A 57,671-nucleotide genomic window follows, 5' to 3' on the forward strand; every position below is an offset into this window, starting at 1 on the left:
GCGATCCGGCCGCCGCCACTGCTCGCCATAAATGGCGTGGCGGGCAGTGGCTCCTTCATACCTCAGGAGCCGGGTTCAGTGTAAGACAAGCATCATCCCGGTGTTGGACTCAAATCAGACGCGGCAGTCCATGGCCGCGAACAGCCAAGAAGACTTGAAAGATCTGGCGAGGCACCGGTCACGCGCCGGATCCTGAGGACCTCCAGATGGCCAAGACGCCCTTTGCGATCAGATAGCTCGATCGCGCTGATAAAGCGTGAATGCCGGACACTTGACCTAAAACGCCCCATTACGGAAGATTACGAAAAAGCGCGGTGGCCGCCAGCCCCGGCCGCGCCCGGAGCTACGCCAAGGCGGTCAAAAGCTAAGGCCGTTGGTATTGGACCGTTTCGCGCCCATTCACCGTCGTCAAGGACCGGATATTCCATTTCAACCGTCGCAATTCCGAACGAACTGAAGTCCCATGACACCTCGCCTCGGATCGCCTTCTCACTGTGCACGAGGTAGCCAGAAGTCGCAGAAGGCGGGGCCGGGAAAGCTGCCGATCAGCTCGACGAGGACTGGTATCATTTGCGACAGGTGTGGTCGGTCATGGCGAGATCTTCGAGCCTGCCGGACCGCGGCGCAAGCGAATTGACACGGGCGACCGCGTCAATCTGCGCCTGATCTACCGTGCCAGATGCACGCGACCGCGTCGCAGCCGGGTCAGATGCCGTCGCGTGGCACCTGGACATCCCAGCAGCGTTCCAGAAACGGGCTGCCGCCTTCGAAGGCCCGCAGCCACGCCCGCACATGGAATTGGGTGGCGTCGCAGGTCACCTCGACATGTGTCTCGGTCCGGGTCTGCCAGTCGCCGCGGCCGACCTCGTAGATCCATCGCGTCTCCATCCGCGCCGACAACGGATCGTCGGGATGGATGTCCCACAGCTCGTCGATATGGCGTCCGGCCTCGATCCCGGTCGAGCCCTGGCGTTCGCGCCCGCCATCGGTGACGATACGCAGACGCCGCGTGCCGTCGGCGAAGGTCTGCTCCATGCGCTGCGAGGCGTCGGGGCGCAGCGTTTCCGAGCGTCCTTCGCGCGCGTCCTCGGGGGCCCCGAAGCGCGGCGCGTCCTCGTCGATCACCGGGCGCAGCGGAACCCGGAGACCAGAGGCCGCGCTGTCGAGATCGAGCGACAGCGGCGCGGCCGATGGCCAGATCATCGGCCAGTAGCTGGTCGACAGCGACAGCCGCAACCGGTGCCCGCGCGGCAGGTGACAGGCGATGTCGTTGAACCGCAGCACCGCGTCTACGGGCTGGCCGGGGATCATCGGATCGACCCGGTCATGCCCGCCCCGATGCGTCAGGTTGAGCACCCCCATGGTGATGAACGCGCTGGTGCCGTCGGGACGCAGATCGCACAGCCGCGCGACCACGAACCCTGTCGGCGCATAGGGCGTGACGCGTAGCGTCAGTTCAGCCGCGCCGACGATGTCGATGCCCTCCTCCAACGGCGCGCTGTCGAGGCTAAGCCCCGCTGCGTCATCCGTGCTCTGGTCATCGGCCATCTCGTAGAGATCGCGCAGCCCGGGGCAGAACCGCTGCCCTTGCGCCCCGAGTGTCTGCGGGCTGCCCACGCGCAAGACACCCTGCCCCAGCGTCTCGCCCAGGCCGGACTGCGACAGGGCAAGTTGCCAGGTCGTCAGCCGTGGCGAGGGCCAGTCCGCCTCGGCCGCCCACCGGCCCGGCCGGGTATCGATGCGGCGCGAGGGTTCCATCGAATCCATGATGAAGAAGCGGTAGGCGGGGATGTCCGCGACGCCGGTCTCGACACCTTGCAGCCAGTGATCGAACCATTGCTTGCATTCCTGAAGGAACCCGATGCGCGGTTCGGGATAGGCAGCGTTGGGGTATTTATGCGCCCACGGCCCGACCAGCCCGCGCACCGGCGCGTGCATCCCGGCCAGCGTGCGCGGCACCGCGTTGGAATAGGCATCGGCCCAGCCCCCCACGGCGAGGATTGCCGCCTTGACCGCGCCCCAGTTCTCGCAGACCGAGCCGTGTTTCCAGTAGGCGTCGCGCCGCTGGTGCTGCAGCCACGTGTCGAGCAGAAGCGGCTGACGCTCCAGCCGTTCGCGCCACATCTCGCGCCAACGGTCGCCGACGATCTCGGGGTCTGGCGGGCGCGAGGAATAGGCCAGCATCTGCGCGGCCCAACCGATATTCTCGGTCAGCATGCAGCCGCCCATGTAGTGGATGTCGTCGGCGTAGCGGTCGTCGGTGAAGCAGATCGTCACCGCGGCCTTCAGTGGCGCGGGCGCCAGTTCGGCCAGTTGCAGCCCGTTGAAGCCGCCCCACGAGATGCCGATCATGCCCAAGGCACCCGAACACCAGTCCTGACGGGCCAGCCATTCGATGACCTGCACCCCGTCGTCAAGCTCGGTGAGCGAGTATTCGTCGTCCATGAACCCCTCGGAATCGCCGTTGCCGCGAATGTCCACGCGCACCCCGGCATAGCCGTGGCGTGCGAACCAGGCATGGTGCAGCTCGTCGCGGGGCAAGGTGCCGTCGCGGCGGCGGTACGGCAGGTATTCCAGCACCACCGGGACCGGCGTCTCGCGCGCCGTGCGGGGCAGCCAGATGCGCGCCGCCAGCCGTGTGCCGTCGCGCATCTCGATCCAGACAGGGTCAAGGATCTCGTAGCGATCCGCCGCGGTTTCGGTCTGTGCCATGACTCTGCTCCTTCGGGGGTGTGTCGGGTTGCATAGAAGCCACAACCGCCCGCCGGGTGCAATTGCGCCCCGCATCGCTGACTGACGCGATGAGACGCGATGCCCGGATGTTTGTTCCGGCAAGCCACGCGCTTTAACCGCATCGTGCGCGCGGTATCGGTCTGGGCCTGTCGCAGCAAGGCGCCGCCGGTTGCAAGGTCCAAGGCCCATGTCAGGGCCAGGCGCGAGGCCGCATTCACCGGCGCGGACCAGTGCCGGGGCGTCATGCGCAAGGCGCCGATGGGGGCAATCTCCATCCCGTGGAAGACGACATCGACAGGATGATCTCCTGGCGCGCACGACGCGAGCATGCTTTTTTGGGCGCTCAAGCGCCGGTTCGGCCACATCAAGACACGCTGCCGGGGCCTCGCCAGTAACCGCACGCAGCTTTTCACACTGTTCGCGCGGGTCTTCGGGGCACCGGGGCACGCAGCCGCCGTGCTGCAGATCAGGCGCCGTGTGCATGGCCGCGAGCGACCAGATGCCAGACGATCGCAAAGCCCTTGCCCCGCGGGAGCCATCGACACACGCTCCGAAAGTCAGTGGTCGGGCAAAGAGTTCGGGGACATGACCACGCGGCCCGACACGCTCTGGCAGGCCGAGACCGCCTGCGAACGCCATATCTTCGGCAAACAGATCGACGATGGCAACTTGGGTCAGACCTTGCGAAACAGGCGCGTCATCTCGAACAGCCGGTCAAGCTGGTCGAAGCGGGCGCGCGCCCCGGGCCAGCATTCCTCTTGCGTGGCGGCGATCAGTGCCTCGGTCAAAGACAGCATGGCGATGTTCGACTCCCATGCCGACGGGATCTCGCCCCAGCAGTGAAAGGTCGCGTCGGCTAGGGTCGCGACCGGGCTGGCCCATTGGTCGGTGATCAGGATCGCCCGCACGCCCCGCGTCGACGCGATCTCTGCCAGCCGCAGGAGGTTGTCCTCGTAGCGGCGGATATCGAAGATCAGCAGCGTGTCGCCCGCCACCATGTCCAGCACGTAATGCGGCCAGGTCGCCGGCGCCGAGGTCAGATGCGTCACCCGCGGGCGGATCGCCTGGAAATGCGTGAAGGCGTATTCGGCCAGCGACCGCGTGATGCGCCCGCCGACGATGAAAAGCTGCGCGTCGCCGGCCAGCATCCGGGCGGCGGCGTCGAATCGCGCGGGGTCGATATTGGCGAAGGTCTGCGCGAGGTTCTGCGTCACGCTCCCTGCGAAGCGGTTGAGCATGTGCGTCGCCGGTGCCTCGGCCGTCCAGACGGCGCGGCGCGCGGTGGGGCCCGAGACCGAGGCCTGCAATTCCTCGAGCAGCGCCTGGTGGAATTGCGGATAGCCCTTGAAGCCCAGCTTCTGCACCATGCGCGCCACCACCGGTGCCGAGACGCCCGCGCCCTCGGCCGCGGCGGTGATCGAGGCGAGGCCGGCATTGGGATAATCCTCGACCAGCGCATTGGCGAACTTGCGCTCCGACCGGGTCAGGTCGTGATACCGTGTGCGGACAAGCTGCCGCACGGTCGGTCGGCCCGGGGATTTTGGCGGGGGGTCCTCGGTCACGGGAGTGCGGACCTTTCCTGGTTGAAACCTGGACAGGGAGCGCGGCGCAGGCGCAGCCTTTCTGCCGAAAACTCTGGAAAAATATTGACGAAAATCGGGTCCCGTGGAAACCTTTTTCCGAAAGGCGAGGGACAGCATGGGCGATCCGTATGGCAGGGTCTTGAAGATCGCGGACGCGACCGGACCGGTCGTGCTCGTCCGCGACCATACCCCGGACTGCAGTCCCGGCAGCCCTGACAGGCAGGATAATTCGTCGTCCCGTGATGGTGGCAGGGCGCAGGATGCGTAGCGCGATGCAGACCTACATCCGCGCCGTGAACGCCATGAACCGCGCCATTGGGCGCGTCGCGATGTATCTCATTTTCGTGCTGATGGGCGTGCTGATCTGGTCGTCGGTGTCCAAGACGGTGTTCTCGCCGTCGCTCTGGACGCTGGAGACCGCGCAATTCGTGATGGTGGCCTATTTCGTCTTGGGCGGTCCCTATTCGATCCAGCTGGGATCGAACGTGCGGATGGATCTGTTCTATGGCGACTGGTCGCCCCGCACCAAGGCGATGGTCGATGCCGTCACCATCCTGTTCCTGCTGTTCTATCTCGGGGTGCTTTTTACCGGGGCGATCAGTTCGACCGCCTACGCGCTCGGCTATTTCGGGATGGAGCCGTTCGCCTTCTTCGGCGACCTCGCGCTCACGCTGGTGACCGACGGCTGGGGGGCCGCCCGCGGCAAGCTGGGCTTTCTCGAGGTCAGCCCGACCGCGTGGCGACCGCCGCTGTGGCCGATAAAGATCGTGCTGTGCGTGGGCGTCTTGCTGATGATCCTGCAATGCGTGGCCGAGCTTTTCCGCGACATCGAGCGCCTGCGAGAGGACGCGTCGGATGTCGCATGAGATGATCGCCATCCTGATGTTTTCGGGCATGATGCTGATGCTGATGACCGGGCAGCGGGTGTTCGGCGCCATCGGCTTCGTCGGGGCGGTGGCGGCGCTGGCCTTGTGGGGCGCGGGCGGCGTCGAGGTGCCGTTCTCGGCCATGATGAAGCTGATGACATGGTATCCGCTGCTGACCCTGCCGATGTTCATCTTCATGGGCTATGTCCTGTCGGAGAGCCGGATCGCCGACGATCTCTACCGGATGTTCCATGTCTGGATGGGGCCGGTGCGCGGCGGTCTGGCGATCGGCACGATCGGGCTGATGGTGCTGATCTCGGCGATGAACGGGCTGAGCGTGGCGGGCATGGCCATCGGCGCGACCATCGCGCTGCCCGAACTGCTGCGCCGGGGCTATGACAAGATCATGGTGACGGGCGTGGTGCAGGCCGGATCGTCCCTGGGCATCCTCGTGCCGCCCTCGGTGGTGCTGGTGCTCTACGCGATGATCGCGCGGCAGCCGGTGGGGCAGTTGTGGCTGGCCGGCATGATCCCCGGGCTGATGATGGCAACGCTGTTCATCGTCTACATCTATATCCGCTGCAGGGTGCAGCCGCATCTGGGGCCGGTCCTGCCCGTGGCCGAGCGTGACGTGTCGCTGCCCGAAAAACTGCGGCTGCTGCGCGCCGGGCTGCTGCCGCTGGTGATCTTCGCGGTGATGATGGTGCCCTTCGTCCGGGGCTGGACCTCGCTGGTCGAGAGTTCCGCCGTCGGCGCGATCGCGGCGCTGCTCGCCGCGGTGCTGAAGCGGCGGATGACGCGGGCCGTGTTCGAGACCAGCGTGCGCAACACGCTGGGCATCACCTGCATGTTCATGTGGATCATCCTCGCCGCGCTGGGCTTCGGGGCGATCTTCGACGGGCTGGGGGCGGTGGGCGCCATCGAGGGGCTGTTCACCGAAACCCTCGACCTCAACCCGTGGTGGATCCTGATCCTCATGCAGCTCAGCTTCATCGTGATGGGCACGTTTCTCGACGACACCGCGATGCTGGTGATCGTGGCACCGCTTTATGTGCCGCTTGTCGGCGCGATGGGGTTCGATCTGATATGGTATGGTGTGCTATACACGATCACCACGCAGATCGCCTACATGACGCCGCCCTTCGGCTACAACCTGTTCCTGATGCGTGCCATGGCCCCGCCCGAGATCGGGCTGCGCGACATCTACCGCTCGATTTTGCCCTTCGTGGGCGTGATGCTGTTGGCGCTGACGCTGGTGATGGTCTTTCCGCAGATCGCACTTTGGCTGCCAGACCTCGTTTACGGAAGATAACCCCGACAAGAGCCCCGGCGAAGGGGCCATCATTTCAACAAGGAGAAAGATCATGACGACACGACGCAAGTTCATCACCACGGCCGGCGCCGGTGCGGTGGCAGCACCCCTGGCCGCACCGGCGCTGGCGCAATCGACGATCACCTGGCGGATGCAGACCTATGCCGGCGGCGCATTGGCCGAGCATGTGGTGAAACCGGCCATCGACACGTTCAACAAGATCGCCGGCGACCGCATGCAGATCGAGCTGTTCTATGCCGATCAGCTTGTGCCCACGGGCGAGCTGTTCCGCGCCATGCAGCGCGGCACCATCGACGCGGTGCAATCGGACGATGACAGCATGGCCAGCCCCACCGAGGTCACGGTTTTCGGCGGCTATTTCCCGTTCGGCTCGCGCTACAGCCTCGACGTGCCGGTGCTCTTCAACCAGTACGGCCTCAAGGAGATCTGGGACGCGGAATACGCGAAGGTCGGCGTCAAGCATATCAGCGCGGGCGCGTGGGATCCGTGCCATTTCGCCACCAAGGAGCCGATCCACAGCCTTGCCGATCTGGAAGGCAAGCGCGTCTTCACCTTCCCCACCGCGGGCCGCTTCCTGTCGCAGTTCGGCGTGGTGCCCGTCACCCTGCCATGGGAGGATATCGAGGTCGCCGTGCAGACCGGCGAGCTGGACGGCATCGCGTGGTCGGGGATCACCGAGGATTACACGGTGGGCTGGGCGGACGTGACCAACTACTTCCTGACCAACAACATCTCGGGCGCATGGGTCGGGCATTTCTTTGCCAACATGGGCCGCTGGGAAGAATTGCCCGAGGATCTGCAACTGCTGCTCGCCACCTGCATGGAGCAGTCGCATTACTACCGCCAGTGGTGGTACTGGGGCGGCGAGGCGCGGTTGCGCGTGCATGGCGAGAAGCTTGAACTGACGACCATCCCCGACGACGAATGGGCGACGGTGGAATCCGCCGCGCGCGAATTCTGGGACGAGATCGCCGCGCAATCGGAAACCAAGGCGCAGGTCGTGAAGATCTTCAAGCAGTACAATGCCGACATGGAAAAGGCCGGGCGCCCCTATCGCTACACCTGAGCGGGTCCTGAAAGACACATGAGGGGGCCTCGGGCGGGGGCCCCCTTTCCCCAAGCCTGAACGGAGCACGAGATCATGACAGCCCTGACCTTGGAGACGCTGAAAACCAGGGCCGCGAGCGGCGAGATCGACACGGTGCTGGTCTGTGGCGTGGACATGCAGGGCCGGCTGATCGGCAAGCGCTTTCACGTGGCGAATTTCCTCGAGGCCGGGTTCGAAGAGACGCATTGCTGCAACTACCTGCTCGCCACCGATCTGGAGATGGCGACCCCCGACGGCTATGCCGCGACAAGCTGGGCGGCGGGATACGGCGATTTCACGATGACACCCGATCTGGCGACGCTCTGCCCCGTGCCGTGGCTGGACGGCACGGCGCTGGTGATGTGCGATATCCTCGATCATCACAGCCACGCCCCGGTGCCGCATTCGCCGCGTCAGATCCTCAAGGCGCAGGTGGCGCGGGCCGAGGCCATGGGGTTCGTGCCGATGATGGCCACCGAACTGGAATTCTTCCTGTTCCGCACCTCCTATGACGCGATCCGCGCGAACGGGTATCGCGACCTGGACCCGCTGGTGAAATACAACCAGGATTACTCGATCCAGCTGAGCACCCGCGACGAGCACGTGATGCGCCCGGTGCGCAACGCGCTTCATGCCATGGGCATCCCTGTGGAAAACACCAAGGGCGAGGCCGAGATCGGCCAGGAGGAACTCAACATCCGCTACGGCGAGGCGCTGGCGGCCTGCGACCGGCACACGCTGGCCAAGCACGCGGTCAAGGAGATTGCCGAGCAGCATGGCCATGCCGCGACCTTCCTGCCGAAATGGCACGCCGACCGCGTCGGCAGCGCCGCGCATATCCACCAGTCGCTGTTCCGCGACGGCGCGAATGCGTTCCACGATCCCGCCGGCGATCACGGGATGTCGCAGACCATGCGTCATTACGTGGCCGGGCTGCTGAAATACGCGCCCGACTGCATGCTGCTGATGGCGCCCTATATCAACAGCTACAAACGCTTCGTGCCGGGCACCTTCGCACCCACCAAGGCCGCGTGGTCCGTGGACAACCGCACCGCGGGGTTCCGCCTCGTGGGCGAGGGCAGCCGGGCCGTGCGGATCGAGTGCCGGATCCCCGGGTCGGACATGAACCCCTACCTCGCCTGTGCGGCGCAACTGGCGGCGGGGCTTGCCGGGATCGAGGAAGCGCTCGACTTGGTCGGCCCGGCCCTGGGCGATCTCTACGGCATGGGCGACGTGCCCGACGTGCCGCACACGCTGGCGGCGGCGAGCGAGGCGTTCCGCGGCTCGCGCATGCTGCGCGCGGGTTTGGGCGACGCGGTGGTCGATCACTACACCCGTGCGGCGGAGGTCGAGCAGGAGGATTTCAACCGCGCCGTGACAGATTACGAGATCCAGCGCGGGTTCGAGCGGGCGTGAGGGCTGCGGGCCTTTGGATAGTGAGTATTTAGGGCAAGATGAAAAGGCCGGATGCGCTGTCGGGGCGTCCGGCCCGGACAGACACGGGAAAGAGGTGACGACATGACGACGCTAAGAGGCAACTGGTCCTACCCCACCGCCATCCGGTTCGGCGCGGGTCGGATCGCGGAACTGGCCGAGGCCTGCACGCATGCCGGCATCGCGCGCCCGCTGCTGGTCACCGACAAGGGGCTGGCACCGCTGCCGATCACCGCGCAGGTGCTGGACATCCTGCGCGCGGCGGGGATGGAGGCCGATGTTTTCTCCGAGGTCGATCCCAATCCAAACGAGTGTAATCTCGAAGCCGGTGTCGAGGCGTATCGCGCCGGGGGCCATGACGGGGTGATCGCCTTCGGCGGCGGCTCGGGACTCGATCTTGGCAAATGCGTGGCCTTCATGGCCGGTCAGACGCGCCCGGTCTGGGATTTCGAGGATATCGGCGACTGGTGGACGCGCGCCGATGCCAGCGCCATCGCGCCGATCATCGCGGTGCCCACCACCGCCGGCACCGGGTCGGAGGTGGGGCGCGCCGGGGTTCTGACCAATTCGGTGAGCCACGAGAAGAAGATCATCTTTCACCCCCGGATGCTGCCCGCAACGGTGATCTGCGATCCGGAACTGACGGTGGGCATGCCGAAAGCCATCACCGCCGGCACCGGCCTCGATGCCTTCGCGCATTGCGTCGAGGCGTTTTCCAGCCCGCATTACCATCCGATGAGCCAGGGGATCGCGCTGGAGGGGATGCGCCTGGTGATCGAGAACCTGCCCCGCGCCTATGACAGCCCCGACGATCTCGAGGCGCGCGCGCACATGATGAGCGCCGCGGCGATGGGGGCCACGGCTTTTCAGAAGGGCCTCGGCGCGATCCACGCGATGAGCCACCCGGTGGGCGCGCATTTCAACAGCCATCACGGCACGACGAACGCGGTCTGCATGCCTGCCGTCCTCGATTTCAACGCCGACGCGATCCGCCCGCGATTCGATCACGCGGCGTCCTACCTTGGGATCAAGGGCGGCTTTGACGGCGTCCGCGCCTTCGTCGACCGCTTCAATGCCCGCTTTGATGTCCCCATGGGCCTCTCCGCGTTCGGGGTTACCGCAGTGGCTATTCCGGACCTCGTCGCGGGCGCGCTCAAGGATCCGTCCTGCGGCGGCAATCCCGTGGCCCTGACCGAAGAGACGCTGACGGCCCTCTTCCGCGCCGCGTTATAACCCCCGCACGGGATGGAGCTTGCCAAAAAGGCGTTGATCGGGTCGTCCTCATCGACGCGGGCCAGCTTGTGCATCATCATGCAATAAACGAGGGTTCCCGCCAACGGGTGTTCCGGCCCAGGTCTTCATCTCGAAGAGTCCCGGCGCGATCTTCCGCCCGCATGCCTCCGCGGCCTTGTGTCACTCTCCGCGGGTACCATGGCAACCGTCTGGCCGCGCCGACCCGTTCGGTGCGCGTCACCCGCCTGTCACGCCGATAGACGCCGGACAATTCTCGCCACGGGCGGCCCGGTGCGTCGTTCAGAAACCGATCGCCTGACCGTCCTTGCGCGGGTCCGAGCCGGCGGCGTAGGCACCGCTCTCCAGCCGGTGCACGAGTTGCGCGCCGCCGAAGCCGAAGGCGGCGTCGGGCGTCTCGAGGGTGATCGAATGGCCGAAGCCCCGCAGGGCCGCGACCGTGCTGTCGGGCAGGGCGCTCTCGCAGGCGACTTCCAGCCCCTCGACCACCCGCCAGCGCGGCGCATCCGCGGCGGTCTGGACATCCTGCCCCCAAAGCTGCGTCCGCAGCGTCATCTGAAGGTGGCCCTGGGCCTGCATCGGCCCGCCCATCACCCCGAAGGACATCAGCGGCGCACCGCCGCGCATCAGGAAACCGGGGATGATCGTGTGGAAGGGCCGCTTGCCCGGACCGACCCGGTTGGGATGGCCCTCGGCAAGAGTGAAGCCGAAGCCGCGATTCTGCAGATGGATGCCGGTGCCGGGCACCACGACGCCCGAGCCGAAGCCGCTATAGTTCGACTGTATGAACGAGACCATCATGCCCGACGCGTCGGCCGCCGTGAGATACACCGTTCCGCCCTCGCGCGGGGCCCCGGATCCATGATCGGCCGCGCGTCCGGGATCGATCAGCGCCGCGCGCGCCTTGAGGTAGCCGGGATCGAGAAGGTGCTGCGCGCCGGTCTCGGTCATGGCGCCCGGATCCGCGACATAGGCTTCGGCATCGGCAAGCGCGAGCTTCATCGCCTCGATCATCAGATGGATGGCCTTCGGGTCGTCGGGACCGAGGTCGCGTACCCCGGTATGCGACAGCATCCCCAGGGCCATGCACGCCGCGATGCCCTGACCGTTCGGCGGGATCTCGTGCAGCGCCACATCGTCGAACTCTGCCGAGACCGTTCCGCACCAGTCGGGCACATTCGCCGCCATGTCGGCAACGGTCAAACAGCCGCCGTGCCGGCCGGCATCCGCGGCGATCCGTTCGGCCAGTTCACCGCGATAGAACGCCTCGCCTTTCGTCTCGGCGATGGCCCGCAGGCTGGCGGCCAGATCCGGATTTCGCACCCGCTCGCCGGCGACCGGCGCGCGGCCGCCGGGCATGAAATGCGCGGCAAAGCCCGGCTGATCGTGCAGCACCTCCGCCCCCCGCGCCCAGAGCGCGGCGATCACCGGCGAGAGCGTGAAACCCGCCTCGGCCAGTGCGATCGCGGGCTCGAACAGGCTGGCGAAGGGCAGTTTGCCGAAGCGGTCGGACAGGGCGACCCACCCGCCGACCGCGCCGGGCACGGTGACCGAGTCCCAGCCGCGTTCGGGCATGGCGTCGTGTCCCGCGAAACGCTCGGGCGTCCAGCCCGCCGGGGACCGGCCCGAGGCATTCAGCCCGTGCAGTTCTGCCCCGTCCCAGACGATCGCGAAGGCGTCCGATCCAAGACCGTTGCCCGTCGGCTCGACCACGGTGAGGGCGATGGCGGCGGCCAGCGCCGCGTCGACGGCGTTGCCGCCCTGGTGCAGCATCCTCAGGCCCGCCTCGGCCGCCAGCGGCTGGGACGTGGCCACGACGTTGTCGGCCAGCACCGCCGATCGCCGCGAACCATAGGGGGATGTTGCGGAAAATTGCATGTCTTGCTCCTTGGATGCGATCACAGGCTCTCGCGCACGTCGAAGACGTCGCGCAGCCAGTCACCGATGAAATTGATCGACAGCACCACCAGCATGATGGCGAGGCCGGGAAAGACGCCAAGCCACCACGCCTGGCTGATGAAGCCGCGCCCATCCGCGAGGATCAGCCCCCAGGTCGGTGTCGTCGCCTCGACTCCCAGCCCGAGGAACGACAGCGTCGCCTCGCCCAGGATCGCGTAGGAGACCGAGACCGTGCCCTGCACGATGATCGGGGCCATGGCACTGGGCAGGATATGGCGGAAGAGGATGCGCGCGTTGGAAAAGCCCATGGTACGGGCGGCGTCGACGAATTGTTCCTGCCGCAGGCTGAGCGTCATCGAGCGGGCGACACGGGCGAAATCGTCGATGAAGGCAAGCGAGATCGCCACGATGACGTTCACCAGGCCGGTGCCGAACACCGCGACGAGGTAGACGGCGATGATGAAATTCGGAAACGCCCATTGCAGGTCGATGTAGCGCATGATCACGAGGTCGATCCAGCCGCCGGAATATCCCGCGATCAGCCCGAGCGCGACGCCGATCACCAGCGCGATCAGCACCGTGGAAATGCCGATGAACAGCGAGATCTGCGTGCCGTGCAGGATCCGGCTGAGCAGGTCGCGCCCGAGATCGTCGGTGCCCAGCGGATGACCCAGCGAGGGCCCCGACATCATGTCCATTGTCATCGCGTTCGGATCGTAGGGCGACAGCCAGGGCGCGAACACCATTCCGAACAGGAACAGCCCCAGCACGACAAGCCCGAACTGCGCCTTGCGGTCATTGGCCAGCGAGGCGCGCAGGCGCGAGCGCCGCCGCGTGGGCATCGGGTCGGCGGCGGTCGCCGTGTCGTCGGGGCTTATCAGGCTGTCGCTCATCAGGAATACCGGATGCGCGGATCGAGCACGCCGTAAAGCAGGTCGACCAGCAGGTTGGAGAACACGAAGAAGGCCGAGACGACCAGAACCGCGCCCTGCACCACCGGGTAGTCGCGGTTGAGGATACCGTTGATCAGCACCCGCCCCAGCCCCTTGATCGAGAACACGTTCTCGACCACCACAGCGCCCGAGATCAGCAGGGCGAAGGCGATGCCCACCACGGTGATGACCGGGATCATCGCGTTGGGCAGGGCATGCGACCACATGATCATCCGCGGGGTCAGTCCCTTGGCGGCGGCGGTGCGCATGTAGTCGGCTTTCAGCACCTCCAGCAGCGAGGACCGGATCATCCGGGCGATGATCGCCGAGAACGCCGTGCCGACCGCGATCGCCGGCAGGATCAGGTGCTCCAGCCACGGCCAGAACCCTTCCGACAGCGGCACGTAACCGATGGCGGGCAGCCATTGCAGGTTCGCAGCGAAGACGATGATCAGCATGATCGCCAGCCAGAAATCCGGCATCGACAGCCCGAGGAAGGCCACGAAGGACACGCCCGTGTCGACCGGCGTGTTGCGCCGCGTCGCCGACAGGATCCCCGCCGGCACCGCGATGACGATGGCGATCACGAAGGCGATTCCGGCCAGCGACAGGGTCCGCGGCAGCGCCTCGGCAAGAATCGTCCTGACGGGCTGGTTGTTGCCGTAAAGCGAGTTGCCGAAATCGCCCTGGAACATGTTCCCGAGCCAGTAAAGGTACTGCATGAAGACCGGCTTGTCGAAACCGAACTTGGTGCGCAGGGCGGCCTCGGCCTCGGCGCTGCCGGCATCCGCCAGCATCGCCGCGACCGGGTCGCCCGGCACGAGGCGGAGCATGAAGAACACGAGCGTCGCCACGGCCCACATCACGAGGACCGTGCCGATCAGTCGCCTGAGAAGATATCCGCTCATCGGTTTCTCGGCTCCGCCTTCGGCATCACGACAGCGTGACGCGATCGAGGTCGTTCAGACCGGGGATGCGGCTTACGGCCGGGAAGTTGACCGATTTGTGCCGCACCTGCACGTCGACCGGGTGGTAGAGGAACCCGCAGGCCACCTTGTCCGAGGTGATCCTGTTGGCCTTCTGCACGAGGTCGCGCCGCGCGTCGGGGTCGGCGGTCACCGACTGTTCTTCGACCAGCCGGTCCACCTCGGCCTCGGAGAAGAAGCCGAAGGGCATCTCGTCGGTGTCGCGGGTGCGGCCGTTGAACTTCGATTCGGTCATCATCCAGTCCACAAGCGCATCGTCGGGGTCGTAGTCGCCGCCCGACCCGCCGAGGCGCAGCTGGAAGTCCATCGCGGTGAACCGCTCGATCTGCACCGAGAACTCGGTGGTCACCGGTTTCACCGTGATGCCGAGGACCTGGTTGAGGATGTTGGCGATCACCAGCCCGTCGCGCTTCTCCGAGGGGCGGACCATGAGCTCCAGTTCGGGAAATCCTTCACCGCCCGGATAGCCCGCTTCGGTCAGCAGGGCCTGGGCCCCGGCGGCATCAAAAGCCTGTTCGGAGGTCTCCGACAGGTCGTCCTCGAAATAGAACCCCATGGCCGGGTTGATCGTGCCATGCGCAGGATACGAGTAGCCGAAGCGCGCCTGCTGCACGTAAAGGTCGCGATTCAGCGCCTTGGCGATGGCGAGGCGGACCTGGAACCCCTTTTCCTGCTTGAGCTCCTCCAGCGGCTTGTCGAAATTCTCGACGCGCATCGGCTCGACCCACGGGTTCAGCCACAAGGACTGGAAGCCCGGCCCCGGCTTCACGTCGGTGACCAGATCGGGGTTCTGCTTGAAGCGGTCGATCAGCTGTGCGGCGATCGGGTTGCCACCGATATACTGGATGTCGCCGGCCTCGATCGCGGCGGCCAGCGGCTCTGCCCCGTCGACCGGCTTGATGATGACCTTGTCGAGCTTGGGCCGCTCGGGGTCGTAGAAGTTGTCGAACTTCTCCATCACGACACCCTGGCCAAGCTGATGCTCGGTGATGCGGAAGGGGCCGGTGCCCACGGGGGTCAGGCCGTACTGGCTGACGCCCATCTCTTCGAGCGCGCCGCGCGACACGATTGTCATGGCGCGGCCAGAGGCGCGTTCCAGCGTCTTGGTCAGGAAGCTCGCCTGCGGCTGCTTGAGCGTGAAGCGCACCTCGTGATCGTTGAGCTTCTCGAGGTTCGCGACGTTGGCCAGCACGCTGGAATGGATCGACTTTTCCGGGTTCGACGACCGCTCGTAGGTGAAAAGCACGTCATCGGCGGTGAACGGATCGCCGTTATGGAAGGTGACGCCCTCGCGCAGCTTGAAGGTATAGGTCAGCCCGTCTTCCGAGACCTCCCAGCTTTCGGCGAGGTCGCCCTCGGCGATCAGGTCGGCATTGATGTGCATCAGCCCCGACAGCACGTTCGACGTGACCTGGAATTGCAGGACCTGCCCGATCTGCGCCGGGTCGAGGGTGGTGATCTCGGCAACCCCGGCCCAGCCGCAGGTCAGGGTGCCGCCCGGCGTCCCCTGCGCCATTGCACGGCCGACCGGCCCGGGCATCAGGTGCGCCGCCGTCAGCGCGCCCGAGGCCGCGAGAAGCCGCAGCGTGGCCCGACGCGACATCCGCGGACCGCAAAGCTCGCGGCGTTCGAGGCCCAGCATCGGGTCGCGCGGGTCGAAGTCATGCGCCGCGGTCCATTCGGCCCGCAGGCGCTTTTTCTCGTCATCGGTCATAGGCTTACCTCCTGTTTTTTTATGGACGTGTCGCGTCGGGGTTTCGGCTCGGCGAGCCAGCAGGCCGCCTCCCGCCTCGACCCGACGGAGGCGAGGGCGGGTTCTTCCTGTCTGCACCGGTCGATGGCGACGGGACAGCGGGGATGAAAGACGCAGCCCGGCGGCGGCGCCGAGGGGCTCGGCACCTCGCCCTGCAGCGGCTCGACCTCGCGTCCGGCCTCGTGTTCCGGATCGGGATCGGGGACCGCGTCCAGCAACGCGCGCGTATAGGGATGCGCCGGCGTCGCGAAGAGAGGCTCCGACTCCGCGCGCTCCATGATCCGCCCCAGATACATCACCGCGACCTGATCGCAGAGATGACGCACCACCGACAGGTCGTGGCCTATGAACAGATATGTCAGCCCAAGCTCGCGGCGCAGATCGGCCAGCAGGTTGATGATCTGCGCCTGCACCGAGACGTCGAGCGCCGAGACCGCCTCGTCGCAGACGATGAGGTCGGGCTCCATCGCCAGCGCGCGGGCGATACCGACGCGCTGACGCTGCCCGCCCGACATCTCGTGCGGGTAAAGCTCGACGAAGCGCCGCGGCAGGCCGCAGAGGTCGAGCAGGTGCCCGACCCTTTCCGCGATCTCGGGCTGCGGGACGAGGCGATGGACGCGGATCGGTTCTGCCAGGATGTCGCCCGCCGTCATGCGCGGGTTGAGCGACGAGAACGGGTCCTGAAAGATCGCCTGCACGCGACGGCGAAAGGGCGCCAGTTCCCTGGCACTCATCGCGGTCAGATCGGCGCCGTCGAACCGGATGGTGCCGGCGCTCGGCCGGACGAGTTGCAGGACGGCCCGCGCCACCGTCGTCTTGCCGCACCCGGATTCGCCCACCAGCCCGTAGGCCTCGCCGCGCGGAATGGTGAAATCGACCCCGCTGACGGCATGCACGGCGCCCGTGACACGCTGCATCAGCCCCGAGCGCATCGGAAAGCGCACATGAAGGCCGTCGACCTCGAGAAGGGCCCGCGCGGTCATTGCGCGGCCGCGACCGTTTGCGCGACCGGGTGCCAGCAGGCCACGGCCGTCTCCCCGTGTGGCGCCAGCGGCGGCACCTCCTGCGCGCATCTCTCCGTCGCCCGGCTGCAGCGGGGATGAAACCGGCAGCCATGCACGATTTCCATCGGGTCGGGCGGCTGACCGTCGATCGGTGTCAGCGCCCGGTCGCGCGGCAGGTCGAGGCGCGGCACCGAGTTCAGCAACCCGACCGTGTAGGGATGGGCGGGGGCGGCAAACACCGCGCGCGCCGCGCCCTCTTCTACAACCCGCCCGCCGTACATCACCGAGACGCGATCCGCATGGCGCGCCACGATACCAAGGTTGTGCGTGATCAACACCAGCCCGACGTCGTGATCCTTGCACAGGCGCGACAGCAGCGTGAGGATCTGCGCCTGGATCGTGACGTCAAGCGCCGTCGTCGGCTCGTCCGCAAGGATCAGCTTGGGATTGCACGACAGGGCGATGGCGATCATCACGCGCTGGCGCATCCCGCCGGAAAACTGGTGCGGATATTCCTTCAGCCGGCGTTCGGGCTCGGCAATGCCGACCTCGGCCAGCAGGTCGATGGCCCTTGCCCTCGCCTGGGCACGGTCGAGCCCGAGCTTCAGGCGCATGCCTTCGGTCAACTGGCGCCCGATCGTCAGAACCGGGTTGAGCGAGGTCATCGGCTCCTGGAAGATCATCGCGATATCGCCACCGCGCAACCCGCGCATCTGGCGCGGCGAGAGATCGGGCACCTCCTGCCCGTTGAAACGGATCGTGCCGCTGCTGATCGACAGCTCGGACGGCAACAGGCCCATGATCGCAAGGGCCGTCAGCGACTTTCCCGACCCCGATTCGCCAACTACGGCGAGGGTGCCGCCGGCCGGAACATCCAGGCTGACATCCCGGACCAGCCCGTAGCGCTTACCGTCCCGGACCAGGTCGACGGCAAGATGTTCGACTTTCAGCAAAGTCACAGTGCCCTTCCCCTCCGGTTCCCTCTTGCGGAACCACGTCCCGGTCGGCAATTATCAATATTGATTATTGAAGGGTGATTTCACGTTGTCAACACCGCCGATCCCATCTTCGATGATGCCGGGAAGACCTGCCGGCATGATAGGCGGGCTGAAGGCCGTCCAGGCCCGCGACACGCTGCGCCGCGCGATCCTGTTCAGGGTCTACGAGCCGGGCGCGCATCTCGTCGAACAGGTCCTGGCGCACGATCTCGGATGCAGCCAGGGCACGGTGCGCGAGGCGCTTCTTCTGCTGGCCGAACAAGGGCTGGTCGAACGGCGAGGCTATCGCGGTACCGTCGTGACCGAGACGACGCTGCGCGCCGCCGCGGAAATGGTCCGGGTCCGCCTGTCGATAGAGCGGACGGTTGCTTCCATCGTCGCCGGCGAGGGCGTCGGGACGGGGCAATCGGCACTGGACGGCATCATCTCGGACATGGACGCGGCGCATGACGACGGCGATCTCGACCGGTGCAGCGTGCTCGACCGCGCCTTTCACGTGGAACTGGCGCGGGCGGCCGGGATGGAGCTTCTGTGCCCGGTGATCCATCGCTGCGCGCTGCACATGCATCGCTTCACGCTCGGCGGCCTCGAAGTGCCGCGCGAGTTCTTTCAGGAAGCCGGGGTGGGGGCCGAACACGCCGCACTGCTCGACACGCTTCTGGGGTCTGATCCGATCACGGCGGAGCAGGCGATGACGGATCACCTTGCGCGGGTGCTGCAGCGCTGGGCGCCCTCGCTGTACGAGGCGGCGGGACCACGGGCCTTTCGCCCCCGCACCGACGGCGCCCCGCAGCCATGATCTGTTCGATCGTGGTCGCCAGCCGTTTCCTCGCCGTGGGCGCGGGGGTGCCGTCTGCCCGCGGGGATCTGGCCGTCGCGACGCAGGCCTTATTACAGGCCGGCACCCCTGCCGCGAACTTGATCACCAAGCTCGAACAGGCACGGATGAACGAGGGTGAAAGAACACGTTCATCTGCCCCGGATCCCGGCGCGCAGAGGCCGGTCCACATCCACACGAGTTTCCGGATCTGACGACACGACGCGCAAGGGAGAGGCGAAGAATATCGCCCTTCTCCGAGCGACGGGGTCGCGGCAAACAACTAGGAAATTTCCGCGAATCGTGGTACCGTATAAATAGATTGGGATGTGAATTGTTCGCTTGCAATCTGGCAAATTCAGTAAATTTAAATTGCTAAGTCTGAAAAATTACAAAGTGCGCTGTCGTAGCAGCGAATGACGCCAATGCCCGGTCTTCCGTGAATTCCATACTGGATGGAGGAGATAATTATGGCACTGCAAGATTGTTATTTCAAACAAGCAAGACGCGGCTTTTGCATAAGCGTTTTCGCGATATCCCTCGCGGGCCTGTCCTATGCCCAGGAAGCAACGGATCCCGGCTTTGCCGGGTCCGAGGGCGGTGGCGCGAGCGGCGGAGAAATCTTCGACCCCAGCGACCGGTTCGTGCCGCCCGAGGCACTGCCCATCGTCGATGTCTACATCAAGGAGGCTCTGACCCTGTCAGAGGCCGAGGCGCGCGAGGAATTGACCGCGATCTCGGTCACGCCCGACGGCGAGATGGAAATGCTGGCACCGACCGACGAGATCGTCGAGGCGATGATGGAAAGCATCGCACGGCTCGAAAACGGCTTTGCCGTCGAAAGCGAAGATGACGATGCCGGCATGACGGGCGGCACCGCGCCGGACCCTGCCGCCGAGGGGGCGAACGAGGATTCCGATGCCTTCGAAGGCGAGAGCGTGCAGGCTGAAAGCGTGATCGGCTCGGACACGCGTGTCCGGATCACCGGGACGACAAGATATCCGTTCCGTACCGTCGGGCGGATCGACATCGGCTGCACGGGCACATTGATCGGTCCGCGCCACGTGCTGACGGCGGGACATTGCGTCTACAACATCCGCAACGACCGCTGGTATTCGAACCTGTCCTTTTCGCCGGGTCAGCGTGATGCCTCGACCCGGCCCTATGGCAAGATCGGCTGGAAGAGGGCGATCTCGGTGCGCGGGTGGACACGCAGCCACAAGCGCAACTACGACTACGCGATGATCGTCTTGCGCGAAGACGTGGGAAATCGCGTTGGCTGGATGGGCTATGGCTGGAAAAAGCCGATGCCGAAATACAATGTCAACATCAACGGCTATCCCGGTGACAAGCCGCGCGGCACGATGTGGCATGCCTTCTGCAAGATGCGCATCATCACGACATACCGGCTGTATTACCCCTGCGACACCGCCGGCGGGATGAGCGGAAGCGGCGTCTACCTCTATCGCGCAAGCCAGAACAAGCGCACGATCTACGGCATCCACGCCTACGGGGTGGACGGAACCGGCCTCAACGGGGCGACCCGCATCCGAAAGCCCGTCTTCGAGAACCTGAAACGCTGGAAGGCGACCTACTGACCGTGGTACCTTTTAGCCGCGATCCTGCCCCGGCCCTTTGCGGGCCGGGGCAGGGCACGTCCTTGATGCCCCGAGATGCAGGAGCGACGATGAACCCTCTGCTCAGGACGACGCTCGCCGTGCTGTCGATCGGCACGGCATGCGCAGCTGCGCTCGCCGCCGGTGCCATGACGCTCACCGTTCCCGAATCCGCCATCCGCTCGCTCGCCGGTGCGCCCGAAATCGTCTCGGCGCGCAGCTGGCGCGACGGGCAGGGCCGGCCCGGCCTCACGCTGACGTTGCGTTTCGTGAACGATTGCCTGGCCGATGCCGGCGCCGATGTCGCAGGCGCGACCGACGGGCGCGGCACGCTGTTTGCCGTGATCGGCCAGCGCATCGATCCGGCCGGCTGTCCGGACATCTTCCGGCCGGTCGAGCGGCAGGTCGCCATCGCCTTCGACACGGTGCCGGGGGCCGCGCAGTCCGAAGACCTGCGCATCGTCGCGCGCGGCGGCAGCGGCGGCGCGGTGATTTCCCCCCGGCCCGGCAATGCGCCCGGCGGTCGCATCGCCGCCGCGCGCCCGCTCGGCGACAGCGGCGTCCTCGCCCCTTTCCGGTTCGGCGCGATCGCGCCCGGGGAATCGGGCGCGGGCTATACCGTGACCGGGCGGATCGGCCTCGCGCCCGGCTGTCGACCCGACCAGGTCCAGGCCCTGCTCTTCGAGATCCCCGATGCCGACGGCACGCCCAGCCAGGACGCGCTGGCGATACTGGTCCCCGCGCAATGCGCCGATCCCGCCGCGGCCGAGGAGGTCTCGATCACCGTGCAAACCCCGCAGCGCAACGCGGGCCGACGCGTTTACGTGCTGAACGGCGACACGCCGGTCACACGCCTCTGACCGGGACCCGCTCGGGCCGGGTGGCTGCTGACAGGCGTAAAAGACCCCCGAAGATCTCTCCGGGGGTCTTGCGCCTGTCGGTTAGCCGAGGTCGCGGTTCAGTTCCAGCCGACCTCGTTGAAGATCGCCTGCGCCTGCGCCGCGTTCTCGGAGAAGGCCGAGGTCGGTGTCGTGCTGTCGGGGATGAAGATCCCCAGCTGTGCCACATGCTCGTTCATGCCCACGCCCGACAGGACGGGATACTCGTTATTGGCGTTGGCGAACTGTTCCTGCGCGTCCTCGCTGACGAGGAATTCAAGCAGCGCCGTCGCCGCGTCGGGGTTGGGCGCGTTCTTGGCAATGCCGGCGGTGGCGAGGTTGACATGCGCGCCGCGCCCGCCCTGGTTGGGCCAGACCCAGCCGATATCGTCGATGCCGCTGGTCAGCCCGTCGACCTCGCCGGCGAGGCCGCGCACGTAGTAATAGGTGTTGGCCACCGCGATGTCACACTCGCCCGACACGATGCCGCGCAGCTGGTCGGTATCGCCGCCCTGCGGGTCGCGCGCCATGTTGTCGACCACGCCGGCGGCCCATTCCTTGGCCGTCTCCTCGCCGTGCACCTCGATGATCGAGGCCAGCAGCGACTGGTTGTATATGTTCGAGGACGAGCGGATGCAGACCTGCCCCTCGTACATCGGGTCGGCCAGCGCCTCGTAGGTGCGCGGCGGGTTTTCCACGCGCTCCTTGGAATAATAGATGATCCGCGCGCGCTGCGACAGGCCGGTCCACAGGTTCTCGGGGTGGCGCAGATGCGGCGGTACGTTGGTCTCGATCACGTCCGACTCGAACGGCTGCAGCAGCCCGGCATCCACGGCGCGCCCGACGCGACCCACATCGACGGTCATGAACACATCCGCCGGGCTGTTGGCGCCCTCGGCCTCCATCCGCGCGATCAACTCGTCGGCATTGGCCTCGATCCGGTTGATGGTGATGCCGGTCTTCTCGGTGAATTCCTCGTAAAGCGCGTCGTCGCTGTCATAGTGACGGCTGGAATAGAGATTGACCTCCTGCGCGAAGGCGGGGGCGGTCACGGCCAGCAGGGCGGTGGCGCTCAGGGCGGTTTTCCAAGGGTGCATCGGCGATCCTTTCAGGTTTCCGAGTGAATTGGTAGGACATACCTACGAATTGCCGAGCAAAAGAGTCAATGAAAAATTCCGACAAATTCCGTAAGGTGTTATGCGCGGCCGCCGCCAGGCCCGGACCGAGGCCGCTTGGCGTATATGGTGATGGCGGCGACCGGTATGGTGATGGCGGCGACCGGACGATCGGGCGCTTTCTCCGGCGCGATACGCGGCGCGCCGCGCCGCAGCGCCATCGCATGTCCGCCCCCCGGACAGGCGATTTGGTGACGCTGGCGCATCGATCGGGGCTTTTGCGGAGGTGCCGATATAAAGCGCTCTGAATTTCCGTCGGATCGCCTGCCCGCGGACATGCGATAACGCTACGGCCCCGAACGTCCCCTCAGACTGGGCGCGACTTTCATCACGGGGTTTGGCCCGCGACCGAAAAGCCTCAGCCCACCGACACGCCGCGCCGCTTGCGCCACAGCCCGCAGACGGTCGTGCTCGCGGCAAAGATCACCGCGGCGGTGCAGACGATCGACGGCCCGGTCGGCGTGTCGAAGGCGAACGACGCGCGCAGCCCGCCGAGGGCGGCGACGGAGGCGATCACCGCCGCGATCCCCGCCATGCGCTCGGGCGTGGCGGCTAGCGGGCGCGCGGCGGCGGCGGGGATGATCAGCATCGCGGCGATCAGCAGCACCCCCACCACCTTGATCGCCACCGCCACCACCACCGCCAGTGCCAGCGTCAATACCAGTTGCTCGCGCCTTGGATCGATGCCCGCCGCATGGGCCAGATCGGGGCTCAGCGTCGCGGTCAGCAGCGCCTGCCAGCGCCAGGCCAAAAGCCCCAGCACCAGCGCGGCACCCCCCCAGATCACCACTAGATCGCCCTTCGAGACCGCCAGGATATCGCCGAAGAGATACGCCATCAGGTCGATCCGCACCCCCGACAGGAACGACACCGCCACCAGCCCGAAGGCCAGCGCCGAATGCGCCAGCACCCCCAGCAGCGTGTCCATCGCGAATCCGCGCCCGGCCAGCGTCGACACCGTCACCGCCATGATCAGCGACATCACCAGCGCACCGGCGAAGATCGACATGGAAAACGACAGCGCCATCGCCACGCCGAGGATCGCGGCATGCGCCGTGGCATCGCCGAAATAGGCCATTCGTCGCCAGACCACGAAACTGCCCAATGGGGCGGCGGCCACCGCGACGCCAAGCCCGGCCAGCGCCGCGCGGATCAGGAAATCGTCGAGCATCATTCAGCCGCCTCCGGCGCGGGATCGTGCGCGTGGTTGTGGTCGTGGCGGTAAAGCGCCAGCGCGCCTTGGGTGCCGCTGCCGAACAGCGCCTGGTATTCATCGGCCTGCGCGACGACCTCGGGGCGGCCCTCGCAGCAGACATGGCCGTTGAGGCAGATCACCCGGTCGCTGGCGCTCATCACCACGTGCAGCTCGTGGCTGACCATCAGCACCGCGCAGCCCAGCTCGCGGCGCACCTCGGCGATGCGCTGGTAGAACGCCGCCGATCCCGGCTGGTCCAGCCCTTGCGTCGCCTCGTCGAGGATCAGCAGGTCGGGCTTCTCCAGCAGCGCGCGCGCCAGCAGCACCCGCTGGAACTGCCCGCCCGACAGGTCGGTCATCTGCCGCGCGCGCAGGTCCGGCAGCCCGGCGCGGTCAAGGGCCGTGCGCACCTCCGCCACCGGATGCCGGCGCGGCAGGCCCAAAAACCGCGTGACCGTCAGCGGCAGCGTCGGGTCGATATGCAGGCGCTGCGGCACGTAGCCGATGCGCAGGCCCTCGGCGCGGCGCAGCGTGCCGCGGCTGGGTTTCACCGCGCCGATCAGCGCGCGCAGCAGCGTCGATTTGCCCGACCCGTTGGGGCCGACGATGGTGACGATCTCGCCGGTAGCGATGCTCAGGCTGACATCGTGCAGTACCTCCGCCCCGCCAAGCCGCACGGCAAGGCCCTCCGTCTCGATCAGGCGCATGGCGCGTCCACCTCGTGGCAGTTGGGGCAGAGGCCCACGGCCTCGATCACCGCCTGTTCGATGGCGAATCCGGCGGCGTCGGCAGCCTGTCCCAGGATGCCGCGCGTGGCTTCGGCCTGCGCCTCGGCCACGGCATCGCAGCCGCGGCAGATCAGGAAGGCGGGGGTATGCGTCTCGCCCGGATGCGTGCAGGCGATGAAGGCGTTCAGCCGCTCGATCTTGTGGACGAAGCGATGCGTGGTGAGGAAATCCAGCGCCCGGTAGGCCACGGGCGGCTGCGATCCCATGCCCTCGGCGCGCAGGACATCGAGGATGTCATAGGCCCCCATCGCCCGATGCTCGCTCAGCAGGATCTCCAGCACGCGGCGGCGGACGGCGGTGAATTGCAGCTTTTTTGCTGCGCAATGCGCCTCCACCGCCGCAAGGGCGGTCTGCACGCAGGCCTTGTGATCGTGGCGCGCGAATCCGATCGTGTCCATTCGGGGCCTCCGGGTCGGGGAATTTTCGGCTTGATATGTTATAGAGTTACAATTATCAACCCTCGCAAAAGCGTTATGATATCACATCCACAAGGAGATCCCGATGCCGATCCGTTTCATCGCCACACTGACAGCCGGGCTGGCGCTTGCCGGCGCGGCCCGGGCCGAGGTGCCGAAGGTCGCCACCGACATCACGCCGGTGCACTCGCTGGTCGCAAGGGTGATGCAGGGCGTGGGCGAACCGGCGCTGATCGTGGCGCCGGGGGCGACGCCGCACGGCTATGCGATGCGCCCCTCGGAGGCCGCCGCACTCGACGACGCCGATCTCGTGATCTGGATCGGGCCCGAGCTGACACCGTGGCTTGAGGACGCCATCGGCACGCTGGCCGGCGACGCGCACAGCCTCGCACTGCTGGACGCGCCCGAGACCCGGACGCTGCCCGTCCGCACCGGCGCGACCTTCGCGGCCGATGCGCATGACGCGGGTCACGACGATCATGGCCATGATGAGCATGCCCAGGAAGATCACGACGATCATGGCCACGACGACCACGCGCATCACGACCAAGGCCACGCCGACGCGCATGACCACGCCCATGACGGCCCGGATCCGCATGCCTGGCTCGACCCGGCCAACGCGCGCGCCTGGCTGTCGCTGATCGCCGCGGAACTGGCAGACCATGACCCCGCCAATGCCGCGCGCTACACCGCCAATTCAAAGGACGCCCGCGCCGAGATCGCCAGCCTCGAGGACGGGATCGCCGACCGGCTCGCCCCCGTCGGCGATGTGCCGTTCCTCGTCTTCCACGACGCCTACCAGTATTTCGAGGCGCATTTCGGCCTCACAGCCGCCGGGGCCATCTCCCTCAGCGATGCCAGCGATCCGAGCGCCGCGCGCATCGCCGAATTGCGCGACCTCGCGGCATCGCGCGCCATCGCCTGCATCCTCGCCGAGCCGCAATTCGACCCCAAGCTGGTCGAGACCGTGTTCGGCGGCGTCGCCCGCCACGGCGTGGTCGATCCGCTGGCCACCGGGGTGACGCCGGGCCCCGAGCTCTACCCGACACTCATGCGGGACATGGCGGGATCCCTCGCCCAATGCCTTGGCGGTCAGGGCTGAAGGGCGCGCCGGGAGATCCTCCGGTCAGGCCGGAGGATGACGCCCGCCCGCGGCACGCCGTCATCCTCGGGCGCGACCCCGGGGATCTCGGGACCGGCCCGCTCTCGAAACGCCGCGTCAGCCTTGCGCCCCGCGTCATTCCCTCCCATGCTGACGCCAGAGGATATTCCCGTTTGGGAGAGCGGGACAGGCAGGGAGACGCCGATGGGGTTCACATCACGGCAGGATGCGCTCGACATCGAAAGCGAGATGCCGTGGGAGGCGCGGCCGCGTCCCACGACACTCTACCAGATGCTGCGCGAGACCGCGCACGCCTTCCCAGACCGTCCGGCGATCAGCTACCAGTTGCTGTCGGGACCCAAGGACAAGGCGCAGACCCTGACATGGCAGCAGTTCCACGACCAGTGCTGCCAGGCCGCCAACCTCTTTCGCAGCCTCAAGCTGGGCGAGGACGATGTCATCGCGCTGGTCCTGCCCAACACGCTGGAAACGGCCGTGGCCACCATCGGCGCCGCGATTGCCGGAATCGTCAACCCGATCAACCCGCTGCTGGAGCCCGAACAGATCGCCGCCATCCTGCGCGAGACCGAGGCCAAGGTCGTCGTCACGCTCCGCGCCTTTCCCAAGACCGACATCGCCCGCAAGACCGCCGAGGCGGTGCGCCACGCGCCGCATGTGCACACCGTCTACGAGATCGACCTCAACCGCTATCTCTCCCCGCCCAAAAGCTGGATCGTGCCGCTCATCCGGCCGAAGACCCCCACCGGCCACCACGCCGACCTGCGCGATTTCAACAAGGCGCTGGCGGCGCAGCCGAAAACCCTGAGCTTCAAGGACAGCGACGGCGACCGCGTCGCGGCCTATTTCCATACCGGCGGCACCACCGGCATGCCGAAGGTCGCGCAGCACAAGTATTCCGGCATGATCTACAATGGCTGGATCGGGCACACGCTGCTCTTTACCGAACGCGACAGCCTGATGTGCCCGCTGCCGCTTTTCCACGTCTTCGCCTGCCACGTGATCCTGATGTCCTGCCTGAAATCCGGCGCGCATGCGGTCTTTCCGACCCCGGCGGGCTATCGCGGCGAGGGCGTCTTCGACAATTTCTGGAAGCTGTGCGAGCGCTGGAAGATCAGCTTCATCATCACCGTGCCGACCGCCGCCTCGGCGCTGATGCAGCGCCGCGTCGACGCCGATGTCAGCACCGTCAGGAACGCCTTTTCGGGCTCGGCCCCGATGCCGCTGGAGCTTTTCAACCGTTTCGAGGCCGCCACCGGCATCACCGTGATCGAGGGCTACGGGCTGACCGAGGCGACGTGCCTCGTCTCGGCCAACCCGCCCGAGGGCCGCAAGAAGGTCGGCTCGGTCGGCGTGCCCTTTCCCTATACGGATGTGCGCATCATCAGGCAGACCGCCGACGGTGCCGTGGATTGCGCCGAGGACGAGGTCGGCGAGATCTGCGTGTCCAATCCCGGCGTGCACGAGGGCAAGACCTATACCGAAGCGGCCAAGAACCAGGATCTGTATTACCACGAGGCGTATCTGCGCACCGGCGACCTGGGCCGCATCGATGCCGACGGCTACCTGTGGATCACCGGGCGCGCCAAGGACCTGATCATCCGCGGCGGCCACAATATCGACCCCGCCGAGATCGAGGAGGCGCTGATGACCCATACCGACGTCGCGGTCGCGGGCGCCATCGGCCAGCCCGACGCGCATTCCGGCGAGGTGCCCTGCGCCTATGTCGAACTGGTCGAGGGCGGCACGGCCACCGGTGCCGACCTGCTGGAGCATTGCAAGGTGCACGTCCATGAACGCGCCGCGATGCCAAAGCATGTCGAGGTGCTGGACGAACTGCCGAAAACCGCCGTCGGCAAGGTCTTCAAGCCAGACCTGCGCAAACGCGCGATCACCCGCATCTACGACGCGGCACTCGAAAAGGCCGGGCTGGAGGCGCGCGTGGCCTCGGTGATCGACGACAAGAAGCGCGGGCTGGTGGCGCTGGTGACCCGCACCGACGACGCCGACAAGGCGACGCTGGACCACATCCTGGGCCAGTTCACCCGCCCCTGGGACTGGGCCGAGTAGAATTTCATAACGTGGGACCAGACGCCCACGACCTGGCAGCGCCATCGCATGTCCGCTGGCAGGCGATCCGCGGCGGGGTTCAACGCGCTTTATCCCTGCACCCCCGCAAAAGCCCCAATCGATGCGCCAGCGTCACCAAATCGCCTGTCCGGGGGGCGGACATGCGATGGCGCTGCGGCCTGCGGCCGCGTATCGCGCCGGGGCGTGGCCCAGCCGGCTGCACGAAAAAGGCCCCGGTGCCATCGCAGCGGGGCCTCGCCTGTCCATCGCTCTCCGCGCGCCTTCTCAGGACACGTCCTTGTAGCTGACCTCGCGCCCGTCCGATCCGGCCTTCTCGCGCCGCACCAGCAGGCGGTTCAGCGCATGCACGTAAGCCTTGGCCGAGGCCACGACCGTATCGGTGTCCGCCGACTGCCCGGTGACGATGCGGCCCTCTTCCTCCATCCGCACAGACACGGTGGCCTGCGCATCGGTGCCCTCGGTGACCGCGGCCACCTGGTAAAGCTGCAACCTTGCCTCATGCGGGAACAGCGCCTTCACCGCGTTGAACGTGGCATCGACGGGGCCGTCGCCCGTCGCCTCGGTCGAGGCCTCCTGCCCGTCGATCACCATGGTCAGGCTGGCCTTCTGCGGCCCGTGCGTGCCGCAGATCACCTGCAGATCCTTGACCTGCAACCGGTCGCTCTCGTCGTCGAGGCCGGCATAGACCAGCGCGATCAGGTCCTCGTCATAGACCTCCTTCTTGCGGTCGGCGAGTTCCTTGAACCGCACGAAGACGTCGCCCAGCTGGTTTTCGGCCAGCTCGAAGCCGAGATCGTGCAGCTTCGAGCGAAGTGCTGCGCGCCCCGAATGCTTGCCCATGACGATGTTGGTGGCGGCAAGGCCGACATCCTCTGGGCGCATGATCTCGAACGTCTCGGCGTTCTTCAGCATGCCGTCCTGGTGGATGCCGGATTCGTGCGCGAAGGCGTTCTTGCCGACGATCGCCTTGTTGGGCTGTACCGAAAAGCCGGAAATCGCGGCCACCTTGCGCGAAATGTTCATGATCTTGCGGGTGTCGATGCCGGTCGCAAAGGGCATGATGTCGCCGCGCACGCGCAGCGCCATCACCACCTCTTCCAGCGCAGTATTGCCGGCGCGCTCGCCCAGACCGTTGATCGTGCACTCGATCTGCCGCGCGCCGCCCTCGACCGCGGCCAGCGCGTTGGCCGTCGCCATGCCGAGGTCGTTGTGGCAATGCGTGGCGAACACCACCTCGTCGCCGCCCGGCACCTCGCGGATCAGCCGCCGGATCAGGTCGGCGGATTCGACCGGCGCGGTGTAGCCCACCGTGTCGGGAATGTTGATCGTCGTGGCGCCCGCCTTGATCGCGATCTCGACCGTGCGCTTGAGGTAGTCCCACTCGGTGCGCGTGGCATCCATCGGCGACCATTGCACGTTGTCGCACAGGTTGCGCGCATGGGTGACCGTCTCGTGGATGCGGTCGGCCATCTCGTCCTGCGTGAGGCCGGGGATGGTGCGGTGCAGCGGCGAGGTGCCGATGAAGGTGTGGATGCGCGGGGAATGCGCGTGCCGCACCGCGTCCCAGCAGCGGTCGATATCCTTGAGATTGGCGCGCGCCAGCCCGCAGATCGTGGCGTTCTGCGTCTGCCGGGCGATCTCGGCCACGGCGCGGAAATCCCCCTCCGAGGCGACGGGAAACCCCGCCTCGATGATGTCGACGCCCATCTCGTCGAGCAGCGCCGCGATTTCCAGCTTTTCCTCGTGGCTCATGGTGGCGCCGGGGCTTTGCTCGCCGTCGCGCAGCGTGGTGTCGAAAATCACAACCCTGTCTTTTTTCGCCTCCGGCGAAACGCGAGCCTTCTCCGCCTCCGGAGAAATGCGGTCCTTGGTCTGGTCAGTCATGTCGGGTCTCTTTCAATAAATCCTAAGCCTGTGGCGCGAAACTGGCACATCCCCTGAGCGGTCGCGCCATGACGGCACGCTCAGAGGCGGCTTAGGCCTAGCAGAACGGCCCGCAGGCCACGCCGGGGGGCGCGGGGCAGGGCGGGGATATGGTTCTGCAGCGTCATGCTCGGAACAATACCCGCGCCGCGCCGCCTTGAAAACCCCGAATTTCCACGCCGCGCGCGCCGCGGTCTTGAACCGGATGCGCCCTCGGCTAGCTGTCGCGTCATGGAAAACGCACTGATCATCGGCGCCTCGGGCGGCATCGGTACCGCCCTCACGCAAGCTTTGGAAGCGCGCGGCGTGACCGTCACCGGCCTGTCGCGCAGCCGCGACGGGCTCGACGTCACCGACGAGGCCTCGGTCGAGTCCGCCCTCGGCGCGCTCGACGGCCCGGTCGACCTCATTTTCGTCGCCACGGGCGCGCTGGAAATCGACGGCGCGACACCCGAGAAGGCGCTGAAGCACATCGACCCCAAGGCGATGATGGACCAGTTCCGCCTCAACTGCATCGGGCCGTCGCTGGTCCTGAAACACGCCGTGCGCCTGCTGCCGCGCAAGGAGCGGTCCGTCTTCGCCGCGCTTTCCGCGCGTGTGGGCTCGATCGGCGACAACGACTATGGCGGCTGGTACAGCTACCGCACCGCCAAGGCGGCGCTCAACCAGATGATCCATACCGGCGCGATCGAGCTCGGGCGCAAGCACCGCGAGGTGATCTGCGTGGCGCTGCACCCCGGCACGGTCGAGACCGCCTTCACCGAGAAATACGTCAGCCGTCACCCCTCGGTGCCGCCCGAGGAGGCCGCGCAGAACCTGCTTTCGGTCATCGACAGCCTGACGACCGAGCATACCGGCCAGTTCTACGACTGGCAGGGCGCGCGCGTGCCATGGTAGGGCGTCTCGTGCTGGTCCTCGGCGACCAGCTGTCTCCCGATCTCTCGGCGCTGCGCGAGGCCGACAAGGACCGCGATATCGTCGTGATGGCCGAGGTCATGGACGAGGCGCGCTACGTCCCCCACCACCCCAAGAAGATCGCGCTGGTGCTCTCGGCGATGCGCCATTTCGCCGAAGAACTGCGCGGCGATGGCTGGCAGGTCGCCTACACCAAGATGGACGATGCGGCTGCCACCCGCTCGATCACCGGCGAGTTGATGCGCCGCGCCGAGGAACACGGCACCACGGACGTGCTGGCCACCCGCCCCGGCGAATGGCGGCTGATCGAGGCGCTGGAAAACGCGCCGCTCAAACTCACGCAGCTTCCCGACGACCGCTTCATCTGTTCGCTGGACGAATTCGACGCTTGGGCCGAGGGCCGCAAGGAACTGCGAATGGAGTATTTCTACCGCGAGATGCGCCGCAAGACCGGCCTGATGATGGACGAAGGCAACCCCGCCGGCGGCAAGTGGAATTTCGACCACGACAATCGCAAACCGGCCAAGACCGACCTGCTGCGCGCCGACCCGATGGCCTTCACGCCGGACGATATCACCGAAGAGGTGCTCGATCTGGTCGAGACGACCTTCCCCAGCAATTTCGGCGCGCTGCGCCCGTTCTGGTTCGCGGTGACGCGGCCGCAGGCGCGTCGCGCGCTCGACCATTTCGCCAAGCACCTGCTGCCGGGTTTCGGCGACTACCAGGACGCGATGTTGCAAGACGACCGCTTCCTGCATCATTCGATCCTGTCGGTCTATCTCAATATCGGGCTTCTCTCGCCGATGGAGATCTGCCGCCGCGTCGAAAAGGAATGGCAGGAGGGCCGCGTGCCTATCAACGCCGCCGAGGGCTATATAAGGCAGGTCATCGGCTGGCGCGAATACATGCGCGGGATCTATTTCCGCGAAGGCCCCGATTACACGTCGCGCAACACGCTCGGGCACGACCGCGCCCTGCCGCCGCTCTACTGGGGGGCCGAGACCAAGATGAACTGCCTCGCGCAGGCCGTCGGCCAGACCCGCGACGAGGCCTATGCCCATCACATCCAGCGGCTGATGGTGACCGGCAATTTCGCGCTGCTGGCCGGGATCGACCCGGCCGAGGTGCATGAATGGTACCTCGCCGTCTATGCCGATGCCTATGAATGGGTCGAGGCCCCGAACGTCATCGGGATGAGCCAGTTCGCCGATGGCGGCATCATCGCCTCGAAACCCTATGTGTCGTCGGGCAATTACATCGCCAAGATGTCCGATTATTGCGGCAACTGCGCCTATTCGGTGAAACAGAAGACGGGCGAGGGGGCGTGCCCGTTCAACCTGCTCTACTGGGATTTCCTCGTCCGCCACCGCGAGCAGTTCGCGCGCAATCCGCGCATGGGCCCGGTCTTTCGCACATGGGACAAGATGGACGAGACCCGCCGCGACGCGGTATTGAAGGGGGCGGCACAGGTGCTCGACGATCTCGACGCGGGCCGCACCGTCTAGGCCGCGCGCCGCCGGAATTCTTCAGGAATTCCGGTCAAGAAAATTCGGAATTTTCTCGGGCCCGCGGCGGCGCCGTCACTCGTCCTGCTGAATGTTGCGGCTCAGCGCGCCGTTCTCCCAGGTGCCGCTGGTCTCCTGCCCGTCGGCATAGCGCATGGTGCCCTCGCCCTGCCGCTTGCCGGCCTCGAGCCTGCCCTCGTAGACATCGCCATTGGTATAGGTTGCCACGCCGCGCCCGGTCATCTCGCCCTCTTGCCACTGACCCGCATAGGTGAAGCCGTCGGGCATGGTGATCTCGCCCGTCCCGTGGCGCAGCCCGTCGGCGAACTGGCCCTCGTAGACGGTGCCGTCCGGATAGGTGGCGGTGCCCTGCCCGTGGCGTTGTCCGCGGCGCCACTCGCCCTCGTATCGGTAGCCGTCGGGATGGGTCATGACACCGCGCCCGTGATACTTGGCATCGGCGAAGTCGCCCTCGTAGACGACGCCGCCGGGATAGGTCGCGCGCCCGGTGCCGTCGATCACCCCGCCGACCCAGTCGCCCTCGTAGGTCGACCCGTCAGGGTACGTGATCCGCCCGGCGCCATTGGGCAGGTCGTCGCGGAACTGCCCCTCGTAGACCGAGCCGTCGGGATAGGTGACGCGCCCCTCGCCCGCGATGCTGCCGGCCCGCCATTCGCCCTCGTAGCGGTAGCCGTCCGTGCCGATGAAGGTGCCTTGCCCGTGGCGGCGGTCGTCGCGGAACGCGCCCTCGTAGACATCGCTGTTGGCATAGGTCACGCGGCCCTGCCCCTCGCGCTGGCCGGCCACCAGGTCGCCCTCGTAGACGTCGCCGTTGGGCTGCACCAGCCGGCCCTCGCCATCGATCTGGCCGTCGCGCCACTGTCCCTCGTAGACCAGCCCGTCGGGCATGGTCAGCTTTCCCTCGCCGTCGCGCACGCCGCGCGCCACCGCGCCCTCGTAGACCGCGCCGTCGGGATAGCTGATGGTGGCCTGCCCGTCCTTGACGCCGCGCACCCAGGTGCCCTCGTAGACATAGCCTGCGGGCGTCTCCATCCGGCCGCGCCCGTGATGCATGGCATCGAGGAACCCGCCCTCGTAGCGCACGCCGTTGGCATAGACCGCGACGCCCTCGCCGGTGATCTTGCCGTCCTGCCATTCCCCTTCGTAGGTGCCGCCATCGGTGAACACGATGCGGCCCGTCCCGTGCGGCTTGCCCGCGGCGAACGCGCCCTCGTAGACCGACCCGTTGGGAAACCGCGCGACGCCCGTGCCGCGGATCTCGCCCTCGACCCACTCGCCGGAATACTCGTAGCCGTTGGGCAGCGTGTAGGTGCCGGTGCCGTGCTGCAGCCCGTCCTTGAACGTGCCCTCGTAGATGCCGCCATCATCGTATTGCTTGGTGTCGACCGCGTCGCCCTGCGCCGTCGCAAGGCCTGCCCCCGCGACCGCGGCCAATGCGACGACGGGCCCTTTCAGTGATCTCGTCATGCTCGCCCCGATGCCCCGCCCGCGCGTCGCTGCGGCGGGCAGTGCGACGCTACCGGACACGGGCAGGCGTGACAACGGGTTTCGGGCAAATCGGCTTTCCCTCGCGCATCGATCTGCTAAGTCAGGTGCAGGACGCGGGAACAGGGGCACGCACATGGCTGACAGCTTCCGCCTGACATTGGCACAACTCAACGCCACGGTGGGCGATCTCGCGGGCAACGCGGCCCGCGCGAAGGCGGCCTGGGACGACGCCCGCGATGCGGGGTCGGACATGGTGGCGCTGCCCGAGATGTTCGTCACCGGCTACAATCCTCAGGACCTGGTGATGAAACCGGCCTTCCACCAGGCCGCCATCGCCACGCTGGAACGCCTCGCCCGCGACTGCGCCGACGGCCCGGCGATGGCCATCGGCGGGCCGGCCCTCGAAGGCGTGGCGCTGCACAACGCCTATTACATCCTGCAGGGCGGCCGCATCACCGCCCGCGTGTTCAAGCACCACCTGCCCAACGAGACGGTCTTCGACGAAAAGCGCCTCTACACCAGCGGCGATGTCGCCGGGCCCTACACCGTCGGCCCGATGCGCATCGGCAGCCCGGTCTGCGAGGATGCCTGGCACGAGGACGTGGCCGAGACCTTGGCCGAGACCGGCGCGGAACTGCTGCTCGTGCCCAACGGCTCGCCGCATTACCGCGGCAAGATCACCACCCGCCAGAACCTCATGGTCGCCCGGGTGATCGAGACGGGGCTGCCGCTGGTCTATCTCAACCTCGTCGGCGGGCAGGATGACCAGATCTTCGACGGCGGCAGCTTCGTGCTCAACCCCGGCGGCGCGCTGGCCCTGCAACTGCCGATGTTCGAAGAGGCCACGGCGCATGTCGATTTCACGCGCCAAAATGACGGCTGGCACGCCACACAAGGCCCCCTCGCGCATCTGCCGGATGAGCTGGAGCAGGACTACAACGCCACCGTCCTCGCCCTGCGCGACTACCTGCGCAAGGCCGGCTTCGGAAAGGTCCTGCTCGGCCTCTCGGGTGGCGTCGACAGCGCCATCGTCGCCACCATCGCCGTCGACGCGCTGGGCGCGGAGAACGTGCGCTGTGTCATGCTGCCCTCGGAATACACCTCTGAGGCCTCGCTCGAGGACGCGCAGGCCGTCGCCGAGAACCTCGGCTGTCACTACGATTTCGTGCCCATCACCGAGGGCCGCGCGGCGATCACCGCCACCCTCGCGCCGCTCTTCGAGGGGCTGGAACGGGATGTGACCGAGGAGAACCTGCAATCGCGCCTGCGCGGGCTGCTGCTGATGGCGCTCTCCAACAAGTTCGGCGAGATGCTTCTGACCACCGGCAACAAGTCCGAGGTCGCCGTCGGCTACGCCACGATCTACGGCGACATGGCCGGCGGCTACAACCCGATCAAGGATCTCTACAAGACCCGCGTCTTCGATCTCTGCCGCTGGCGCAACACGCATCACCGCGACTGGATGAAAGGCCCCGAGGGCACCGTCATCCCGCCCCGCGTGATCGACAAGCCGCCCAGTGCAGAGCTTGCTGCCGACCAGAAGGACAGCGACTCGCTGCCCGACTACCCGGTGCTCGACGCCATCCTGCAGATCCTCGTGGACGAGGACGGATCGATTTCCGATTGCGTCGCGGCGGGGTACGAGGCGGCGGATGCGAAAAAGGTCGAGCACCTTCTCTACATCAGCGAATACAAGCGCTTCCAGTCCGCCCCCGGCGCACGCCTGTCGAAACGCGCCTTCTGGCTCGACCGCCGCTATCCCATCGTCAACCGGTTCCGCGACGGGTCCGGCTCGGACTGATACAGCCGCGACGCAAAACGCCCGGGACGTAGTCCCCGCGCTGGACTTGGGCAAACGGGCAGGGCAGGCTGCGCGGGATGGTCGAGATTCCTGATATCAAGGACAGGTACAGTCTGGAGGCGTGGCTGGAAGGTCAGCCGCCCGAGGTCTCTGTCTGGATCGCCTCCCGCGCCGCGGCGCGGGCGCTGCCGGTCTGGTGGTATGCCGTGCTGACCGAGCGCTGGGCACGCGACCGTGATTTGACAGCGCTTCCAGCGTTGCACAACGTTTCGATATCATCAGTTGCGGCTGTAATGCCAACCGACGAGATCAGGTTTGCTGCCAACGCTGCGCGCGCCGCCGCTAAGGCAGCCCGCGCGGTCTCTTCAGCCTACGCTGCCGATGCCGCCAACGCCGCGCGAGCCGCCGCAAACGCTGGGCGTGCTGCTGCCTACCCAGCCGACGCCGCCAACACCGTCAGAGCTGTCGCCACCTACGCCGCCGATGCCGTCGACGCAGTCCGAAACGTGCTCGCCCGCGCTGCCGATCAAACCGTTTGGCGCGATACCAGAACGGATGCCGAACAGGTCTCAGAGGGTAGATTGCGCGACGCCTTGCCGCTCTGGCCGGGTGGGCAAAACCCCTTTCAGAAGAAATGGTCACAGATCAAGGCGCAGGTCGCGGCGTCGCCCGACGCCGGCGACTGGCAATTCTGGATCGACTGGTACGACGCGCAGCTTGCTGGCCGCACAATGCTCCCCGACCCCGCCCGCACATGGGACATGCTCGAACAGATCGCCCTCATCAAACCCGCCACATGGGATGCAGGGCCAGAGGTGGTGAACCCCAGGATCCGCGAGATTTGGGAAAGCTACAGGGGAAAGGTCCCGCGCGAGTTGGAGATTTTGCAGGCCGCAGATGACGGGGTCGTTCTGGGCTATAACGTCGAGACCGACCGCTTTTACCAAGAGGATATCAAAGCCGAAAACCAAAGCCGCCTGCAAACGGCGGTGGCCAAGCTCAACGAGGTGCGGCTCTTGGTAGGGCAGATGGGGAACTTGCAGGGTGTACTGACCTCGGAAATATTCCTGATCGACCGCGCCGTGCAGGACCACCCCGAAAACGCGACGATGGTCTTTTTCAACACCAAAGCGGCGCGCGGTTTGCTGCAGGCCAATATCGAGAACGGATCGTGCCCCTCGCCTCAGTCCGAGCCCGTGATCGGCTTGCTCGACACCATGCTTTTCGACACTCAGAACACGCTCTTGCTGGAACCTTCGGTGCAAGAGGGGCTGAAAGCACGTGCAGAGGATTCAAGCCTGCTCGACTCGCCCGAGTCCTTGAAGGCCCTGGAAGACGCCGCAGACGAGATCGCCGAGGTGTCCGAGGGTGCGCTTGCCGACGAACTCTCCGAGAATGCCAAAAAGGCAAAGGATCCGTATCAGCCCCGGGCGGTAAGAGTGAATGCGCTCATCAGCACGGTGAGTGCGGTCGTTCAGTCATGGGTGATCGCGAGATGTGCGCGCTTCAAGACGGCACTAGAAGAGCTGGACGACATAACGGTCCGCACTGCGCGCATTTCAAAGAATCTTGCCATAACCATTGGCGCAGGGGGACCGGTGCTCTACGCCGCTGTGCAAGTGGTGACGAATTCACCAAAGGTCGAGGCGGCGATCAAAGCGATCATCGCGTTATTTTGAGCGACGCATGTGACACCCCCGCTCGCGCGAATCGCACCGAAGGTGCCGCGCGATCGCCGGGCCACCCCCCGGACCGGCGATAGTTCACTGACAGCGCCCCGCTCGGATCATGCTCGGATCTGGCAGCCATAAAGCGCCGTAGAAGGACCGTTCATCGCCAGTCCGCGGCCCAGCAATCGCGCGCCACGGCCCAAGCGGCGAAAATGCGTACACAACGCGCGTACGCAATGAACACCCTGTACACTTGGGGCGCTGGTCAGCCCGGCGGCGGGGTGTCTTGCGCCAGCGCGTAGCGGACAGCACTCCGACCGGCCCATAAACCCGTTGTAAAACAGGCGGTTAGAAGGTAGCCGCCCGTCGGCGCCTCCCAATCCAGCATTTCGCCCGCCGCGAACACCCCCGGCCTATCCCGCATCATCAGCCCCTCATCCAGCGCCTCGAATCGCAATCCCCCGGCCGTCGAGATCGCCTCGTCCATCGGGCGCGGGCCCGTCAGGGGGATGATCAAGTGCTTGATAAGGCGTGGTAAATCCGATGTATGGCGGCCGAATTCCATGACCAGCGCGCGCTTGACCGGGTCCAGCCGCAGCGCCTTGCGCAATCGGTTCGGCAGGCTCTCGCCGCGTTTCGTCGCCCGCATCCGCTCCGCGATCCGGTCGACATCCATATGCGGCAGAAGGTCAATCGTTAACGGCGCGCCGTCGCGCAGAGCGGCGCTCACCTCGTAGATCCCGCCACCCTCCAACCCGTTGGAAGATATTATGAATTCCCCGCGTGACCGGGCCGCACCGGCCTGCAGTTCCACATCCTTGACCGCCTGTCCAAAGTGCTTGGCCATATGCCCCGACCAGTTCACGTCGAATCCCATATTCGCTGGCCGGAAAGATTCAACAGTGTTTTCAGGGACATGGCCCGTCCAGGCCCCGTCCGACCCCAGCCGCGCCCAACTCGCCCCGCCGCAGGCCAGCACAGTCACGTCGGCCTTGATGGTCTGCGCCCCCTTCGGAGTGTCGAAAACGGCCCCGTCGAGCCCGCCGATCCAGCGCCAGCGGGTCTGGATCGTGACGCCCAAGCCATTCAATTCGTTCAGGAAAGTTCGCAAGAGGGGCGAGGCTTTCATCGCTTTCGGAAAGACCCGCCCGGTCGATCCGGTGAACACCTCCTGCCCCTGCTCGCGCGCCCAGTCCTGCACCGCGTCCGGCCCGAACGCCTCCAGCATCGGGCGCAACACCTCGGCCCTTTGGCCATAAGCCTTTAGAAAATCAGTAAAAGGCTCGGCCTTGGTCAGGTTCAGCCCCGATTTCCCGGCCATCAGGAATTTCCGGCCCACCGACGGTTTCGCCTCGGCCACCGTGACCCGCAGCCCCGCCCGCGCCAGTTCCCGCGCGGCCATCAGGCCCGCGGGCCCGGCGCCGATGACAAGCGCGCCCGGGGTTCTGACGCTATATCTGGTCAATGTTTCGCAGAGTGACACATCGCCTTGATCGTCCGGACATGATCGGGCGTGGCGGCGAGGCAGTCCGCCGCGAGGTCGCGGGCCGTGGACAAGACCTCATCCCCCGGGACGACACGGTCGAAAAGGCCCCATGCCTGCGCCTCGGCAGTCTCGATCCGGGCGCCGCCCATCAGGATCATCTTGGCCCGCGCCGGCCCGACCAGCGCCGCCAACCGCGCCGGATCGCCGGGTTGCGGCAGGAACCCAAGCTTCATCACCGGGTAGAAGGCCTTGGCGCCCTCGGCCGCGATGCGGATGTCGCAGGCCAGCACCATCCCCATGGCGCCCCCCGCCACCGTGCCGTTGAGCGCGGCGATGCTCAGCCCCGGAAGCGCGGCGATGGCGCCCGACAGGCGCTCCCAGGCCGGGCTTGTCGCAAGCCCCGCGCGCGCCGCCTCCAGATCGGCCCCGGCCGAGAACACCTTTCCCGCGCCGGTCAGCACCAGGGCGCGCGCCTCGGTGGCGCCCTCGGCGATCTCGGCGAGGTCGGTCAGCATGGCTTCGGTCAGCGCGTTGGCCTTGTCGGGCCGGTCGAGGGTGACGATCCACAGCCCGTCCTCCTTGTCGAGCGAGATCACGACAGGCCCATCCGTCGGCGTATCCCCTCGTCGCGCAACGAGATTTCCTGACCGACGAGGTCGTCCGCGTCCTCGGTGCACATCCACAACAATGCCCGGGCGGGCCAGTCGGGCGGGATATGATCGGACCAGTCCAGCGCGCTGACCGGGTTGACGCCGCTCGCCTTGATCTCGCGCTGCATATCCGTGGCGACCGTCCCCGGCGACAGACCCATGACGCGGATGCCCGCCGGCCGCGCCTCGTGATCGGCGCAGCGCGTCAGCATCGCCGCCCCGGCCTTGGAGGCGCAATAGGCGCTCCAGCCTTCCAGCGCATGATGCGCGGCGCCGGAACTGACCGTGAGGATGGTCCCCGATCCGCGCTCGATCATGCCGGGCAGGGCGGCGCGCATGCCGTTGAACACCCCCTTGAGGTTGATGTCGATGGCATGGCCCCAGTGATCCGGCTCGACCTCGCTCAGCGGCGCGATGGGCTCTATCACGCCGGCATTGTTGATCAGCACGTCCAACTGGCCGAAGGCGGTATGACAGGCCTCGACCGCCGCTTCCATCTCCCAGTAGCGGCTGACATCGCAGGGGATGGCGATCGCGCTCCGGCCGATCTCGCCGGCCAGATCCGCGATCGCGTCGCCATTGCGGGCGACCAGCGCCACATTCGCGCCCGCCTTGGCGAATTCCCGCGCGGCGGCGGCGCCGATGCCCTTGCTCGCGCCGGTGATGAGAACGCATTTGCCTTGCAGTGTCATGACTTGCCCCCCGCACGGTTTGATCTGCCCCTGCATAGCGGTCGCGGCGCCCGAGTTCCAGTGACATCATGCCTTGACCCTTTTCATCCAAGCGCCGAGACTGCGCGCGCTGTTCAACCCGCGAAAGGTGCCCCCGCATGTCACATGCCCGTCTTATGGCCGTCACGGCCCTTGCCTTCGGTTTCGGCGGATCGGCCGCCATGGCCGAGCTGACCGCGGATCAGGTCTGGCAGGACTGGACGGCGTATCTCGCCGATCTTGGCTACGAGGTCAGCGGCGACACGCGGCGATCCGGCTATACGCTGACCATCCGGGACCTCGCGCTCGAGATGGACATGCCCGACGAAGAGGGCGCCATGTCGCTGCGCATGGGCGGCATCCGGCTGGTCGAGAACGACGATGGCAGCGTGTCGGTGGTCCTGCCCCGCACCCTGCCGATCGCCGTCGCGGCCATCGACGACGAGGCACAGCAGGTCACTGCGGCGGTGGAGGTCGCGCAAGAGGCCCTCGACCTGCGGGTGTCCGGCACCCAAGACGCGATGGATTACGCCTACAGCGCCGACGCGCTGACCTTCGCGCTGACCGGCTTGCAGGCCGGCGACGAGACCCCAGAGATCCGCGCCGCGCAGATCCGCCTCGAGGACGTGACCGGCAGCAGCGAGTCCGAGCCCGGCGACACCAGCCGCGCCGTGAGCCAGGACCTGCGCGCGGGGCCCGTCACCTACGAGGTCGACATCAGCGAACCGGGCGAAGGCTCGGCCATGGCGCTCTCGGGGTCGATGGCGCAGGTGCAGTTCACCGGCGAGACAAGCATCCCCGACAGCTTCACCTCCGACGATGTCGCCGCCGCGCTGCGCGAGGGGTTTCGCTTTTCCTCGACGGTCGAGTACGAGACCGGCAGCACAGCCTATCGGTTCGAGCAGGACGGCGAGGTGCTGGAGGGGTCCAACAGTTCCGCGCGCGGGCGGCTTGCCGCCTCGATGGATCCCGACGGGCTGAGCTACGGTGCTGCGGGCGAAGAGGTTTCGCTGTCGGCCAATGCCAGCGACATGCCCTTCCCGGTGAACCTCGACATGGCGCGCATGGCCTTCGACATCACGATGCCGGTGATCGAGAGCGAGGAGATGCAGGATTACGGCGTCCAGCTTGAGTTGTCGGAGTTCACGATGTCCGACCAACTCTGGTCGATGGTCGACCCGGGCGCGCGGCTGCCGCGCGATCCGGCCACGCTGCGCGTCGATCTTTCGGGCACCGGGCGGCTGTTCTTCGATCTGCTCGATCCCGCAGAGGTGGAGAAACTGGAGGCCCGCGACAGCCTTCCGGGCGAGGTGGAAAGCCTGACGCTCAACAACCTCACGCTGGACGCGGCCGGCGCCACGCTGAGCGGCGAGGGCGCGTTTACCTTCGACGCGGACGACACCGAAAGCTTCGGCGGCGCGCCCGCGCCCGAAGGCACGCTCGACCTGCGGCTTCTGGGCGGCAACGCGCTGCTGGACAAGCTCGTCGGCATGGGCCTTCTGCCGGAGGAGCAGGCCAGCGGGGCGCGCATGATGATGGGGATCTTCGCCCGGCCCGGCGACGGCGAGGACGAGCTTCTGTCGACGATCGAGGTGACCGACGACGGCCAGATCCTCGCCAACGGGCAGCGCCTGAAGTAACGCGCCAGGCTTTACCGGGGCCGGATCGCGCAGATCCGGCACGCGGGCTTTTTGCGGGGCCCAGCCTTGCACCCTCATGTGCCCCGGTCTACCTGCCCTTGGCAACCCGGAGAAACCATGCCCCAATCCCTCGACGCCCTCTCGCACGCCCTGATCGACGCAGCACTGAAGGCCGGCGCGCAGTCCGCGGATGCCATCGCGATCCGCGGGCAATCGGTGGTGGTCGACATGCGCGGCGGCACGCTGGAACAGGCCGAGCGGTCCGAAGGCACCGATATCGGTCTGCGCGTGCTGATCGGCGGGCGGCAGGCCAACGTCTCCGGTTCCGACACGCGCCCCGAGACGATAGAGGCGCTGGCGGCCCGCGCCGTGGCCATGGCCCGTGAGGCGCCCGAGGATCCCCATGTCGGGCTCGCCGACGCCGATCAGCTCGCCCGCGACTGGGATCTCGCGGCGCTCGAACTGTGCGACCCTGCGACCGAGCCGTCCCCCGACACGCTGATGCGCATGGCGCGCGAGGCCGAGGCCGCAGCCCTCGCCGTGGCCGGTGTCAGCCAGGTGCAATCAGCCTCTGCGTCGTATTCGCACAACGCCGCGCATATCGCCGCGAGCAACGGCTTTTCCGGCGGCTATGCGCGCACCGAGACCGGCGTCGGCTGCGTCGCGATCGCCGGGACGGGTTCGGGGATGGAGCGTGACTACGACGCCGACTCGCGCGTCTTCGCGTCCGATCTGCGCGACGCCGCCGAGATCGGGCGCATCGCTGGCGAGCGTACGGCAGAGCGGCTGAATTCCCGACGCCCGCGCACCGGCACCTACCCGGTGCTGTTCGACGAACGCATCGCGGCCTCTTTGATCGGGCATCTGTTGGTGGCGGCCAACGGTGCTTCGGTCGCGCGCGGCTCGTCCTGGCTGATGCACCGCCTGGGCGAGGTGGTGCTGCCCGAGGGCCTGTCGCTGATCGAGGATCCGCACCGCCCGCGCGCCACCGGGTCGCGTCCCTTTGATGCCGAGGGCCTGCCGACCGCCCCGCGCAGCATCGTCGCGGATGGCGTGCTGCAGGGCTGGACGCTGGATCTGGCGAATGCGCGCAAGCTGGGGATGCGGTCCACCGCGAACGCCGCGCGCGGCACCTCCGGCCCGCCCGCGCCCGCGACGTGGAACGTGGCGCTGACCCAAGGGACCCGCAGCCGCGACGACCTGATCCGCGAGATGGGCACGGGCCTGCTGGTGACCTCGATGATCGGGGCGACGATCAACCCCAACACCGGGGATTATTCGCGCGGCGCCTCGGGCTTCTGGGTCGAGAATGGCGAGATCGCCTACCCCGTCAACGAATGCACCATCGCCGGCAGCCTGCCCGACATGTTGCGCAGCATCATCCCGGCGAACGACGCGCGCCCGCATCTCAGCCGCGTGGTGCCGTCTCTCCTGGTCGAGGGGCTGACGCTTGCCGGCGAGTGACCTGCCCCTTCTGGTCGAGGCCGCCGAGGAAGCGGGGCGCATCGCCACGCGCTATATCGGCGCCCCGATCGAGATCCGCGACAAGCCGGATGGCGCCGGGCCGGTCACCGAGGCCGATCTGGCGGTCGACGCGGCCCTGTCGCAGATCCTGCGCGCAGCGCGACCCGATTATGGCTGGCTTTCGGAAGAGTCGGAGGACGGCGCGGCACGTCTCGATGCCGAGCGCGTGTTCATCGTCGATCCCATCGACGGCACCCGCGCCTTCATCGACGGCGACGACATCTGGGCGCATTCGCTGGCAGTGGCCGAGCGCGGGGTGATCACCGCGGCGGTCATTTTCCTGCCGATGTGCGACAAGATGTATACCGCCGCGGCCGGGCAGGGCGCGGCCCTCAACGGAGCGCCGATCCGGGTCACCGACCGCGCCGATCTCGACGGGGCCTCCTTGCTGGCCGCGCGCCCGGCGCTGGCCGCGGGGCTCTGGCGTGCCGGGCGCGCGCCGCAGGTGACGCGCGGGTTCCGCCCCTCGCTGGCCTACCGGCTCGCCCTCGTGGCCGAGGGGCGCTTTGACGCGATGCTGACGCTGCGCGCGTCCTGGGAATGGGATATCGCCGCCGGCGATCTGATCCTGCGCGAGGCGGGCGCGGTCACCTCGGATCGTCGCGCGGGGCCCTTGGTGTTCAACAATCCCGACCCTCGCCTCGACGGGGTTCTTGCGGCCAACCCGGCCCTGCACGGCGCCCTGCACGCCGCCCTGATGGACTGATCTTCCCTTGCGCTCGGGCGCAAACCGCGTCTAATGCGAGCAAATATGATCAAAAAACAGGCAGGCCATGCCCCGTTCCGACAACCTGACCGGCGCGCTTCTGATGATGGGGTCGATGGCGGCCTTCACCTTCAACGACGCGATGATCAAGGGGCTGTCGGGGCACGTGCCCCTGTTCCAGGCGATGTTCCTGCGCGGCGTGCTGACCACGGTGCTGGTCGCGGTGATCGCGTGGCGCATGGGCGCGCTTGCCCGGCGCCTGCCGCGCGCCGACTGGGGGCCGGTCTTCTGGCGCATGGTGGGCGAGGTCGGCTCGGCCTATTTCTTCATTTCGGCGCTTTTCAACATGCCGATCGCCAATATCAGCGCGATCATGCAGGCGCTGCCGCTGACCATCACGCTGGCCGCAGCCCTGTTCTTCCGCGACCCGGTTGGGTGGAAGCGCATGGCGGCCATTCTCGCCGGATTCATCGGGGTGATGCTGATCGTGCGACCGGGCACGGAAGGCTTCAACGTCTATTCGGTCTACGGCCTCGCCGCAGTCGCCTTTGTGACCCTGCGAGATCTGTCGACGCGCCGACTGTCGCGCGACGTGCCGTCGATGCTGGTGACGCTGATCACCTCCTGCGCGATCATGGTGTTCTTCGGGCTGGCCAGCCTGACCGACACTTGGGTGCCGATGGATGGGCGTGCCACCGCGCTGATCAGCGGGGCGGCGGTGATGGTGATCGGCGGCTACCTGTGTTCGATCATGGTGATGCGGGTGGGCGAGATCAGCTTCATCGCGCCTTTCCGCTATACCAGCCTGCTCTGGGCGCTGATCCTCGGCTGGGTGGTCTTCGGCGACTGGCCGCAGATGATCACCCTTGTCGGGGCCGCGATCGTCGTGGGGTCGGGGCTCTTCACGCTCTACCGCGAGGCGCGGATCAGCCGGCGGGCGCGCGAGGCGCAGAGAAAACAGCTTTCACTCGGTCCTCGTCCACGTTGAACTGCTCGCGGAACAGGTCGCGCTCGGCCGCGCCGAGCGGCTGCAGCCCGCGCGAGACGTCACGCGCGCCCGAGTCGTTGTCGCCGTGCAGTGCGCGCAGATACATCCGCGGTCCGGGGTTCGAGATCATCGGCATCTCGTGATGCAGCTTGTGATGGCCGTAATTCATCACCGTGCGCGGATCGCCGGGGCGAAACAGCACCGCAAGGCCGCACGCCCAGAATGGGGTCTGCACCTCTTCGGCGGCGATCCCCTCGGCGGAAAGCTGCACGGCAAAGCCGCGATTGTATTCGAACGCCACGTTGCGCCATTTGCGGCGCATGGGGCGGCTCGTCTTCTCGAACCAGCGCAGGCTGCGGACGAAGCCGACCGACACGGCGTCGTCGTCATCCAGCCGGAACTGGATGGATTCGGTGGCGTCCTCGCCCAGTTCGTCCTTGATGCCGCGCTGCATGGCGGTGCGGTGGCGCATCGGGGGCTGCGTGACGATGCGGATCTGCGGCACGTGTGCTGTCAGATCGTGCAGCCGCGCGCGGTAGGCCTCGGGCAGGCTTTCGCCCACCACGATCAGAAAGGTGAAATCGCCGTTCTGCTGCGCCGCGATCGAGGGCAGTGTCAGGCATTCGAAATGCCGAAATCGCAATTCCATACGCTCGGGCGCGTAGAGATAGGCCTCGCGCGCGGCAAGGCTGTCATGCATCCGCTTGAAACCGCCCTCGGCGGGGTAGGAAAACCGGCAAATTCCGATGACGCGCATGGGTCTCTCTGGTCCGGGTCCGCGCGGGGATGCGGGACCGATCGCGTGCCACGGTGCTGGATCACCCGCCCGACCGCAACCCCGGCGATAGCGCCCGCGCCCCTTGCACGCCGGGTGGGGCACGCGTAAACCTTGATGGATCAAAGGTTCAGGACATGCCCATGCCCGTTCTCGTCATGAAATTCGGCGGCACGTCGGTCGCCAATATCGACCGGATCCGCCGCGTGGCGAAGCGCGTGGGCGTCGAGGTCGCCAAGGGCTACGACGTGATCGTCATCGTCTCGGCGATGTCGGGAAAGACCAACGAGCTTGTCGGCTGGGTGCGCGACATCTCGCCGCTGTACGATGCGCGCGAATACGATGCGGTGGTCAGTTCGGGCGAGAACGTCACCGCCGGCCTGATGGCGCTGACCTTGCAGGAAATGGACATACCCGCGCGCAGCTGGCAGGGCTGGCAGGTGCCGTTGAGGACCAACTCGTCGCATTCCGCCGCCCGCATCGACGAGATCCCGCCCGACAACATCACCGCGAAATTCGGCGAGGGCATGCGCGTGGCCGTGGTCGCGGGGTTCCAGGGGATCAGCCCCGAGGGCCGGATCACAACCCTCGGGCGTGGCGGATCCGACACCACGGCGGTGGCCTTTGCCGCCGCCTTCGGCGCCGAGCGCTGCGACATCTACACCGATGTCGACGGCGTCTATACCACCGATCCCCGGATCAGCGCCAAGGCGCGCAAGCTCGACCGGATCGCGTTCGAGGAAATGCTGGAACTGGCCTCGCTCGGGGCGAAGGTGCTGCAGACCCGGTCGGTCGAACTGGCGATGCGCTACAATGTGAAGCTGCGCGTTCTGTCCAGCTTCGAGGAACCATCGGACGAGGCCGGCACGCTTGTCTGCTCCGAGGAGGAAATCATGGAATCGAACGTCGTCAACGGCATCGCCTATTCCCGGGACGAGGCGAAAATGACCCTGATCTCGGTCGCCGACCGCCCCGGCATCGCCGCCGCCATCTTCGGCCCGCTGTCCGAGGCGGGGGTGAACGTGGACATGATCGTGCAGAACATCTCAGAGGACGGGCGCACCGACATGACCTTCTCGTGTCCGACCGAGCAGGTGGCGCGCGCGGAAAAGGCCCTGACGGCCGCAAGGGAGGTGGGCGAGGTCAACTTCCGCGATCTCGTCGCCGATACCGAGGTCGCCAAGGTCTCGGCCGTCGGGATCGGCATGCGCAGCCAGTCGGGCGTCGCCGCGCGGATGTTCAAGACCCTGTCCGATGAAGGTGTGAACATAAAGGTCATCGCGACCTCCGAGATCAAGATTTCCGTGCTGATCGACCGGAAATACATGGAACTCGCGGTACAGGCCCTCCATGATGCGTTCGAGCTGGACAAATCGGCCTGAGCCGGCGCGCGGTGCCGCGGCGCACGGACCGGGTCAGCCCTGAAAACGGCCCCGGGGGGCTCGCCACCGATGACCGATAGCTTCAAGACCGACAGCCGCCAGATGCTGGGCCGCCTGCGCGCGGTGATGGCAGAGGATGCCGGGGGTCAGACGCGGCTGAACCAGATCACCCGGCTGATCGCCGAGGAGATGCACAGCGAGGTGTGTTCGATCTACCTTTTCCGCGACGAGGACACGCTGGAGTTGTGCGCGACCGAGGGGCTCAAGGCCGAGGCCGTGCACCAGACCCGCATGCGTCTTGGCGAGGGGCTGGTGGGCCGAGTGGCGCGCACCGGTTCGGTGATCAACACCGATGATGCGCCCTCCGCCCCCGGCTTTCGGTTCATGGCCGAAACCGGCGAAGAGGCGTATTCGTCGTTCCTTGGCGTATTGATCCAGCGGCTCGGGGAAAAGCTGGGCGTGCTGGTGGTGCAGTCGAAACAGGCCCGTCTCTTCTCCGACGAGGAGGTCTACGCGGTCGAGGTCGTCGCCATGGTTCTGGCGGAAATGGCGGAGCTTGGCGCCTTCGTGGGCGAGGGCGCCGCGATGTCGGCGCTGCACAGCCAGCCGGTGATGTTTCGTGGCGGCTGCGGGCAGGAAGGCCACGCGCAGGGCCATGTCTGGCTGCACGAGCCGCGCGTGGTCGTCACCAATCCGATCGCCGAGGATCCGGCGCAGGAACTCGAGCGTCTGCACGAGGCAGTTGAGACGCTGCGCGTCGGCGTGGACCGGATGCTCAATTCGGCCGTCGCCGGCGAAAAGGACCATCTCGACGTGCTTGAGACCTACCGCATGTTCGCCAATTCGAAGGGCTGGATGCGCCGCATGGAGGCCAATATCGACAGCGGGCTTTCCGCCGAGGCGGCCGTCGAGAAAGAGCAGTCGGCGGCGCGCGCCCGCATGAGCCAGGTCGGGGATGCGTATCTGCGCGAGCGGCTGCACGATCTTGACGATCTCAGCAACCGCCTGTTGCGGATCCTGACCGGGCAGGGCCGGGAAACCGGCGCCGAGATGCCGCCCGATCCGATCCTCGTGGCGCGTAATATCGGCCCCGCGGAACTGCTGGATTACGGGCGCAGCCTCAAGGGTATCGTGCTGGAAGAAGGCGCGGTCGGCAGTCATGCGGCGATCGTCGCCCGCGCGCTCGCCATCCCGCTGGTGATCCATGCGGGCCGTGTCACCACCGAGGCGCTCAACGGCGACCTGATGCTTGTGGACGGCGACCAGGGCATCGCCCATCTGCGCCCCAACGAGACCGTGGTCGCCGCGTTTCGCGACAAGATGGCGATGCAGGCGCAGGCGCAGGAACGCTACGCCTCGATCCGCGAATTGCCTGCCGAGACGCGCTGCGGCGCGCGCGTCAAGCTCAAGATGAATGCCGGTCTGATGGCCGATCTGCCCAGCCTCGAAGGCTCCGGCGCCGAGGGCGTGGGGCTGTTCCGGACAGAGCTTCAGTTCCTGATCCGCAACTACATGCCCAAGCGGGCCGAGCTGTCGGAACTTTACGCGCGGGTGATGGACGCCGCCAAGGGGCAGCGCGTGGTCTTTCGTACCCTCGATATCGGCTCGGACAAGGTTCTGCCCTACATGAAGCCCACCGACGAGCCCAACCCGGCCATGGGCTGGCGCGCGGTGCGCGTGGGGCTCGACAAGCCGGGGGTCATGCGCATGCAGTTGCAGGCCCTCATCCGCGCCGCCAAGGGGCGTCCGCTGACCGTGATGTTCCCGTTCATCGCCCAGCACGATGAATTCACCGCCGCCCGCGCCGAGATGGACAAGGCAATGGCGCGCGAGCGTATCCTTGGGCATCCGGTCCCCGAGCGCATCGAGGTGGGGGCGATGCTGGAAACCCCCGCGCTGGCCTTCGCGTCCGACGATTTCTATGCGCAGGTCGATTTCGTCTCGGTTGGCGGCAACGATCTCAAGCAGTTCTTCTTCGCCGCCGACCGCGAGAACGAGCGCGTGCGCCGGCGCTACGACACCCTCAACGTCAGTTTCCTCAACTTCCTCGAGGGTATCGTCTATCGCTGCGCCACCCTGGGCACGCCGCTAAGCTTTTGCGGCGAGGATGCCGGGCGCCCGGTCGAGGCGGCGTGCCTCGCGGCGATCGGCTTTCGGACGCTGTCGATGCGGCCTGCGTCGATCGGACCGGTCAAGAGCCTGCTGCGGGCCATCGACCTCGGGGACTTGCGCGACATCATCCATGCCGAACGTGCCCGCGGCGCACAGAGCGTTCGCGAGGCCGCAATGGAGTACCTGCGCGCACACCTTTGATCCGGGACCGCTTCTGTGCGTTCACGCACGCAGACTGCGCGGTGCGGAGCCTTCCCGCGCCACGGCCGCTCGCCTAGGTCGACCTGTGAAAACGGATCGGAGGATGACGGCATGGGACGACTGATGAACGGGGTCTGGGAAGACACGTGGTACGACACGGAATCGACCGGCGGGAAATTCGTGCGCGACACGTCGCGGTTCCGCAACTGGATCACCGCCGATGGCAGCGCCGGGCCCTCGGGCGAGGGCGGCTTCAAGGCCGAGTCGGGGCGCTATCACCTCTACGTGGCCCTTGCCTGCCCGTGGGCGCACCGGGCGCTGATCTTTCGCGCCCTCAAGGGACTGACCGACCATATCGGCGTCTCGGTCGTGCATCCCGACATGCTGTCCGAGGGGTGGGAGTTTCGCACCGATTACCCCGGAACAACAGGCGATACCCTTTACGGGCTGCCCTTCGCGCGGGACATCTACCTGAAGGCGGATCCCGAAGTGTCCGGCCGGGTCACCGTGCCGATCCTCTGGGACCGGCAGCGCGAGACCATCGTGTCGAACGAATCCGCCGAGATCATCCGCATGCTCAACTCGGCCTTCGACGGGTTGACCGGCAACACCGACGATTACTCGCCCGAAGACCTGCGCGACGCGATCGAGCCTGTGAACGCACGGATCTACGACACCGTCAATAATGGCGTCTACAAGGCCGGCTTCGCCACCTCGCAAGAGGCCTACGAGGCCGCCGTCTACCCGCTCTTCGACAGTCTCGACTGGCTCGAGGACCTGCTATCGCGGAACCGCTACCTTTTGGGCGACCGGCTGACCGAGGCAGACTGGCGGCTCTTCACCACGCTCGTGCGGTTCGATCCGGTCTATCACCTGCATTTCAAGTGCAACCGCAACCGCATCGTGGATTATCCCAACCTCTGGGGCTACCTGCGCGAACTTTACCAATGGCCGGGCGTGAAGGAGACGGTGAATTTCGACCATATCGTGCGCCACTACCATTACAGTCATGACACCATAAATCCGCACCGCATCATCCCGATCAATCCGCGCCCGGATTACGACGCGCCGCATGGGCGCGACCGGCTGGCTTGACGGGCGTCCCTCGGCCGGTCGTCAAGGATCATGGAGGTGATCGTTTCCGGCGTAATACATGCTATGGTTGCATCGCTTTGCGCTGCACCACGCGCGTGCTAAGCGGAACGAAAGTGACGAATCTGTAACACTTCATCATCTCGGGGATCCGCAAATGCCATCTGCACCGCAACCGAAACTGATCTCGGGCAATGCGAACCTGCCGCTTGCCAAGGCCATCGCGCGGCGCATGTCGATGCATCGCGGCGTGGATGTGGGCCTCTGCGAGGCGCGGATCGAGCGGTTCAACGATCAGGAGATCTTCGTCGAGGTCTACGAGAACGTGCGCGGCGAGGACATGTTCATCATCCAGCCCACCTCGAACCCGGCGAATGACAACCTGATGGAGCTTTTGATCATGGCCGATGCGCTGCGCCGGTCATCGGCGCGGCGGATCACCGCGGTGATCCCCTATTTCGGCTATGCGCGCCAGGATCGCCGCTCGAAGGCGCGCACGCCGATCTCGGCCAAGCTGGTGGCCAACATGCTGGTAGGCGCGGGGATCGAGCGGGTGCTGACCATGGATCTGCACGCCGCCCAGATCCAGGGCTTTTTCGACATTCCGGTGGACAACCTCTACGCGTCGCCGATCTTCGCGCTGGATATCAAGACGCAGTTCAAGGGCGCCCTGCAGGACGTGATGATCGTGTCGCCGGACGTCGGGGGTGTGGCCCGCGCCCGCGAACTGGCCAAGCGGATCACTGCACCGCTGGCCATCGTCGACAAGCGGCGCGAGGTCCCCGGCGAGATCGCGGAAATGACGGTGATCGGCGACGTGACCGACAGGATCTGCATCATCGTCGACGACATGTGCGACACCGCCGGCACCATGTGCAAGGCCGCCGAAGTGCTGCTCGACAGCGGCGCGCGCGAGGTGCATGCCTACACGACCCACGGCGTCATGTCCGGCCCGGCGGTCGAGAGGGTGACGGGTTCGGTGCTGAAATCCATGGTCATCACCGACACGATCGAGGCCACCGAGGCGGTGCGCAACACCCCGAACATCCGCATCATCCCCACCGCGCCGGTCTTTGCCCAGGCGATCCTCAACATCTGGAACGGCACCTCGGTGTCGTCGCTGTTCGAGACCCCCACGCTGGAGCCGGTCTACGAGGGCCAGTTCGGCCAGTAACCCCACCCACCCCACCCCGCCCGGGCACGTCGGATCAGTCGATATCGGGCCAGTCATCCGCGTGGAAGGCCGCGCCGATGGCCATTCACCGCACCCGCGCCCGTGCGAAACACGACGTCGAAGGCGTGTCGGGTGACATGCTCGGCTGACGTCGGCGCGCGGATTGGCGGCGCCGTCCATGTCCCACAGCGACAGGCCGACATGGACCACGGGCACCTGCTTGAAGGCGCGCGCGAACCGGACCGCTTGCGCCGCTCGCGCGGGCCCGTGCCGGTCCGCATGTCGCCGCCATCGGCGTAATCGGTGAACAGCATCTCGTCGCCCCGGTCGATGCCGATGGCCTGATGTCGCAATACCTGTATGAAGCCGCCCCGATCTGCGGCGATCATCCCCCACCCGGTGCGGCGACGCCTTGCGCCATGCGCGGGGAAGTCCGATCATGCATCCATGAGCGCATCCCCGAAGACAAAGCGCGCGCGGCCCGTCGCCCGCATCCTGATCCTGACGGCGACGGCGCTCGGGGTCGGGGCGGCGGCCTCCTTCGCGGCGATCGCCTTCGTCGAACTGGTCTCGGCGCTCAACTCTGCGCTTCTGGTGGCGCCGCGGGCCCGGGTGCAGTGGGAGCGTCTGCCTTGGCTGATCGTGCTGGCCACGCTGCTGGTGCCGACGCTTGGCGGGCTGGCCGTGGGGTTGATCCACAGGCACCTGTCGCCCGAACGCCGCCCCCTCGGGCCGCCCGACGTGATCCGCGCTGTGCAGTTCCACCAACCGCTGCCCGACAATCGCAGCGGGATCGTCTCGACCCTCACGGCGATCCTGTCGCTCGGCACCGGCGCGTCGGTGGGGCAATACGGGCCGATGGTCTATCTTGGCGCGCTCTTCGGCGGGGCAGTGCGCGCGCTGCGTGTTGGTGTCCCCAATCTCGACGGGATCGCCATCAGCTGCGGCGTGGCGGCGGCGATCGCCACGGCGTTCAATGCGCCTATCGCGGGGCTCGTCTTCGCCCACGAGGTCGTGCTGCGCCATTACGCGACGCAGGCCTTCGCGCCGGTCACCGTCGCCTCGGCCACCGGATACGTGATCGCCAACGTGATCTTCGAGCGCCCGGCGCTGTTCCTCGTTGATTTCGCGGGCGTCGCGCATGGCTACGAGTTCGCGCTGTTTGCGGTGCTCGGGGTACTTGTGGCGCTCGCGGCCATCGGCTTCATGCGGCTGCTGCTGGTCTGCGGGCCTTGGATCGCGCACCTTATCGCGCTGCCCGCCCTGCGCCCGGCCGCGGCGGGGCTTGCCGTCGGGCTGACCGCGCTGGCGCTGCCGGACGTGCTGGGCATCGGCGCCGAGACGCTGCGCTTCGCCACCATCGAGGGGGCCTTCGGGCAGGGCGAACTGCTCGTGCTGATCCTCGCCAAGATCGGGCTCACCGCGCTGTGCATCGGTGCGGGGTTCTCGGGCGGCGTCTTCAGCCCGGCGCTGCTGATCGGCAGCCTCGTTGGCGCGCTCTTCTGGACGCTGATCGCGAGTGCCGCGGGCGTCCCGACCTCGGGGGTCGCGGTCTACGCGATCGGCGCGATGATGGCCTTCGCCAGTGCGGTGATCGGCGCACCGCTGACCTGTATACTGATCGTGTTCGAATTGACCCGAAACTACGACGTTACCATCGCAGCCATGGTCGCGGTGGTGTTTTCCAACCTCGTCTCGCATCGCCTCTTCGGGCGCTCGCTGTTCGACATCCAGCTTGCCCGGCGGGGCATGGATTTCTCGAAGGGACGCGATCACGCGCATCTCGCGGCGCTGCCGGTGCGCGACCTTCTGAACGACGCCGCGGTCACCATGACCCCCGTGGACACGCCGGCGGCGGTGGATGCGCGGTTGCACGCGCGGGGCTGGCGGCAGGCCTTCGTGCTGGATGCGGCGGGGCGGCTTACCGGCGTCTACAGCCCGTCCGAGGGGCGCGGCCCCGCCCCCCTCGTCTTCGACGAAGACACCAGCCTGGCGGGCGCGATGGAGCGGATGCGCGGCTTTGTCGGGGACGCGGTCCCGGTGGTGACCCGTGGCGACGGGCGCTATCTCGGGGCGGTGTCCGAGGCCGACATCGTCAGCGCGTGGCTCGATCATTCGGCCCGCATCAGAGAGGAAGAGAATGCCGCGCTTTAGCCTCGCCTGCGTCTGCTTGATGCTTGCCCTGCCGGTCGCGGCCGGGGACCTGACCGTCGCCACTTGGGGCGGCGCTTACGAGGCGGCACAGCGCCGCGCGATTTTCGCGCCTTTCAGCAAGACCACCGCTCAGGTCGTGACCCCGGTGCAGTATGACGGATCCGTCGCGGCGCTGCGCGACCGCGCGGGGCCCGAAGACTGGGACCTGGTCGACATGCTGGCCGATCAGGCGCGCGTCGCCTGTGCCGCGGGGCTGTTGCAGACGCTCGAAGCGCGCGATCTGCTGGGGAACGCGGCGTTGCCCGATTTCACCCCGCACGGGCCCACGCGCTGCGCCATTCCGCAGAATGTCTATGCCCGCGTGATGGCCTACGACGAGCGCGCCTTTCCCGGCGTGAAACCCACCCGGATCGAGGATTTCTTCGACACCGCCCGCTTTCCCGGCAAACGCGCCCTGCAGCGTGGCCCCGACGGCATCCTCGAATGGGCGCTGTTGGCCGAGGGCGTGCCGCCCGAACAGGTCTACGGCCTGCTCAGCACGGATCGCGGGCTGCGTCTGGCGTTTCGCAAGCTCGATACGATCCGCGACGAGATCCTATGGTGGGACGACCCGGCCGAGGCGGCACGGATGCTGGCCGAGGGGCGCGCGGTGCTGGCCTCGGGCTTCAACGGGCGGTTCTTCGATCTGGCGGCGCGCGGCGTGGCGCCGGTGGATATCGTCTGGGACGGCCGCATCATCGGCACCGAGGTCTGGGCGATCCCGGCTGGCACGGATCAGCCGCAGGCGGCGCGCGGCCTGCTTGAATTTGCGCTGCGTCCGGCCACAATGGCGCGATTTTCGGAACTGATCCCCTACGGCCCCGCGCGGCGTTCGGCGTTCGAGCGGATCGGCCTCAACCCCGATACCGGCGCGCCGATGCGGGTGCATCTGCCCAATGCGCCGCAGCATGCCGGGCGCGCGCTTGTCCGCGATGCCGCGTGGTACGCGAACACGCGCGACCTGCGCCGGCGGCGATTTCAGGCATGGCTGGAAAGGGAGGATTGAGAGGTCCGGGGCGCATGGCCCTTGGATCTGGAGCGGGTGATGAGATTCGAACTCACGACATTCTGCTTGGGAAGCAGACGCTCTACCCCTGAGCTACACCCGCGCCGTCGCGATGCTTAACTCGCGGCCGAAAGACGTGCAAGCCTTTGTTGCGGCGATCCGCGCCGGAGGCCAGCCCGTCACCGCGCGCGCAGATCGGCGGCGGTATCGACATCGCGCAGCGTGTCGATCCGCCCCACGCGCAGATCGCCGAGGCTTCGAATCGTGTCGTCGAGCGCCGTCGCGCTCGACCAGTGTACGCCGCGTAACAGGGTCGCGGGCACCCGTCCCGACCGCTTCAACCCCACCAGCCAGTACCCCCCGTCATGCGCCGGGCCGAAGACCGCGTCATGCCGCCCGAGCATCCCGAAGGCTCGCGCGACATGATGCCGGCGGATGCCGGGGATATCCGCACCCACGATGCAAACCGGCCCGGGCGGCGCACCGCGCAACAGCCGCCCCATCCGGTCGCCCAGATCGCCGCGGCCCTGCGGGATGCGCGGCAGATGCGCGGGCCAGACGCGGCTGGACAGCCCGGCGCGATCGGGGCTGACGGCAAGGCTAAGGGTCCAGCGCGGGTCGTCCACCTCGCGCAAAAGACGCGCTGTCTGGTGGCGGAACCACCACGCCGCCGGCACCATGCCGATCTCGCGCCCCAGCCTTGTCTTGACGCGGCCCGGGCGCGGTTCCTTGACCATCACGATCAGCGTGCGGCGCATCAGGCGAAATAGTCACGCAGGATGCGGGTGTAGATCGCCTTGAGCTGGTGGATATGCGCCACCTCGACCCGCTCGTCGACCTGGTGCATCGTCTGGCCGACAAGGCCGCATTCGATCACAGGGCAGTGATCCTTGACGAACCGCGCATCCGAGGTGCCGCCGCTGGTCGAAAGCGCGGGGGCCACCCCTGTCTCGGCCTCGACGGCGTGCGCCACAAGATCCGACAGCGGCCCGGGGGCCGTCAGAAAGCTTTCGCCAGCGACCTTGACCTGCATCTCGGGCGTCACGCCGAATTCGCCCGCAACGCGGTCCAGCTCGGCCTGCATCCACGCGATCAGGGATTGGCTGTCATGCGCGTCGTTGAAGCGGATATTGACCGTCGCGCGGCACGCGGCCGGGATCACGTTGCTGGCCGGGTTGCCGGTGTCGATGCTTACCACGGCCAGTGTCGAAGGATCGAAATGATCGGTGCCCTCATCCAGCCTGTGCGAGGCAAGACGGTCCATCAGCCGTGCCATCGCGGGCAGGGGATTGCGCGCGCGGTGCGGATAGGCGGAATGGCCCTGTACGCCCGTCACCGTGATCCACGCCGACAGCGACCCGCGCCGCCCGATCTTTATCATGTCGCCCATGCGCTCGGGGCAGGTCGGCTCGCCCACCAGACAGGCGCTCATGCGCTCGCCGCTCTCCTCCATCCAGTCCAGAAGGGCGCAGGTGCCGTCCACCGCGTCGCCCTCCTCGTCGCCGGTGATGGCAAGGATCACCGCGCCGTCGGTCGGCGTCTCGGCGACGAAATCCACCGCTGCTGCGGCAAAGGCGGCGACACCCGATTTCATGTCCGTCGCGCCGCGCCCCCAAAGCTGGCCGTCGCGTTCCATCGCGCCGAAGGGCGGCACGGACCACGCGGCGGCGTCGCCCACCGGCACCACATCGGTGTGGCCGTTGAAGCCGAAGGTCCGCGCGGCCCCCTTCGGCCCCCAGCGGGCGAAGAGGTTGGCGATGTCGCCGCGATCCACGCGCATGCACTCGAACCCCGCGCCGGTGAGGACCCTGTCCAGCAGCCGCAACGCGCCGCCTTCCTCGGGCGTGACCGATGGGCAGCGGACGAGATCGGCGGTCAGCCGGACGGGATCGAGGGGGGAGCGGGGCATGGTCTGTCCTTCTTGCGGGTCTGGACAGATCCCTAGCCCGCTTCCCGCCCGGGCGCAAATACCGGGCCGGGAAGCGGGTCAAAGACAGGCTCGGATCCAAGGCTTGCCTGCTCCGTCACCCAAAATGGGTGGACGATCAGAAACACGGCGGGGCTACATGCCAGGGATCAGCCGAGCTCGGGTGGAGGGAGAACATTCTCGCCATTGCCGTTCTCAGATGTGCCATTGCCACCTGACCGGCCGGAGTCGTCATCCGTATCGGCAAATCCCGCGCCGGCCCCGAAATCGAAGGTGCCAAGGGTGGAATTGTACCCGGCATCAAGCCCGATATAGCTGTCCTCCATCAGGTAGGCGGCGCCGATGGTGGGGCGCACGCTTTGCGTCGTGAAGACATAGTCGAGGCCGATCGACGCCGCGAGTTCGTCCTCTTCATCGTTGGAAAAGACGCGCACGCCGGCGCCCAGTTGCGGCTGCCCGCCGCCGAACGACAGGCTGAACCCGATGCCGATCGTGGGATCGGCGCTGACAGGCGCGGCGACGGCGCTGCCGACCGAGGCGGCAAGCGCGTAAAGCGAAAGGCGTGTGCGGGTCATGAGGCTCTCCAACAAAAACATGTGGAATCTGTAGCGGGCGGCGGAGTCGCGCGCAAGCCTCTCGCAGGACCATGGCGCCGTGCCGGCCGATGCCGCGCCCTCAATCGTAGAACGGCGTCACCTGGGCGACGATCACCGCGTTGTCGTCGAGCGCGCGCTGCATCAACTCGCGCTCTTCCTCGCCGATCTCGTGGCCCTCGGCCTCGCGGTCCTCCGGCGTGCCATAGCCCGAGACGTCCAGCGGCGCGGTGT

48 protein-coding genes and 1 tRNA gene (1 of these 49 running past the window's edge) are annotated in these 57,671 nt (G+C 66.9%); 25 read left to right on the plus strand and 24 right to left on the minus strand.

Going from position 1 to position 57,671, the window contains the following annotated elements; genetic code table 11:
• Positions 1–705: 705 nt before the first annotated feature.
• Together V8324_RS00005 and V8324_RS00010 are read right to left on the minus strand one after the other, a co-directional pair.
• Positions 706–2,712, minus strand: a complete 2,007-nt coding sequence (locus tag V8324_RS00005; protein ID WP_336417854.1) for a CocE/NonD family hydrolase — start codon at positions 2,710–2,712, stop codon at positions 706–708.
• Between the two features lie 695 nt (positions 2,713–3,407).
• A complete protein-coding gene (locus V8324_RS00010) occupies positions 3,408–4,295 on the minus strand; it encodes a MurR/RpiR family transcriptional regulator (RefSeq protein WP_336417855.1) in 888 nt (295 codons plus the stop codon).
• Positions 4,296–4,588: 293 nt separating this feature from the next.
• Here V8324_RS00010 and V8324_RS00015 point away from each other — a divergent pair, with 293 nt between their 5' ends.
• From V8324_RS00015 to V8324_RS00035, 5 genes are all read left to right on the plus strand, one after another.
• Positions 4,589–5,182, plus strand: a complete 594-nt coding sequence (locus V8324_RS00015) for a TRAP transporter small permease subunit (protein ID WP_442970431.1) — start codon at positions 4,589–4,591, stop codon at positions 5,180–5,182.
• Entirely contained in the window at positions 5,172–6,494 is a 1,323-nt protein-coding gene (locus V8324_RS00020; RefSeq protein ID WP_336417857.1) for a TRAP transporter large permease, read from the plus strand. The genes V8324_RS00015 and V8324_RS00020 overlap by 11 nt, the downstream gene beginning before the upstream one ends.
• Before the next feature lie 52 nt (positions 6,495–6,546).
• Positions 6,547–7,581 (plus strand): TRAP transporter substrate-binding protein, encoded by a 1,035-nt coding sequence (locus V8324_RS00025; RefSeq protein ID WP_336417858.1) that lies wholly within the window; start codon positions 6,547–6,549, stop codon positions 7,579–7,581.
• A gap of 75 nt (positions 7,582–7,656) precedes the next feature.
• The gene (locus tag V8324_RS00030) at positions 7,657–9,018 is read left to right on the plus strand and encodes a glutamine synthetase family protein (protein ID WP_336417859.1); all 1,362 of its coding nucleotides are present in this window, start codon (positions 7,657–7,659) and stop codon (positions 9,016–9,018) included.
• Between the two features lie 102 nt (positions 9,019–9,120).
• A complete protein-coding gene (locus V8324_RS00035; protein WP_336417860.1) occupies positions 9,121–10,269 on the plus strand; it encodes an iron-containing alcohol dehydrogenase in 1,149 nt (382 codons plus the stop codon).
• Positions 10,270–10,569: 300 nt separating this feature from the next.
• Here the strand turns inward: V8324_RS00035 and V8324_RS00040 are convergent, their stop codons facing one another.
• From V8324_RS00040 to V8324_RS00065, 6 genes are read right to left on the minus strand one after another with little or no spacing between them, the layout of a single operon-like run.
• Entirely contained in the window at positions 10,570–12,165 is a 1,596-nt protein-coding gene (locus tag V8324_RS00040) for a gamma-glutamyltransferase family protein (RefSeq protein WP_336417861.1), read from the minus strand.
• Between the two features lie 20 nt (positions 12,166–12,185).
• Positions 12,186–13,079 carry an ABC transporter permease gene (locus V8324_RS00045; protein ID WP_336417862.1) on the minus strand — a complete coding sequence of 298 codons (894 nt, stop codon included), beginning with the start codon at positions 13,077–13,079 and terminating at the stop codon, positions 12,186–12,188.
• Complete coding sequence (locus V8324_RS00050) at positions 13,079–14,026, minus strand: ABC transporter permease (protein WP_336417863.1); 948 nt, start codon at positions 14,024–14,026, stop codon at positions 13,079–13,081. The genes V8324_RS00045 and V8324_RS00050 overlap by 1 nt, the downstream gene beginning before the upstream one ends.
• Positions 14,027–14,051: 25 nt before the next feature.
• Positions 14,052–15,818, minus strand: a complete 1,767-nt coding sequence (locus V8324_RS00055; RefSeq protein WP_336417864.1) for an ABC transporter substrate-binding protein — start codon at positions 15,816–15,818, stop codon at positions 14,052–14,054.
• Entirely contained in the window at positions 15,815–16,840 is a 1,026-nt protein-coding gene (locus V8324_RS00060) for an ABC transporter ATP-binding protein (protein ID WP_336417865.1), read from the minus strand. The genes V8324_RS00055 and V8324_RS00060 overlap by 4 nt, the downstream gene beginning before the upstream one ends.
• A complete protein-coding gene (locus V8324_RS00065) occupies positions 16,837–17,820 on the minus strand; it encodes an ABC transporter ATP-binding protein (protein ID WP_336417866.1) in 984 nt (327 codons plus the stop codon). The genes V8324_RS00060 and V8324_RS00065 overlap by 4 nt, the downstream gene beginning before the upstream one ends.
• A gap of 136 nt (positions 17,821–17,956) precedes the next feature.
• Between V8324_RS00065 and V8324_RS00070 the strand changes: the two genes are divergently transcribed.
• The 4 genes from V8324_RS00070 (at position 17,957) to V8324_RS00085 (ending at position 21,152) form a co-directional block, all read left to right on the plus strand.
• Complete coding sequence (locus V8324_RS00070) at positions 17,957–18,658, plus strand: GntR family transcriptional regulator (RefSeq protein WP_336417867.1); 702 nt, start codon at positions 17,957–17,959, stop codon at positions 18,656–18,658.
• A complete protein-coding gene (locus V8324_RS00075; protein WP_336417868.1) occupies positions 18,655–18,891 on the plus strand; it encodes a hypothetical protein in 237 nt (78 codons plus the stop codon). Before V8324_RS00070 ends, V8324_RS00075 begins: the two co-directional genes overlap by 4 nt.
• A 255-nt stretch (positions 18,892–19,146) precedes the next feature.
• Positions 19,147–20,274, plus strand: a complete 1,128-nt coding sequence (locus V8324_RS00080; RefSeq protein ID WP_336417869.1) for a trypsin-like serine peptidase — start codon at positions 19,147–19,149, stop codon at positions 20,272–20,274.
• An 89-nt stretch (positions 20,275–20,363) separates the two neighbouring features.
• Positions 20,364–21,152: a hypothetical protein gene (locus V8324_RS00085; RefSeq protein WP_336417870.1), complete on the plus strand. Its 789-nt coding sequence runs from the start codon at positions 20,364–20,366 to the stop codon at positions 21,150–21,152.
• A 98-nt stretch (positions 21,153–21,250) separates the two neighbouring features.
• Here V8324_RS00085 and V8324_RS00090 read toward each other — a convergent pair whose 3' ends face one another.
• The 4 genes from V8324_RS00090 to V8324_RS00105 all read right to left on the minus strand — a co-directional run bounded on the left by V8324_RS00090 (position 21,251) and on the right by V8324_RS00105 (position 24,726).
• Positions 21,251–22,267 carry a Fe(3+) ABC transporter substrate-binding protein gene (locus V8324_RS00090; protein ID WP_336417871.1) on the minus strand — a complete coding sequence of 339 codons (1,017 nt, stop codon included), beginning with the start codon at positions 22,265–22,267 and terminating at the stop codon, positions 21,251–21,253.
• 436 nt (positions 22,268–22,703) lie between these two features.
• Entirely contained in the window at positions 22,704–23,516 is an 813-nt protein-coding gene (locus V8324_RS00095; RefSeq protein ID WP_336418039.1) for a metal ABC transporter permease, read from the minus strand.
• Entirely contained in the window at positions 23,516–24,247 is a 732-nt protein-coding gene (locus tag V8324_RS00100) for a metal ABC transporter ATP-binding protein (RefSeq protein WP_336417872.1), read from the minus strand. Before V8324_RS00100 ends, V8324_RS00095 begins: the two co-directional genes overlap by 1 nt.
• Positions 24,238–24,726, minus strand: a complete 489-nt coding sequence (locus tag V8324_RS00105) for a transcriptional repressor (protein ID WP_336417873.1) — start codon at positions 24,724–24,726, stop codon at positions 24,238–24,240. Before V8324_RS00105 ends, V8324_RS00100 begins: the two co-directional genes overlap by 10 nt.
• 103 nt (positions 24,727–24,829) lie before the next feature.
• Here V8324_RS00105 and V8324_RS00110 point away from each other — a divergent pair, with 103 nt between their 5' ends.
• Positions 24,830–25,846: a zinc ABC transporter substrate-binding protein gene (locus V8324_RS00110; RefSeq protein ID WP_336417874.1), complete on the plus strand. Its 1,017-nt coding sequence runs from the start codon at positions 24,830–24,832 to the stop codon at positions 25,844–25,846.
• Here V8324_RS00110 and V8324_RS00115 read toward each other — a convergent pair.
• Positions 25,837–25,995, minus strand: a complete 159-nt coding sequence (locus tag V8324_RS00115; protein WP_336417875.1) for a hypothetical protein — start codon at positions 25,993–25,995, stop codon at positions 25,837–25,839. The genes V8324_RS00110 and V8324_RS00115 overlap by 10 nt on opposite strands.
• 55 nt (positions 25,996–26,050) lie before the next feature.
• Here V8324_RS00115 and V8324_RS00120 point away from each other — a divergent pair, with 55 nt between their 5' ends.
• Positions 26,051–27,934 (plus strand): acyl-CoA synthetase, encoded by a 1,884-nt coding sequence (locus V8324_RS00120; RefSeq protein ID WP_336417876.1) that lies wholly within the window; start codon positions 26,051–26,053, stop codon positions 27,932–27,934.
• Positions 27,935–28,219: 285 nt separating this feature from the next.
• On the opposite strand, the gene V8324_RS00125 is transcribed toward V8324_RS00120, so the two are convergent.
• Complete coding sequence (locus V8324_RS00125; protein ID WP_336417877.1) at positions 28,220–29,839, minus strand: 2-isopropylmalate synthase; 1,620 nt, start codon at positions 29,837–29,839, stop codon at positions 28,220–28,222.
• Positions 29,840–30,109: 270 nt separating this feature from the next.
• Here V8324_RS00125 and V8324_RS00130 point away from each other — a divergent pair, with 270 nt between their 5' ends.
• Together V8324_RS00130 and V8324_RS00135 are read left to right on the plus strand one after the other, a co-directional pair.
• Complete coding sequence (locus tag V8324_RS00130) at positions 30,110–30,775, plus strand: SDR family oxidoreductase (RefSeq protein ID WP_336417878.1); 666 nt, start codon at positions 30,110–30,112, stop codon at positions 30,773–30,775.
• The gene (locus V8324_RS00135) at positions 30,769–32,298 is read left to right on the plus strand and encodes a cryptochrome/photolyase family protein (protein WP_336417879.1); all 1,530 of its coding nucleotides are present in this window, start codon (positions 30,769–30,771) and stop codon (positions 32,296–32,298) included. Before V8324_RS00130 ends, V8324_RS00135 begins: the two co-directional genes overlap by 7 nt.
• Positions 32,299–32,373: 75 nt before the next feature.
• Here V8324_RS00135 and V8324_RS00140 read toward each other — a convergent pair whose 3' ends face one another.
• Complete coding sequence (locus V8324_RS00140) at positions 32,374–33,786, minus strand: MORN repeat-containing protein (protein ID WP_336417880.1); 1,413 nt, start codon at positions 33,784–33,786, stop codon at positions 32,374–32,376.
• 154 nt (positions 33,787–33,940) lie between these two features.
• Here V8324_RS00140 and V8324_RS00145 point away from each other — a divergent pair, with 154 nt between their 5' ends.
• Positions 33,941–35,608 carry an NAD+ synthase gene (locus V8324_RS00145; RefSeq protein ID WP_336417881.1) on the plus strand — a complete coding sequence of 556 codons (1,668 nt, stop codon included), beginning with the start codon at positions 33,941–33,943 and terminating at the stop codon, positions 35,606–35,608.
• Between the two features lie 77 nt (positions 35,609–35,685).
• On the plus strand, positions 35,686–37,287 hold the full coding sequence (locus tag V8324_RS00150; RefSeq protein WP_336417882.1) for a hypothetical protein: 1,602 nt from the start codon (positions 35,686–35,688) through the stop codon (positions 37,285–37,287).
• A 256-nt stretch (positions 37,288–37,543) separates the two neighbouring features.
• Here the strand turns inward: V8324_RS00150 and V8324_RS00155 are convergent, their stop codons facing one another.
• Genes V8324_RS00155 through V8324_RS00165 form a run of 3 tightly spaced genes read right to left on the minus strand, consistent with a single transcriptional unit; the run spans position 37,544 to position 40,106 of the window.
• On the minus strand, positions 37,544–38,743 hold the full coding sequence (locus V8324_RS00155; protein WP_336417883.1) for a TIGR03862 family flavoprotein: 1,200 nt from the start codon (positions 38,741–38,743) through the stop codon (positions 37,544–37,546).
• Positions 38,740–39,360 (minus strand): enoyl-CoA hydratase/isomerase family protein, encoded by a 621-nt coding sequence (locus V8324_RS00160; RefSeq protein ID WP_336417884.1) that lies wholly within the window; start codon positions 39,358–39,360, stop codon positions 38,740–38,742. The genes V8324_RS00155 and V8324_RS00160 overlap by 4 nt, the downstream gene beginning before the upstream one ends.
• On the minus strand, positions 39,357–40,106 hold the full coding sequence (locus V8324_RS00165) for an SDR family oxidoreductase (RefSeq protein ID WP_336417885.1): 750 nt from the start codon (positions 40,104–40,106) through the stop codon (positions 39,357–39,359). Before V8324_RS00165 ends, V8324_RS00160 begins: the two co-directional genes overlap by 4 nt.
• 137 nt (positions 40,107–40,243) lie before the next feature.
• Here V8324_RS00165 and V8324_RS00170 point away from each other — a divergent pair, with 137 nt between their 5' ends.
• From V8324_RS00170 to V8324_RS00185, 4 genes are all read left to right on the plus strand, one after another.
• Entirely contained in the window at positions 40,244–41,764 is a 1,521-nt protein-coding gene (locus V8324_RS00170) for a DUF2125 domain-containing protein (RefSeq protein ID WP_336417886.1), read from the plus strand.
• 117 nt (positions 41,765–41,881) lie between these two features.
• On the plus strand, positions 41,882–43,228 hold the full coding sequence (locus V8324_RS00175; protein ID WP_336417887.1) for a TldD/PmbA family protein: 1,347 nt from the start codon (positions 41,882–41,884) through the stop codon (positions 43,226–43,228).
• A complete protein-coding gene (locus V8324_RS00180) occupies positions 43,215–43,994 on the plus strand; it encodes an inositol monophosphatase family protein (RefSeq protein WP_336417888.1) in 780 nt (259 codons plus the stop codon). The genes V8324_RS00175 and V8324_RS00180 overlap by 14 nt, the downstream gene beginning before the upstream one ends.
• A 67-nt stretch (positions 43,995–44,061) precedes the next feature.
• Positions 44,062–44,982, plus strand: a complete 921-nt coding sequence (locus tag V8324_RS00185) for a DMT family transporter (protein ID WP_336417889.1) — start codon at positions 44,062–44,064, stop codon at positions 44,980–44,982.
• Here V8324_RS00185 and V8324_RS00190 read toward each other — a convergent pair.
• A complete protein-coding gene (locus V8324_RS00190) occupies positions 44,921–45,739 on the minus strand; it encodes a glycosyltransferase (RefSeq protein ID WP_336417890.1) in 819 nt (272 codons plus the stop codon). The genes V8324_RS00185 and V8324_RS00190 overlap by 62 nt on opposite strands.
• 161 nt (positions 45,740–45,900) lie before the next feature.
• Here V8324_RS00190 and V8324_RS00195 point away from each other — a divergent pair, with 161 nt between their 5' ends.
• The 6 genes from V8324_RS00195 (at position 45,901) to V8324_RS00220 (ending at position 54,917) form a co-directional block, all read left to right on the plus strand.
• Entirely contained in the window at positions 45,901–47,139 is a 1,239-nt protein-coding gene (locus V8324_RS00195; protein WP_336417891.1) for an aspartate kinase, read from the plus strand.
• Positions 47,140–47,208: 69 nt separating this feature from the next.
• On the plus strand, positions 47,209–49,452 hold the full coding sequence (ptsP, locus tag V8324_RS00200) for a phosphoenolpyruvate--protein phosphotransferase (RefSeq protein WP_336417892.1): 2,244 nt from the start codon (positions 47,209–47,211) through the stop codon (positions 49,450–49,452).
• A 111-nt stretch (positions 49,453–49,563) separates the two neighbouring features.
• Positions 49,564–50,547, plus strand: coding sequence for a glutathione S-transferase family protein (locus tag V8324_RS00205; protein ID WP_336417893.1), 984 nt, complete (start codon positions 49,564–49,566; stop codon positions 50,545–50,547).
• 154 nt (positions 50,548–50,701) lie between these two features.
• The gene (locus V8324_RS00210; RefSeq protein ID WP_336417894.1) at positions 50,702–51,718 is read left to right on the plus strand and encodes a ribose-phosphate pyrophosphokinase; all 1,017 of its coding nucleotides are present in this window, start codon (positions 50,702–50,704) and stop codon (positions 51,716–51,718) included.
• 447 nt (positions 51,719–52,165) lie between these two features.
• Entirely contained in the window at positions 52,166–53,872 is a 1,707-nt protein-coding gene (locus tag V8324_RS00215; RefSeq protein ID WP_336417895.1) for a chloride channel protein, read from the plus strand.
• On the plus strand, positions 53,859–54,917 hold the full coding sequence (locus tag V8324_RS00220; RefSeq protein WP_336417896.1) for an extracellular solute-binding protein: 1,059 nt from the start codon (positions 53,859–53,861) through the stop codon (positions 54,915–54,917). The genes V8324_RS00215 and V8324_RS00220 overlap by 14 nt, the downstream gene beginning before the upstream one ends.
• A gap of 28 nt (positions 54,918–54,945) precedes the next feature.
• On the opposite strand, the gene V8324_RS00225 is transcribed toward V8324_RS00220, so the two are convergent.
• From V8324_RS00225 to V8324_RS00245, 5 genes are all read right to left on the minus strand, one after another.
• Positions 54,946–55,020 (minus strand) — tRNA-Gly (locus tag V8324_RS00225).
• Between the two features lie 76 nt (positions 55,021–55,096).
• Positions 55,097–55,675, minus strand: coding sequence for a TIGR04282 family arsenosugar biosynthesis glycosyltransferase (locus V8324_RS00230; protein ID WP_336417897.1), 579 nt, complete (start codon positions 55,673–55,675; stop codon positions 55,097–55,099).
• The gene (gene dapE, locus V8324_RS00235; protein ID WP_336417898.1) at positions 55,675–56,826 is read right to left on the minus strand and encodes a succinyl-diaminopimelate desuccinylase; all 1,152 of its coding nucleotides are present in this window, start codon (positions 56,824–56,826) and stop codon (positions 55,675–55,677) included. Before dapE ends, V8324_RS00230 begins: the two co-directional genes overlap by 1 nt.
• 167 nt (positions 56,827–56,993) lie before the next feature.
• Positions 56,994–57,419: a hypothetical protein gene (locus V8324_RS00240; protein ID WP_336417899.1), complete on the minus strand. Its 426-nt coding sequence runs from the start codon at positions 57,417–57,419 to the stop codon at positions 56,994–56,996.
• Between the two features lie 100 nt (positions 57,420–57,519).
• Positions 57,520–57,671, minus strand: partial view of a hypothetical protein gene (locus V8324_RS00245; RefSeq protein WP_336417900.1) — the end only. 172 nt of this gene lie beyond the right edge of the window; only the last 152 of its 324 coding nucleotides appear in the window; its start codon lies beyond the right edge, outside the window — the gene reads right to left on this strand; its stop codon occupies positions 57,520–57,522.

The organism is Roseovarius sp. D22-M7, from assembly GCF_037083785.1.
In the GTDB taxonomy this organism is placed as follows: domain Bacteria; phylum Pseudomonadota; class Alphaproteobacteria; order Rhodobacterales; family Rhodobacteraceae; genus Roseovarius.

Bases quoted from the DNA above. Each gene is read 5' to 3' on its own strand.
- V8324_RS00005 (WP_336417854.1), bottom strand. From the start codon at position 2,712: ATGGCACAGACCGAAACCGCGGCGGATCGCTACGAGATCCTTGACCCT.
- V8324_RS00015 (WP_442970431.1), top strand. From the start codon at position 4,589: ATGCAGACCTACATCCGCGCCGTGAACGCCATGAACCGCGCCATTGGG.
- V8324_RS00020 (WP_336417857.1), top strand. From the start codon at position 5,172: ATGTCGCATGAGATGATCGCCATCCTGATGTTTTCGGGCATGATGCTG.
- V8324_RS00025 (WP_336417858.1), top strand. From the start codon at position 6,547: ATGACGACACGACGCAAGTTCATCACCACGGCCGGCGCCGGTGCGGTG.
- V8324_RS00030 (WP_336417859.1), top strand. From the start codon at position 7,657: ATGACAGCCCTGACCTTGGAGACGCTGAAAACCAGGGCCGCGAGCGGC.
- V8324_RS00035 (WP_336417860.1), top strand. From the start codon at position 9,121: ATGACGACGCTAAGAGGCAACTGGTCCTACCCCACCGCCATCCGGTTC.
- V8324_RS00040 (WP_336417861.1), bottom strand. From the start codon at position 12,165: ATGCAATTTTCCGCAACATCCCCCTATGGTTCGCGGCGATCGGCGGTG.
- V8324_RS00045 (WP_336417862.1), bottom strand. From the start codon at position 13,079: ATGAGCGACAGCCTGATAAGCCCCGACGACACGGCGACCGCCGCCGAC.
- V8324_RS00050 (WP_336417863.1), bottom strand. From the start codon at position 14,026: ATGAGCGGATATCTTCTCAGGCGACTGATCGGCACGGTCCTCGTGATG.
- V8324_RS00055 (WP_336417864.1), bottom strand. From the start codon at position 15,818: ATGACCGATGACGAGAAAAAGCGCCTGCGGGCCGAATGGACCGCGGCG.
- V8324_RS00060 (WP_336417865.1), bottom strand. From the start codon at position 16,840: ATGACCGCGCGGGCCCTTCTCGAGGTCGACGGCCTTCATGTGCGCTTT.
- V8324_RS00070 (WP_336417867.1), top strand. From the start codon at position 17,957: ATGATAGGCGGGCTGAAGGCCGTCCAGGCCCGCGACACGCTGCGCCGC.
- V8324_RS00075 (WP_336417868.1), top strand. From the start codon at position 18,655: ATGATCTGTTCGATCGTGGTCGCCAGCCGTTTCCTCGCCGTGGGCGCG.
- V8324_RS00080 (WP_336417869.1), top strand. From the start codon at position 19,147: ATGGCACTGCAAGATTGTTATTTCAAACAAGCAAGACGCGGCTTTTGC.
- V8324_RS00085 (WP_336417870.1), top strand. From the start codon at position 20,364: ATGAACCCTCTGCTCAGGACGACGCTCGCCGTGCTGTCGATCGGCACG.
- V8324_RS00090 (WP_336417871.1), bottom strand. From the start codon at position 22,267: ATGCACCCTTGGAAAACCGCCCTGAGCGCCACCGCCCTGCTGGCCGTG.
- V8324_RS00095 (WP_336418039.1), bottom strand. From the start codon at position 23,516: ATGCTCGACGATTTCCTGATCCGCGCGGCGCTGGCCGGGCTTGGCGTC.
- V8324_RS00100 (WP_336417872.1), bottom strand. From the start codon at position 24,247: ATGCGCCTGATCGAGACGGAGGGCCTTGCCGTGCGGCTTGGCGGGGCG.
- V8324_RS00105 (WP_336417873.1), bottom strand. From the start codon at position 24,726: ATGGACACGATCGGATTCGCGCGCCACGATCACAAGGCCTGCGTGCAG.
- V8324_RS00110 (WP_336417874.1), top strand. From the start codon at position 24,830: ATGCCGATCCGTTTCATCGCCACACTGACAGCCGGGCTGGCGCTTGCC.
- V8324_RS00115 (WP_336417875.1), bottom strand. From the start codon at position 25,995: ATGGGAGGGAATGACGCGGGGCGCAAGGCTGACGCGGCGTTTCGAGAG.
- V8324_RS00120 (WP_336417876.1), top strand. From the start codon at position 26,051: ATGGGGTTCACATCACGGCAGGATGCGCTCGACATCGAAAGCGAGATG.
- V8324_RS00125 (WP_336417877.1), bottom strand. From the start codon at position 29,839: ATGACTGACCAGACCAAGGACCGCATTTCTCCGGAGGCGGAGAAGGCT.
- V8324_RS00130 (WP_336417878.1), top strand. From the start codon at position 30,110: ATGGAAAACGCACTGATCATCGGCGCCTCGGGCGGCATCGGTACCGCC.
- V8324_RS00135 (WP_336417879.1), top strand. From the start codon at position 30,769: ATGGTAGGGCGTCTCGTGCTGGTCCTCGGCGACCAGCTGTCTCCCGAT.
- V8324_RS00140 (WP_336417880.1), bottom strand. From the start codon at position 33,786: ATGACGAGATCACTGAAAGGGCCCGTCGTCGCATTGGCCGCGGTCGCG.
- V8324_RS00145 (WP_336417881.1), top strand. From the start codon at position 33,941: ATGGCTGACAGCTTCCGCCTGACATTGGCACAACTCAACGCCACGGTG.
- V8324_RS00150 (WP_336417882.1), top strand. From the start codon at position 35,686: ATGGTCGAGATTCCTGATATCAAGGACAGGTACAGTCTGGAGGCGTGG.
- V8324_RS00165 (WP_336417885.1), bottom strand. From the start codon at position 40,106: ATGACACTGCAAGGCAAATGCGTTCTCATCACCGGCGCGAGCAAGGGC.
- V8324_RS00170 (WP_336417886.1), top strand. From the start codon at position 40,244: ATGTCACATGCCCGTCTTATGGCCGTCACGGCCCTTGCCTTCGGTTTC.
- V8324_RS00175 (WP_336417887.1), top strand. From the start codon at position 41,882: ATGCCCCAATCCCTCGACGCCCTCTCGCACGCCCTGATCGACGCAGCA.
- V8324_RS00185 (WP_336417889.1), top strand. From the start codon at position 44,062: ATGCCCCGTTCCGACAACCTGACCGGCGCGCTTCTGATGATGGGGTCG.
- V8324_RS00190 (WP_336417890.1), bottom strand. From the start codon at position 45,739: ATGCGCGTCATCGGAATTTGCCGGTTTTCCTACCCCGCCGAGGGCGGT.
- V8324_RS00195 (WP_336417891.1), top strand. From the start codon at position 45,901: ATGCCCGTTCTCGTCATGAAATTCGGCGGCACGTCGGTCGCCAATATC.
- ptsP (WP_336417892.1), top strand. From the start codon at position 47,209: ATGACCGATAGCTTCAAGACCGACAGCCGCCAGATGCTGGGCCGCCTG.
- V8324_RS00205 (WP_336417893.1), top strand. From the start codon at position 49,564: ATGGGACGACTGATGAACGGGGTCTGGGAAGACACGTGGTACGACACG.
- V8324_RS00210 (WP_336417894.1), top strand. From the start codon at position 50,702: ATGCCATCTGCACCGCAACCGAAACTGATCTCGGGCAATGCGAACCTG.
- V8324_RS00215 (WP_336417895.1), top strand. From the start codon at position 52,166: ATGAGCGCATCCCCGAAGACAAAGCGCGCGCGGCCCGTCGCCCGCATC.
- V8324_RS00220 (WP_336417896.1), top strand. From the start codon at position 53,859: ATGCCGCGCTTTAGCCTCGCCTGCGTCTGCTTGATGCTTGCCCTGCCG.
- V8324_RS00230 (WP_336417897.1), bottom strand. From the start codon at position 55,675: ATGCGCCGCACGCTGATCGTGATGGTCAAGGAACCGCGCCCGGGCCGC.
- dapE (WP_336417898.1), bottom strand. From the start codon at position 56,826: ATGCCCCGCTCCCCCCTCGATCCCGTCCGGCTGACCGCCGATCTCGTC.
- V8324_RS00240 (WP_336417899.1), bottom strand. From the start codon at position 57,419: ATGACCCGCACACGCCTTTCGCTTTACGCGCTTGCCGCCTCGGTCGGC.